Raw genomic sequence first — 57,671 nt, 5'->3', positions numbered from 1 at the left:
TTTGGAAGCTTCGGGATCCGAAAAAATAATATTCGCTCTCTGATTCATCAAATCACGATTATGATCCCAAACCACAATTTTTTTATCGCCTAATCCTTCTTTTTTCATAGTTGGTCCAAGATAATTTTTAAGAAAATCTCTCTCTTCTTCAGCGGTAAAAACACAAGATTCCCACGTTTGAATTGCCATCGGCTCATTTTGTATAGTTATCCCCCAAATTGGAATCCCTTCTTTTTGATATGCTTTGACAAATTTAGTATAATACATTGCCCATGGCTTATAATATTCGGCTAATAATGCACCCCCTTTTAGCATATCATTATTGCTTTTCATAAAAGCTGGCGGACTCCAAGGACTCGCAAATAATGTAATTTTCCCACCAGCAGTAGCAATTGCTTTTTTTATCATGGGAATCCTATATTGTTTATCGTGAGCTATGTCGAACGTTTTTAATGATTTGTCACCTTCTTTTATATAGGTATAACTATCTGAACTGAAATCACAGCTATGAATATTAGTTCTCATCAAGGAATACCCAATTCCTTTGTCTGCACTATAGTAAGCGTTGAGTAATTCTTGCTGTTTATCTTTAGACAATTTTGCAAAAACTTCAGCACTGGCATCTGTAATTGCGCCTCCAATTCCCAAAAAGGTTTGAAAGGTTTTAAGAGGATTTACAAAAACGCAAATTTGCTTTTCTGTGGGTTGTTTTAGCTCCGTAAATTTTAGATTATCAGTTTCTGACAATCTTAAATTAGAATTCTCCGCAGTGGTAAAGACCATAACGGTCTTGCCTTTTGTAGAAAAAGTTTTAGGTACTATTTTTGTTTTTTGCTGCGAAAAAGCAAAAAAGGAGATTAACACAAGAGTTGATGTTATTATTTTTTTCATAAGTTCCAAGATTATTTATTATTTTTATTTTACCAAATATAAGTTCCTACTGAACCACTATCTAACGATGTGGTTACCCATTTCCCATTGAATTTAATGTTAAAAAGTTCGGTGATATTTCCGTCATTTTCTACTATTAAAACTATTTTCCCGGCAGGTGTTTTGAATGCAACATTATTTAAATTCCCACTAACTGTACTTGCAATTCGTATAGAACCTGCAGGTACAAATTTAGAAGCATGAGCAATTATATAGTAGCCCACATTCCTATCAAAACTATCACTACCGTTTATGGTTATAGCTCCTTTACATTGGTTACAGCCTCCAGGAGTATGCGGTCCAAAAGAAGCATTGTTTGCCAAATTCCATTCGAGTGCATTTTTGCTCCAATTGCGCATAGAACCAATCACGACATTTTTTGAATGCCATTTGAGATCCCCAGAAAAACTCCCGGTTGATGAAGTCCATTGTTCCGTAAAATATACGCTTTTTGTTGGAAAAGCATTATGAACCGTTGATAAAGCACTGATATCTCCTGCATATAGGTGAAATGCGGAACCATCAATATAGGGCAATGCAGCGGCATCGTTCAGTATAGCTAAGGGATATTCGGGTTTGTCACAATTATGGTCATAAATAACAATCTTGGCAGTACTATTTGCCGATTGAAAAGCCGGACCTAAATTTGTTTTTATGAATTCTGCTTGTTGTGTTGCCGTCATCAGCAAACTCGGGTTGTTTCCTGGATTCAACGGTTCGTTTTGGGGAGTGATTGCATCAATTGTAATACCTAAATCTTTCATTTTTTGAATGTACTTTACGAAATATTGGGCATAAACTCCATAATATTGGGGCTGCAGACTTCCGCCAATGGTACTATTGTTGTCCTTCATCCAAACCGGAGGAGACCAAGGTGCAGCCATGATCTTTATGTTCGGATTTATGAGCAAAATTTCTTTCAAAAGCGGAATCAAATTGGTCATGTCCGGAGCCAAACTAAAACTGGTTAAATTTAAATCTGTTTGTCCGCTTGGCATATCATCATAAGTAAATGGCATTTCATTTAAATCCGAAGCTCCAATACTCAATCGTAAATAACTTATGGCTATTGAAGTATCCCCCGATCCGAACAATTCCTGCAATAATGCCTGTTTTTTTGTAGCCGATAATTGATTGATGACCTGTGCACTTCCTCCGGTTAAAGTATATCCGAACCCATTGACTGTTTGAAAAGTCTGGGCATCATCGACTTCAATATTTGAATACATGTTATAGGTTGTGCCAAAACCTAAAACGGCTGTTTGTTTTTGAAGCATAACCGATTGGTCTCCCTTTGTCAACCAAAAATCCATATCATTGGTTATTGGAATTGGAGTTGGAATGGGAGCGGGTTTTACGATATCATTCGACGGCGCACAGTTTAACAGAAGGCTTGTTAGTGCTGCCAAAAGTAAAAATTTCATATTTTTTTTAATTTTTTTCATTCTATTTATAACTAATTTCAACATAAACCGGTAAATGGTCTGATGGATATCTTAAATCCTTAGAGTCACTCAAAACTGTAAATTTTCGAACTGCAAACTTATTGTTTTTAGAAACAAAAATGTAATCTATTAATTTTGTCACTGGCTCGTTATGTTTAAATCCATTGAAAGTTCCCGACGGTCCGAAAGGCTTTTCTTCAGATATATCTCTACAATCATTCATCTCTTTTTTGAGAGCAATTATTCTTTCCGTTGTGGGTTCCGAATTAAAATCGCCCATAAAAATGACCGGATAATTTTTTTTGTTTAATTTTTTTATCTTCGAAAGAATAAGCTGAATTCCATTTGTTCTGGCCAATTCTCCTATATGATCCAAATGGGTGTTAAAAACCCAAAACGTTTTCATTGTTTTTACATCTTTCAACAAAGCATACGTACAAACTCTATTGAATGCGGCATCCCAGCCTTTTGAAATTTTGTCCGGGTTTTCCGAAAGCCAAAAAGTACTCTCTTGAATTATTTTAAATCTATCTTTTTTATAATAAATATTGGAAGATTCTCCTTTGCCAACTCCATCCCTTCCAATACCTATGTAGCTATAATGAGAAAGTGCCGTTGCAATATCTGTCACTTGATTAGGCGTTGCTTCTTGAACTCCAAAAATGTCCGGTTCATAAAATTGAATTTGGGAAGTAAAAAAATCTTTGCGATGTGTCCAATCATTCTCTCCATCGACGGCAACATCCAAACGAATATTATATGTCATCACTTTAAGGGATTGCGCATTAATTTGTAGCGCAAAAAGCAAGATGACAATCCATTTTATTTTTGACATAATTTATTTATTTTTGATGAACACGAACATAATCAATTTGATTTTTTGAGAAAACACAGCAGTATCAATGCTTTTTTTCTTCCAATCGCTCCCCCAATTGCTGCGTTCATGATTAGCTTTTGAGATTTAAAAAACCGCTATCCATCATTTGTTTTCATCATTGCTCCTGTTTAAGTAAAAACAGAAGCAAATAATGAAAAACTAACTAGAAGACAAACACTAATTATAAACTCTAACATAATCAACTTCGAAAGTTGAAGAAACAAAATTTGGATCAATTGAACCTCCAAAATTACCTCCAATTGCACAATTAATAATCAGGAAAAAATTCTGATTGAAAGGAAAATTATCCGTATTAACAAACGTGTAATACAACTGATTGTCCACATAAAATTTAATCGAATCTGCTCTCCAATCGGCAGTATAAATATGAAACTCCGAGTTTCCATTAACAACCGCAACTGTACCCGTATCAGGAGTATTCCCTGAACGCCCTGGGGAATGCAATGACGCATGATTTATGTTTGGTTGATTTCCAATTTCTTCTAATATATCGACCTCACCACAAGCTGGCCAACCAACCGTGCCTATATTGTCCCCTAACATCCAAACTGCTGGCCATGTTCCACCACCAACAGGCAATTTTGCCCTAATTTCAACTTTTCCGTATTTGAAAGAGAATTTACCTTTTGTAAGAATTCTTGCCGAAGTATAATTGCTTCCACTATAGCTTTCCTTTATGGTATTGATTTTTAAAACTCCATTTTGAACAATAATATTTTCTGGCCTGTTGGTATAATATTGAGGTTCATTATTTCCCCAGCCACCTGCGCCTAAATCATATCCCCATTTTGAACTATCTGGAACGCCATCCACATTAAACTCATCAGACCAAAGGACTGTTGGAGCAACATAAACTACAATTGAAGTAGAAGTACTAACAAAACTTGTTCCTTTATAAGCAGATACATATATAACATAAGTATTTGTACCCGATGCTGTATAAGTATAAGTTAAGACTCCATTTGTTACTTCTTTTACCTCTCCGTTACCAAGTAAAATTTTATAGGAAGTTGCATTAGTTGCACTGATATTAAAATTTACTGTTCCGCTTCCATCGCCATTGGGATTTTGGGCGTTAGTGCCAACAACGACTGCCGAAATCACAAGATTCGAAGGTGTTGTTCCGGTTGTTCCTCCTCCACTACCACTATCTCCACTGCAGGAAACCAATATAAAAGCACCCATTAGAACACTAAAAAATAAAGTGCTTTTAAATAGATATATATGCTTTTTTAAAAGTCTACTGATTACTATATTTTGTATCATTAGAATAAACTGATTAGAATTAATAAAATAAAAAAACCCAGAACCGCATTATAGTTCTGGGTCTTATTAGTAAGAAAATTTAAGGTGCCGGTTTTAATTTTAAATACCAAGCATTTCCTGTTTCAGTTCCTCTTACCCTGAGATACAAATAGGTTGATGTTGAAACCAAAATTTCATATTCTTTTTGTACAGCGCCATATCCTATACAAGTATTAACACCTGCTAATTGAATACCAATTTTTGTAGATGGAGCTGAGGCTGCAATTCCTGAGGTAGAAGAGACAAAAGTAAAAGCAGAAGTTCCACCTGCATAAGGATAACAAGCTTCTCCTCCAGATGATGGAATGCCAGGAAGACCTCCTGCCAATGCACCTGTTTTTGTAAGTAAACCATCTGGGCATGCAACCGTTAATGTATAAGTACCCGATGCAACAATTTTAGCAAATGTATAGGTAGAAGTATATAAACAATTTGCAGTAGCTACTTTTTCATTTACGCCAGCAGCCCACCATTCTGGAGTAACTGAACCAGTACTCCATGGCCCTACTCCCATATGGCCCGCTACGCTTTTATCTACAACCCAGGTTTTAGTAGCATTGTTTGTTATATTAGCAACAATAGCTGGATCCGGAGTCCAATCATATCTCACAGTGATGTCTTTAGTAACAATAGAAGAAGTTCCTCCTGCTCCAGAAGCTATAACCGTAACTCTATAAGTATTTACACCAAGATGAGTATCATATTTTTTAGTAGCTGAACCAGTTGGCAGATACTTAAAATCTACAGCATCACTATCATCATAATCAATTTTATAACCAAGAACATTATCCCCAGTTATAGAAATTTTTACGTCACCTGAACCATCTCCATTAGGATGAGTGGCATCTGTACCAACAATATCTGCGGTTATAACAATGTTAGAAGGAGCTGTTAAATCTCCTAAAGAGTAGGTTTCTTGTGTACAACTAGTAATTGATAAAAGTAGCACAAAGAAAACGCCTAGAATATATTTTATATTTGTTTTCATATTTATATTTTAATTTGTTAATCTAATGTTATCAACATATAGAATTTCACCGGCTCCTGAATTCCCATCATCAAATCGCAGAACCAATTGAGTAAATTTAGCATTAGCAGGTATAGCAGGAATAGTGCTAAAATCAAATACTAATTCTTCCCAAGCACCAGAGGTAGTAAATGGAACCTTTAGTATTGCTCCATATGGATTTGCAGGTTTATCTGGAAGACCTACTACTTTCTCTAATTCAACATTTAATTTTTTACCAATATTTGCCGGATCAGGATTGTAGACCCAAACTTTAATTTTATTTCCATGAGCAAAATTTATTGGAATATTCAACGGGCTATAGGTTCCACTCCAAGAATCAGCTCCATTTGGTTTAGTATATTTACCTACGGTTGCACTCGTATTTAATCCTGTAGCGTTTGGATTTGCCACTTTTGAAAAAGTCACATTTCCAAATGTTCCAAAAAAGTAATCCATTGTTGGGCTTTCAAAATCTAAAGGCAAACCGAACAGTGTTTTGAGTAATTGAGATGTTGCAACTCCTCCACTTAATGCTACTACTTTTAGAATAAAAGGGCCTCCAGTAGCTGGGTAGGTATGAGCTGGCAATTCTTGACCAATAGCCATTGGCTTGCCCACTTCATTAGCCACATCACCATAATAAACCAAGAATGATTTTGCATATAATGCAGTTGCACTCACTTTCATTTCACCAGAAGTTGAAATAGTTACATTTTCTGGAGCTCTGTAAGTAACCACCAACGGGTATGTTGCAGTAGTTTTCTGTCCAGCAATATCGGAAGATACTATAGTAACAGTATAAGACCCTTCAGGATAAATATGCGAAGTGCTCCAACCTGGAGCAACCACAGCAGATGCTGAAGCTCCCGTTCCATGACCATAGCTGACACTAAATGATGTTATACCCTCACCTGTAGGCGTGATTTTTACATTTCCTGAATTATCAGTGCTTATATCAAATATTTTAGCAACGTTTCCAGAAGCTGCAGAACTCAAAAACGAGGTATCTTGATCAATACCGTCAGGAATACTGCAACTTATAGTTACAGCCAGTAAGAATACAAAGCTGAATATTATTTTTATGTTTTTCATATTATTATTATTAATTAATTATACTCAGGATTTTGAACAATCAAAGTATTTTGCAATTCTTGGTAAGGAATTGGAAAAATTTCATTTTTACCTGCAACAAAACCTCTACCTGCTAATACAGTTGTTGCATCACCCCATCTTACTAAATCAAAGAAACGATGTCCTTCGCCAGCTAATTCTAATCTGCGCTCTGCTTTAATAGCCGCAATCGAAACTGGTGTGCTTGCTAAACCTACTCTTGCTCTCACGGCATCAAGTAATGCTTGAGCTCTTGCTCCAGTTCCTCCTAAAGCTTCAGCTTCCATCAAATAAGTATCTGCTAAACGAATTACGTAAGAATTTTGTCTATAATTCAAAACTGGTTCTCCAGTACTTGTTGTAACATCGGTTTTTCTAGGTATAAATTTGTTAAGGAAATACCCTGTGTCTTGATACCCACCAATGTAACTTGCTTGATTAGCTGCACTTAGAGCTTTCATGTCTAAAACCGTAGCAGCAAATCTTGGGTCTGTCTTGATTATATCATAAAATACTTGAGTAAATACATTAAAACTCCATCCGGATGGCATAGCTGGAGCAGACGCGCCTATTTTAGTGTAATTTCGAGGCCCACACATTACATTTACAACATTTCCTTCTGCTGCATCTCCATAAGGTTGATAATTCCATGAGGTACTCGATAAATTTGTATGAGCCACTTCTAGAATAGATTCTGTATTAAATTTATTGTCAGTTACCCAAAGATCATTATAATTGGCAAGTAATTTGAAACCATATTGACTTGTTCCTCCGGGAGTTCCATTTACAGCAGCAAATTGTGCCGCTGCTTCGGAGTTCTTTTTCTCATATAAATATACTTTTCCAAGTAAAGCTTTGGCCGCTCCTTGAGTAAATCGTCCCGCATCAGCAGCTGGTACTGTAGCTGGCAAAGCTCCTATAGCTTCAGTAAGATCTTTTTCAATTTGAACATAAACAGCTGCGGGAGTTGCCTGTAGTACTGAGTAATATTCTGAAGTGGCAAGAGGTGTTGTAATTAGCGGAACATTCTTGAACATTCTCACTAAATTAAAATAATAATTGGCACGCAATGCTTTACATTCTGCAGTATATCTTGCGATTAAACTAGCATCCATAGGAATACCAGGCAATTTAGTAAGCAAATAATTAGCTCTGTAAATCCCTTGATAATGATCGCTCCAAAAACTTCTTGGCATAGAAGTAGGGCTCAAAGTATAATTGGAAAAACCTTGAATACCAGCACCATCGGTAGCATTACCTCCTCCTGCATAATTATCATCTGAACCAGCGTTCATCATGGTAATCATGTTTTCAAAACCTCCAGAATTTTTTCGCATCAAATCATAAACAGCAACAAGTCCTGCTAATGCTTCGGTATCATTTTTATAATAACTTGATTCTAGATTAGTCCCTTTAGGTTGTACTTCTAAAAAGTCTTTACTACAAGATACCATTGTGATTATCATTGCAAGAGCAATAAATAAAAACTTAATTTTTATTGTTTTCATAATTCTATTTATTAAAATTGTACGTTAGCTCCAAACATAAAAGTCTTGGCTTGAGGATAGTAACCTCTATCTATTCCAAAAACATTACCTCCAATTTCCGGATCGTAACCTGTATATTTTGTAAGGGTCAATAAGTTTTCACCCGTTACAAAAAATCTCACTTTAGAAGCTTTAATTTTAGATACTAAATCGTTTGGCAAAGAATATCCGAATGAAACTACTTTAAGACGTAAATAATCTCCGTCTTCTAAATAAAAATTAGACATATTCCCAAAATTTTTATTAACATCATCATTTGTTAGTCTAGGATAATCAGTTGAAGTACCTGGACCTGTCCAACGACCCATAGCATCTGTTTGATAATTTGCATTTAAAACATCTAATCGACGTAGCCCTTGAAATATTTTATTTCCAGAAACTCCTTGTGCAGAAGCCATCAAGTCAAACCCTTTATATTCCATATTGATTGTTAAACCAAAAGTATATTTTGGAAGCGGACTACCCAAGAATTGCTTGTCGCTATCAGTGATAGCTCCATCGCCATCGGTATCCGTCCAACGAAAATCTCCTGGTACTGCTTTTGGTTGAATTAAACCACCTGTACCGTTTGTATAGGCATTAACCTCTGCAACCGTTTGAAAAATTCCAGCCGTTTTTAATCCATAAAAAGAATTATAAGCTTGACCCACTTGTGTCCTAGTTATATCTCCATTCATTGATTGAAATGTCGCACCACCACCTATAAAATCTTTGCCTTGTCCTAAATAAGTCACTTCATTTTTTAAATAGGATACATTTCCATTAGCTGAAAAGTTGAATTCTCCGAATTTTTTATGGTATCCTAGTTCAACTTCAACCCCTTTATTTCCCATATCGGCAACGTTGCCTAAAGGTCTTCCTGTTGACCCAACATAACCCGGTAAATCAACATATTGCAAAATTCCAGTGGTTTTTTTATCATAATACTCCACTGTTAAATTAAAATCATTAAATAATCTGGCATCAAAACCAATGTTCATTTGTGAAGTTTCTTCCCATTGTAAATCTGGGTTTGCAGGTGCGTCTGGGCTGTTTCCAGAAGAAATAACTGAACCCGTAGTACCAAAAGTATAATTTCTACCTCCGCCGATAAGCGCTAAAAAACCATTCTCTTTAATCGCATCATTACCAGTTACTCCATAACCAGCTCTTAGTTTTAAAGTATTTACTACTGTATTGTCTTTCCAAAAACCTTCTTTAGAAACTACCCAACCTGCAGAAAAGGAAGGGAAAATACCATACTTTTTATTGGAACCAAAATTGGTAGAACCATCACGACGAATAATACCTGTAAATAAATATTTTTCTTTATAATCATAATTCAAACGAGAAAATAAAGACGTAACTCTATGTTCTTGAGAAGTATAAGCACCACCCATTTTTTTGGTAGGAGCAATATCAAAGTTGAATGATGCTTCTTGATAGTTGTTTGTAGGTAAACCTTGATAAGTTACAGAAGCACCGCTAGAATTATTATCTACATAAGCCCCTTGTCCCAATAATAACGTAAAGTTATGATCACCTACACTTTTTGTATAGGACGCCGTGTTTTCAACATTCCAAGCAAAAGTTTCATTGGTATTTCTGCTCAAACTATTTTGAGAAGCAAGAACAGTTGCACTTAAATAATATTGAGGTGTAAAAGATTCATTACCCCAAAATGCTCTTTTTAACCCAACAGTCGATCTGAATTTTAAATCTTTGATAGGAGTAAACTCAAGATAAGCATTTCCAATAAAATCATCAGACCAATTATAATTTCCTAATCTTGTTTTTACATAAGCAACCGGATTAGACATTTCTTGACCAACTACCGAAGAAATTCCATAAGGATTTCCATTTGCATCTCTAAGTACATGAGGATCGCCATATAAACCGCTGTTAGCAGCAATAGGATCTGTAACAACTACAGGAGTTGTAGGATCCAGATTTAATGCTGAACTTAATGGCCCTCCATATTCACTATTTGTATTTCCTAAACCAACACCTTTTTGATGCGTATATCCAAATGTTTGCCCAATAGTGAACATTTTAGACAATTTATGAGTTGAATTTAAACGGATATTCTTTTTTCCAAAATTTGAAATTTCTTTAGAAACAATCCCTTGTTGGTCTGAAATACCAAATGAAGCGAAAAAGGTAGAAACCTCATTACCGCCGCTCAAACTAAACTCGTGATTGGTACGCAAAGCATCATTACTGAAAATTTGTTTTTGCCAATCTGTTCCAACTCCTAAAGCAGATAAGTTTGGATAAGGAATAGTTTCTCCTGCAGCACCCGCTTTTTCATTCATTAACGCCCCATATTGGGTTGCATTAAGCAAATGTACTGTTTTTTCAGGACCAGAAACACCTGTAAAACCAGTATAACTTACGCTTAATTTTCCTGATTTCCCTTTTTTAGTCGTAACCATGATAACACCAGATGCAGCACGAGCACCATAAATGGCTAATGAAGCAGCATCTTTAAGCACCTCAATAGATTCAATGTCAGATTGATTTACATACCCAATTCCTCCTGAGTCAACAATTACACCATCGACAACCCAAAGAGGATTGTTACCACCGTAAGTATCAAAGGTAGTTAAACCCCTAACCCTAACCGTAGAAGCAGCTCCAGGCTGACCAGATTGAGCAGCAACCATAACCCCAGAAACTCTTCCTTGTAAGGCTTGTTCGATACGTCCATTAGGAATTTTTTCGAGATCTTTAGCCTTAACACTGGAAATGGCACCTGTAACAACGCTCTTTTTTTGAGTACCGTACCCCACAACAACAACCTCAGTCAGCTCTTGAGATTGAGTAGCAAGTTTAACTTCAATTCGAGTTCTTCCGTTAATGGATTGCTGAACAGAATTGTAACCCACATAACTAAACACTAAAGTGCCGTTTGATGCGGCCTTTATCTGATAATTCCCATCAATGTCCGAAGCCGTAGCTTTAGAGGTTCCTTTAATTAAAATGGTTGCTCCCGGAATGGGTAGTCCGTTTTCGTCTATAACTTTTCCGTTTACTGTGACATCTTGTGCCTGAGCATAAACTGAGAATAGAATAGATAAAAAACAAAAAATAAGTAATTTTGTAAATTTCATATTTCTAAAAATTTTGGTTAATTAATTAGTAATTAGGGACAATGTTAAGGATATTTTTTTTATATCAATATTAATATTTCATTACAAAAACACATCAAAACTTATTTATTGACTAAACAAAAACACATCAAATAAAAATTAAATGACTGATTAACAATGTGTTTACTATTTTTAACACTGTTATTAAAATGTTAATTAAAAAAACAAACACTACATTTATCAAAAAACAGCTATTTTAGCTTTTGTTAGTGATTTCAACAAAAATAAAACGATGTCAAATATTGTTTTTTAACAGTAAAACTATTTTTTTTTAAATAATAATCAATTCATTACATTTAGAATTTAATTATGAAAATTACAAAATTCCATCTCCTGTTTTTTTTGCTTTTGCTATCTATAACTCACCTGTTTAGCCAGGTAAAAAGTATTGGGCTTCCGGAAATTAGAAATTACAAAAGGTCCGATTATAAAGGAGGCACCCAAAATTGGAACATTGATCAAGACAAAAATGGGAATATCTATTTTGCCAATAATAATGGGCTTTTCCAATTTGATGGAGCATTATGGCACAAATATACTTTACCCAATAACTCTGGCATTAGATCAATAAAAATTGAAGACTCTGGAAAAATATTTGTTGGGAATTATAATGAATTTGGATATTTTAAATCTGATTCAAAAGGCAAACTTATTTATTTTTCTTTGTCAAAATTCTTAAACAAAAACATAGTTAATACAATAGATATGGTATGGAAAATTCACCTTTATAAAGACGAAGTGATTTTTCAGTCTTTTGCCATGGCTTATGTTTTAAAAAAAAATAAACTAACACTACTAAAACCTCGATCAAGATTCCAGTTTTCATATCAAGTAAATAACAAACTCTATTTTCAAGATGTTTCAGCGGGTTTGATGGAATATCGAAATGGCGAACTATTCCCTCTTGCAGGTTCAACTATATTAAACGAAACAGAGGTTTGGGGAATATTTCAAATGCCGGATAATAAACTGCTTATCGCGACTATTGATAAAGGGCTATTTTTATATGACAATAAAAAAATGACTTCTTGGGACACAGAGGCCAACAATTTTATTAAAAAAAACAGCTGCTTAGGAGGAGTTGCCATAAAAGATAATTACATAGTTCTTAATTCTGTATTGAACGGCATTATAATATGCGACAAAACAGGAAGGATAATTCAGCACATTAATCGAAAAAAAGGCCTTCAAAATAATACTGTTCTAACTTCGTTTGTTGATAATAAAAATAATCTGTGGCTGGGTCTTGATAACGGAATTGCATTTATAAATGAAAATTCTCCTTTCTCCTATTTCGGCTATAGTTATGACATTAGTACCGTTTATTCATCGGTCATATACAAAGAGAATCTATACGTCGCCACTAATCAAGGCGTTTTCTACCATTCTTGGAACAAACCATTTAAAGAAGACACTTTTACACTCGTTGAAGGAACAACAGGTCAAGCATGGAATCTTCAAATTATTGATGACCAGTTGCTATGTGCACACAACAGGGGCACTTTATTGATTAATGGGGGCAAGTCTATTAAAACATTGGATGAAATTGGATATTGGAGTTTTAAGAAAATTCCAAACCACCCAACTTATTTGATTGGTTCCAATTACAATGGTTTTTCATTATTCGAAAAAAAACCAAATGGCTGGCAGTTTATACATCAAATTAAGGGCTTTTCTAAATCAGTAGGGGAATTCGAAATAGGCGATGAAACTATATGGGTAAAAAAAGACGAACTTATCTATCAAATGACACTTTCTGAAGACTTTAAAAGATTTATATCCATCAAAACGCACCAAGACTTATCAAACAGCATTAAAGGAATTGGAAGTATACAACGTTTAAAAGACAATATCTATTTTCAAACTGACAATCACTTTTTTAAATATTTACAGGAGGAAAATGTATTTTATGAAGACAAAAATATGGACAAGTTATTTAAGAATATCCCTAAAGTCAATACTATACACGAAGATAATTTTGGCAACATTTGGTATGTTTTTAATAAATCATTAGGGGTTTTAATGAAAAATAAAAATGGCAATTATAAAAATATTGTGGCCCCCTTTTCAAATTTGACTGAAAATCTAGTTTACAATAATTTGTCTGTAAACACATTTAATCCTGAAAACATATTTATAGGCCTCACCGATGGATTGGCTCATTATGATTCTCAATTAATAAAGAATTTCATTACCAGACCCAAAGCTTTTATAAGAAGTTTTTCTAACTTAGAAGACACTTTAATTTATGGAAATAGACAAAATACGGTCGAAAAATATGAAATTCCTTATAGGTCAAATTATGTAAAATTTACTTTTTCATCCCCTACTTATGAAAATATTGAAAATGTAAAATTTTCCTATCAATTAGAAGGTTTTGAGGATAAATGGAGCAACTGGTCAGGAGTTTCAATGAAAGAATATACCAATCTAAGAGAGGGTGATTATATTATGAAAGTAAAGACAAAAAACAGTTATGGAGTCCAGTCAAACCAGGCAATTGTTCCCTTCACTGTATCTCCTCCATGGTACAGGCACTTCTTGGCTTATATTTTCTATATTATTTGCATTGGTGTAATTATCTTTTATATTAGGAAGGGAATACAAAATAAAATAAGAAAGAACAAATATTACGAAACAGTTGAACAAAGAAGACTTTATTTGGAAAAGGAATCAAAAATAAGACAGGAGCAATTCGATTTGGAAAAAGAAATTGAAAGACTGAAAAATGATAAACTTAAAATTAAAATTTTGGCAAAAGACAAAGAATTGGTAAACAATTCCTTGCAAGTTGTGAAGAAAAATAAAATTCTAAACGGGATTATATACAAACTAAAGGATATTGATGTTGAATCGTTTGACGAATCAGCCAAATTCCAATTCAGCAAATTAAACAAAAGCATCGTAAAAGAAGTAAATGCAGACCATAGCTGGAAAGATTTGGAAAAACACATCAAGAATGTTCATTTTGATTTTCTGAAAAGATTAAAAGAGAAATATCCAACAATTTCACCGCGCGAATTGGATTTATCAACTTATTTATTGATGAATATGTCAACGAAAGAAATTGCCGAAATTATGAACATTTCAAGCGGAGGAGTCGAACTGGCACGATACCGATTAAGGAAAAAATTGGAGCTTAACAAAAAGGAAAACCTTATTGGCTTTTTGATGAGTATCTAATTGCAGCAAAAACGCCATCTTAATCAGATGGCGTTTTGATGTTTATACACAAAATCCGTTTATTGATTACAAGAAATCCAACGTTTTTTCTAACGCCATTCCTCTTGAGCCTTTAATTAGAATAGAACTGTTTTCAATTTTGGTTTCCAGCAAATGTTTAGAAAGAGCCTCGAATGTTTCATAAAAATAAAAATTATTTCTTTCAATTTTATTGGCATAAAAATCTTTTCCAATAAAGTAGCAAATGACATTTTCTTGGCTCAAAAGCAAATTCACGATTAATTTATGTTCCTGATGACTTTCTTGTCCCAACTCAAACATATCACCGAGTATCATTACCTTATTGGAATTATCCAATTGCACAAAATTCTCGATAGCAACAGTCATACTACTTGGATTAGCATTGTAAGCGTCAAGAATAATTTGGTTTGTGCCTTTGGACAGAAGCTGTGATCTGTTGTTTTCCGGAACATACCCCTCTAAACTTTCTTTAATGTCCCTGTCATCGACTTCAAAATATTTTCCTATTGTGATTGCTCCGTTAATGTTATTGGCGTTATATAACCCAATCAAATGGGTCGAAATCACAATGTTTGAGTAGCTTATCTCTACAAATGGGTTTGCTTTGATCGAAGTTATGTTCACGTTTGCATATTCTTTATTTATTCCAAAAGAGTATGATTTCAAAGTTTTTGTCTTTTCGACTTGAATTCGGTCTTCTAAGTTTATGAAAGCTAATTTATCGTTTTCAGAAAGATAGTGATACATTTCACTCTTAGCTTCTATAACGCCTTCTACATTGCCAAAACCCTCTAAATGTGCTTTGCCAAAATTGGTTATGTAACCATAATCCGGTTTTGCCAGATCACATAGAAATTCAATTTCTTTTTTATGATTGGCTCCCATTTCTACGATACCAATCTCGGTTTCACCATTAAAAGACAATAAAGTCAATGGAACTCCTATATGATTGTTTAGGTTTCCAATGGTTGCTTTTGTATTGTACTTTTTCGAAAGCACAACATAGATCAGTTCTTTTGTGGTTGTTTTTCCATTGCTTCCAGTTAGGGCAATTATTGGCAATTTTAAATACTGACGATGAAATTTTGCCAATTCCTGTAGTGCGATTAAACTATTTTCCACCAAAATAGTCCTTTGGTCAACAAAATAGTCTTCATTATCAATTATTACATAAGAAGCTCCTTTTTCCAGCGCTTCACTGACAAATGTGTTGGCATCAAAATGTTCTCCTTTTATGGCAACAAACAATGAATTGGGTTCAATTTTACGAGTGTCAATCGAAACGGAATTACATTTTAAAAACAAACTATGAATGTGTAAAATATCCATATAAAAAATGATTTAAAAAACAAAAGCCCTAATCAAAGGGCTTTTTATTACTATTATAAAAAAATTAATTTCTGGCTGATTTTCTTTTTTCTGATTTTGGTCCCACTCTAGACATAGCACATCTAAAACCAATATAATCCGTGGCCATATCTTGAGGAAAATATCTTCTTTGTGCCGGATCTAGCCAATACGCTCTATCTCTCCAAGATCCGCCTTTATAAACCCTTACATTGTCATTTATCAAAGTGGTTCTTTTATTTGTTTTGTCGTATTTTCTAACCATATTCCCTAAACTGTCTGTTGTGACATTATGTTTAGGGGAATTATACATTTCTCTTTCCTCTTTTCCCTTTTTAGTATCAGTCCCTGAATCTGTAAAATTAAAATATTTAGATGATTGTTTGTCACCATCTCTATAATTGATATTGTTGCTTTTATTAAAATTCTGTCTTAAATACGTTTCCTTATCATCAACTGGAACTTGAGCTATTTGACCCGGAAAACTCCTTACTATTATTTTTCCATTGCTTAGAGTATCTTTCTCCATAGTCTCCAAAGTAACAATATCAACTTTTCCATCTTTACCTATCTTGTTCTTTGTATACTGATTCCCTCTAAAATAATTAAAATCATTTGACTCATTATCGATAATTGGTCTGTACACATCAAGAACCCATTCGGCTACATTTCCTGCCATATCATATAATCCAAAATCATTTGCCGGATAACTTTTTACGGCATTAGTAATATCGGCACCATCATCAGACCATCCGGCTATACCACCATAATCTCCATTCCCTTGTTTGAAATTGGCCAATTGATCTCCTTTGCTTTGTCTTTTTCCGGAACGAGTGTAGCTACCTGACCATGGATATTTTTTCTGACCCTTATAAATGTTGTATTCTCTTTGGCCTACATCAGCAGCTGCCGCATATTCCCATTCGGCTTCAGTTGGAAGTCTATATTCAGGAAGTAAAATCCCTGAAGAACGTTGTGCATATATATTTGTTGCTTCTACAACTTTTCCGTTTTTTCCTGCTCTAGGCGCCTTTCTTGCTCCTTTTTTTCCTGGTAAAACAATGTCTTTGTTTCCGCCGAATGAAAGCGTTGGAGAATTCAAATACGTTTCAGTATTGAAATTACTTTCAGCAGTTACATCATCGGTCTTTGCATTCTTTTTAAGATATCCGTTTTTCTCCAAAAGAGCCTCATTTACTCTTTCGGTTCTCCATTTGCTGAATTCAACCGCCTGAATCCAGTTAACACCCACAACAGGATAATTTGCATAGGAAGGGTGTCTTAAATAATTATTGGTCATAGTTTCATCATAACCCAATCTATTTCTCCAGACTAAAGTGTCAGGCAAAGCACCTTCATATATATTTTTGTAATTTTCTTCTGTGGGTGGAAATACTTTTTTCAACCAGTCTAAATATTCCAGATACATAAAGTTGGTAACTTCGGTCTCATCCATATAAAAGGACTGCACGTGTTGCTGCGTTGGGGTGTTATTCCAATCATGCATAACATCATCTTCAACTTTACCCATGGTAAAAGTCCCTCCTTCAACAAAAACCAAACCTGGTCCCGCTTCTTGCTTCTTTTTACCGGAAGCTCCTTTTTTGCCGTCCACATTCCAACCCGTTGCTCTTGATGCTTTTTTTGAGCTAGATTTTTTACTGCAGCTAGCAAAACCTATAATCAACATCATTGATAATATCAGTCGTAAGGCCATAATTTTGTTTACTTTCATACTCTTTAGTAGGTAATAATTCTGAGGTGCAATATAATAATTAACCATTAAACCACAACATCATTTTTTTTAATAAATAATAGAACTGTATATTGTCTGAAAATTATACATTGAAAACGCAAATTTATAATATTTATTATTTACAATTACACTAAATGACATATTTTTACTCATCGTAATAATTTGCTATTAATCCCGTATTAGGTAATAATGAAAAAAAAACTTTTGCTTTATATAACCCTAGTTCCTTTTTTTTCTTTTGCACAAATTAAGGGTGACGTCGCCATTGAATGGCTTGAAAAAAAAGAAATGTCTTATGGCAACTTCAAAATTAATGTGCCCCAATTTGTCGGAAACAGTTATAATTATGATGCCTCTAAAAGGTCTCTTTTTTACATTCTAAATCTAACGGAACCAACTTCTTTTGACGGGAATTCCATTCAAATCACAAATGTGGTTTACGAGTCTGTTTTAGCTTCTCAACTTGGTGATTTAGCACCGGAAAACATACCAAAAACAATAAAACAATCCTTAAAAACCACGGAATCAAGAGGCGTCAAACAATCCTTTCTTGTCCTTTCCCCAATAGTAAAAGACGCATTTGGATTCAAACGGATTAAATCTTTTTCCTATTCTATAAGCAGTAGTTCCTCGAGGATTTCGCAGATAAATAAAATCACTAATATTATATCCAACTCCGTTTTGGCAACCGGCGAATGGTATCAATTTTATGTCGAAAAATCTGGAGTTTATAAAATTTCCAAAAGTTTTTTGCAACAATTAGGCATTAATACAAGTACGATTGATCCCAAGAAAATACAAATTTATGGCAATGGGGGCAAAATGTTGCCCTTATCAAACGCCACCTATTATCCTTCGGATTTGACAGAGAATGCCATTGAAATTGTTGGCGAAAGCGATGGCGTTTTCAATAATGACGATTATATTCTATTTTATGCCGAAGGAGTTGACACCTATAATGAAGAAAGTCAAACCAACAATAATTTATATGACACAAAATCCTATTATTATATAACGATTCAGGGAAGTGACGGGAAAAGAATCCCGAATATGATTCAGCCTACAGGAAGCAGCACGTTGACCTTAAACACGTTTGACGACCATCAATTCCACGAATTGGATCTTGTAAATATTGCACACCTAGGCCGACAATGGTTTGGTGAATCATTTGACGTCAATCAGGAACAGGAATTTAGTTTTAATTTTCCAAATATTGACACCGCAACACCCGTAAAATTGATGACAACCACCGCTTCTGCCTCTTTTACAACCACTTCTTTCAAGGTCGCGGCAAACGGACAAGATATGGGAACAATTCCCTTTTCGGCACTTAGCACTAATTCGGACATTGAATTCAATGTGGGTTCTTTGCCAAACAACACCACTTTTTCCGGTTCAGAAAACATAAAAATAAAATTAACCTACAATAACAATGGCGTTCCCGGATCAAAAGGATACCTTGATAACATTCAGCTTATCGCCAAAAGAAAACTCCAAGGATACGGAAAACAATTTCATTTTCAATACGATTTATCTAATTCCAACTTGGGAATTGTAAACTATGATGTTTCGAATGCAAGTGGAATTTCGCAAGTGTGGGACATAACCGATTTGTATAACATATCCAAGGCAGAAAACCCAAGCCAAAGTTCGTTTGCGTTTAAAGCAAATCTCGGCGAACTCAGAAAATACATTGCCCTTGATGCCTCGGATTATTTTACTCCTTTGAAAGGCAGCAAAACAAAAATTGCCAACCAGAATTTAAAAGGGACAATTTTTAAAAACACTCAAGGCCAGTTTCAAGATATTGATTACGTGATCATCACTCCCAATTTCCTGACAGCCCAGGCCGAAAAATTAGCTAATTTTCATCGTTCATACTCTAATTTGAACGTAAAAGTGATTCCACTTGAAGCCATATACCAGGAGTTTTCATCAGGAAAACAAGACATTGCCGCCATAAGAAATTGCATCAAATACATCTACGAAAATGCTTCGACACCCGAAAAAAGAGTAAAATACATCAACCTTTTTGGCGATGCATCCTATGATTATAAAAATCGAATTATAAACAACTCCAATATTGTCCCTATATATCACTCCTTAAAAAGCAATACTTTGGGAGAAGCTTCCTTTGCGTCCGACGATTTCTTTGGATTGATGGATTCCAACGAAGGGAATATAGGTTCGTTTTTCGGAGGAATCGACATTGCGGTAGGCAGAATGCTGGTCAACGATACTAAACAAGCCGATGAAATGGCAAATAAAGTAATTGAATACAATGACATAAAATCATACGGAAGTTGGAGAAATAATTTTGTCATGATTTGTGATGATTCCGATAGAGCTTCGGATGTAACCTTACAAAATAGACAAAATAACCTGGCCGACGTCATCACTGCCGAAAAGCCATTTTTCAATGTCAATAAAATTATATTGGACTCCTACGTGCAGGAAGCGTCTGCGGGAGGATTTCGTTATCCTAAAGCACGAACAGATTTATTTAGCGCATTCGAAAAAGGAGCATTAGTGTTTAACTATTTAGGCCATGGTGGAGAAGACGGCTTAGCAAGTGAGCGGATTTGGGAAAAATCCGATGGACAAAATTTAAGCAATCAATATAAATATCCTTTATTCATAACAATCACTTGCGAATTTTCCCGTTTTGACAACCCTTCCAGACCGACGGCCGGCGAATACACCTACTGGAATCCAAAAGGCGGTGCCATTGCCATGCTTACCACCATTCGAGCCATTGGACAATTTAGTGCCGAAAATTTCAATGACATTTTATCGAAAAATTTATTTTCTTATGGGTCAAGCCAATATACTTCTATCGCCGAAGCATTGCGAATATCCAAAAATAGCAATCCAAATTCATCGACCAATGTCGTTTTTTATATTGGCGACCCGGCCTTAATGCTGGCCATACCCAGACCTAAAATAAGACTTACAAAAGTGAATGATATTCCTGTATCTCAACCCATTGATGATTTCAAATCACTGGCAAAAATGAAAATATCAGGTGAAATAACCGATGAAAACAACATCCCATTAACAAACTATAATGGTGAAATTTCCACAACCATATTCGACAAAATAATTTCAAGAACAACATTAAATAATGACGGAAACAGCACTCCAATCAATTTTAATGTATTGGGCGAAACCCTCTTTAGGGGAAATGCATCGGTTACAAATGGACAATTTGAATTTAGTTTTGTGGTCCCCAAAGATATTCGAATTCCATTGGCAAATGGAAAAATTAGTTTTTATGCCAAAAAAAATCAACTGTCTGAAAACGAAACTGGTTTTGACACAACCATAAAAGTGGGTGGAATAAACGAAAATGCAATCGCGGACAATATTAGTCCGAAAGTGAAGTTATATATGAATGACGAAACTTTTGTTTCGGGTGGCACGACAAATGAATCTCCGTTCTTACTTGCAATTCTTGAAGACGAAAGCGGAATCAACACGGCCAGCGGAATAGGACATGACATAGTTGCAATATTGGATGGCAATATAAGTAGCCCTTATATTTTAAATGATTATTATCAAACAAAACTAGATGATTATACAAAAGGGACGCTTCGGTTTCCTCTACGAAATTTAGCCATCGGATTGCATACCATCACGTTCAAGGCTTGGGATGTTTACAACAATCCCACAACTGCCGAAATTCAGTTTATTGTTGTTGGCAACGAGACCATAACATTGACCCATGTGCTGAATTACCCCAACCCATTTGTCAATTATACCGAGTTTTGGTTTACACACAATAGACCTTTTGAACCATTGGATGTTCAGGTTCAAGTGATGACAATTACGGGAAAAGTGGTTTGGACTCGAAATCAAATCATCACAACCGATGGATTTCTATCAAAAGAAATCACCTGGGACGGCAAAGACGATTTTGGCAATAAAATAGGAAAAGGAGTATATGTGTACAAACTCACCGTCAAATCGAACTTGACAAATAAGAAAACTGAAAAGTTTGAAAAACTTGTAATACTTTAATAAAATACTATATTTGTTTAATATATTTCTATACTAATGAAAAAAACATCATTGCTTTTTGTCTGTTTATTCATCGTTTCTTTTGTGGATGCACAGGATAGAGTTATAACTACAGGAGTTCCTTTTTTATTGGTTTCTGCCGATGCCAGAGCTGCTGGGATGGCGGATCAAGGAGTTGCTACATCTGCCGATGCTTTTTCGCAACAATGGAATCCGGCAAAATATGCTTTTTCAATAGATAAACAAGGTTTTTCGGTAAGCTACACCCCTTATCTTACTGATTTGGTCAATGATATCTCACTTGGACAATTAACCTATTATAACAAGGTCAATGAACGAAGTGCTTTTGCAGGAAGCCTACGGTATTTTGGGTTGGGTAATATTGAATTGCGTGAAACTGGGGATCCAAATGAAATCCCAAGGATAGTTTCTCCAAACGAATTTGCCTTCGATGGTTCCTATTCTTTAAAATTAAGCGAGAAATTCTCTATGGCTGTCGGGGCAAGATATATCCATTCTAGCCTAAAAGTGGCAACAGACACTGGCGATGCATCGCCTGCAAGTTCATTTGCCATTGATGTTGCAGGTTTTTATCAATCGGAAGAAATAGCCTATAATGAATTTAACGGAAGATGGAGAGTTGGATTTAACATTCAAAATCTAGGGCCAAAAATCAGTTATGACAATTCAGAATTTAGCAGCAACTTTTTGCCTGCCAATTTAAAAGTGGGTGGTGGTTTTGATTTTATACTTGACGATTATAATAAAGTAGCCCTTAGTCTTGAATTCAATAAATTATTGGTGCCCACGCCACAAAACCCGGATTTGAATGGCGACGGGACGATTACACCTGAAGAAAGGGCACAGAACCTGAATAATTATCGTTCTATAAGTTGGACATCCGGAGTTTTCAAATCATTCAGTGATGCTCCAGGGGGTGTCAGCGAAGAATTGAAAGAAGTTACCTATGCCATTGGCGCCGAATATTTGTACCAAGACTCCTTTGCCATGCGTTTGGGTTATTTTCATGAAAGTCCGTCAAAAGGAGCCAGAGAATTTTTATCCCTTGGAGCAGGATTCAAATATAATGTGGTAAAAGTTGATCTTTCCTATTTATTCTCGGCATCAAAAGTAAAAAACCCTTTAGAAAATACGCTGCGTTTTTCTCTTACCTTTAATTTTGGAGACAAGTACGCTGAATATTAGCAGTAATTAATTTATAACTAGGAATCCAAATTTTTCCCGATCCTCGGGATTGAAATTTGGATTTTTTTCCGTAAAAATAATGAAAAATATAACTATCACTACCCAGTTTTCCGTTTTCGATTCGGTTCAGGAATTACCAATTGACATTCAAAATTTAATGGAACAGGCCGTTGCCGTCAGAAAAAATGCTTACGCTCCCTACTCCAAGTTTAGAGTTGGCGCCGCACTTTTATTGGATAACGGAAAAATAGTTTTAGGTTCAAACCAAGAAAATGCTGCTTATCCTTCGGGGCTTTGTGCTGAGCGTGTTGCCGTTTTTCAGGCAGGATCAATCTATCCTGAAGCAAAAATTTTAAAAATAGCAATTACTGGAGCTTCAGATATCAACGAAACGACTACTCCCACTCCTCCTTGCGGTTCCTGCAGACAATCGATAGCCGAATATGAAACCAAACAAGGAACACCAATTGAAATTTATTTCATGGGAGAATTGGGCGCTATTTACAAATCGGAATCCCTAAAAAACCTGCTTCCTTTCCTGTTTGTTAAAAACTTCTTGTAAAAAAAACAAAAATTGCCTTTTAAATTTTAATGCTTCCTTGGAATGTCTTATTTTTGCAACCTGCAAATTTGGGGAAGGAAACTATTTTTGCGTGAGTCGGTTACAATAACCAAACACAACAACACTTTAGCAAAAAAAATAATTCAAATGAAAGAAGTTACAAAAGAGGTTTATTTAAAGTGGTATGAAGACATGCTGCTTTGGAGAAAGTTTGAAGACAAACTAGCGGCATTATACATACAACAAAAAGTTAGAGGATTTCTACACTTATATAATGGTCAAGAAGCCGTTCTGGCAGGTGCATTGCACGCCATGGACTTGACAAAAGACAAAATGATTACCGCATATAGAAACCACGTTCAGCCCATAGGAATGGGTGTGGATCCAAGACGTGTAATGGCTGAACTTATGGGGAAAGTTACCGGGACTTCAAAGGGAATGGGTGGCTCTATGCACATATTTTCAAAAGAACATCGTTTTTATGGAGGTCACGGAATCGTTGGTGGACAAATTCCTCTAGGAGCCGGATTAGCTTTTGCCGATAAATATTTTGAAACTGGTGGTGTTACAATGACCTATTTTGGCGATGGTGCATCACGACAAGGTTCCTTGCACGAAGCATTTAATATGGCTATGCTTTGGAATCTTCCCGTTGTATTTATTGTAGAAAATAACGGTTATGCTATGGGAACTTCTGTAGAAAGAACCGCAAATCACCCTGACATTTGGAAACTTGGACTGGGATACGAAATGCCGTGTGGTCCTGTTGACGGAATGAATCCAGTAAAAGTGGCCGAAGCAATGAGTGAAGCTATCGAAAGAGCGCGCAGCGGTGGCGGACCAACTTTTCTCGAAATGAAAACCTATCGTTATAGAGGACACTCTATGTCAGATGCACAATTATACCGTTCGAAAGAAGAAGTGGAAGAATACAAAAAAATTGACCCGATCACTCAAATTTTAGACGTGATTAAAGATCAAAAATATGCGAGCGAAGCAGAAATCGAAATAATCAACCAAAGGGTAAAAGATTTAGTGGAAGAGTGTGTGAAATTCGCCGAAGAATCCCCTTATCCTGAAATACAACAATTATACGACGTGGTGTACGACCAAGAAAACTATCCATTTACACCTCATAAACTATAAATCAATTATGGCAACAATTATTAATATGCCTCGTTTGAGCGATACAATGACGGAAGGAACGGTAGCGGCTTGGTTAAAAAAAGTAGGCGACAAAATCAATGAAGGCGATATGCTTGCCGAAATTGAAACTGACAAAGCAACCATGGAATTCGAATCCTTCAACGAAGGAACACTTTTATACATTGGCATTCAAGCCGGAGAAACTGCACCAGTAGATTCTTTATTGGCAATTATAGGAAACGAAGGCGAAGATATTTCAGCCTTGTTGGCCGAAAAACCCGCAGAAGCTCCTGCAAAAGAAGAAGCTCCAGCAACAGAATCTAAAAAAGAAGAAATAGCTACTCCATCATCAGCAACTTTACCTAAAGGAGTTATCGTGGTAACCATGCCTCGTTTGAGCGATACCATGACCGAAGGAACTGTGGCGACTTGGTTGAAAAAAGTGGGAGATAAAGTTGTGGAAGGCGATATTCTTGCCGAAATCGAAACCGACAAAGCAACAATGGAATTCGAATCCTTCAACGAAGGGACTTTATTATACATAGGAATTCAAGAAGGACAATCTGCTCCTGTTGACAGTTTATTGGCCATCATTGGACCAGAAGGAACGGACATCAGTGGCATTGCCGAAAATTATAAAACAGGAGGAGCTGCTCCTGCTGCAGTTGCAACCGAAGAAACAAAATCGGCACCAACAACAAATGTCACCCTGAGCGCAGTCGAAGGACAAGAAGCATCAACTGACGGACAACGAGTTTTGGCTTCACCATTAGCAAAGAAAATTGCAGATGAAAAAGGAATCCAATTGTCACAAGTGAAAGGTTCTGGAGAAAACGGACGAATCACTAAAAGTGATGTCGAAAACTTTACGCCACAAGCTGCTGCTGCACCAACAACTCCAAGTGCTGCACCAGCCAAAACTGAATCTGCAGCTCCAGCTGCAAAACCTTATGTTCCAGCAGGACAAGTTGCAACCGAAGAAATCAAGAATTCGCAAATGCGTAAAATCATTGCGAAACGATTGGCAGAATCGTTGTTTACTGCACCCCATTACAACTTGGTAATTGAGGTAACAATGGATGAAGCTATGAAATCAAGGGCAATTATTAACAGCGTCCCAGACACCAAAGTATCTTTTAACGATATGGTGATTAAAGCGAGTGCAATGGCTTTGAAAAAGCACCCAAAAATAAATTCACAATGGAGAGAAGATTCCATTCTTATCAACTATCACGTGAATATTGGTGTTGCTGTTGCCGTTGAAGATGGATTAGTTGTTCCTGTATTGCCATTTACTGACGGGATGAGTTTATCTCAAATTGGAACAAGCGTAAGAGATTTGGCTGGAAGAGCGAAAAACAAAAAATTACTGCCTACCGAAATGGAAGGAAGTACTTTTACCATTTCAAACCTCGGAATGTTTGGCATCACCGAATTCAACTCTATCATTAACCAACCGAATTCAGCCATCCTTTCAGTAGGAGCGATTGTAGAAAAACCGGTTGTTAAAAACGGACAAATCGTGGTAGGAAACACAATGATATTATCACTAGCTTGCGATCACAGAACTATTGACGGTGCAACCGGAGCACAGTTCTTGCAAACATTGAAACAGTTTATTGAAAACCCAGTGACGATGCTGGCGTAATAGCTGGCTAATTTATATATGAATCCCGTTTCTTTTGAAAAGAGACGGGATTTTTTATTTTCATTAAAATGTCACAACTTTATCAGCCCAAATTACAACATTTACACAATCCACCATAGTTGAAATAGGACACGCTTCTGTACTATCCAATTGTCGTGATTTCAAACAAGTGCCACAAGCAAGTATTTCGCCTCCTGCGTTCACGTAATTCTTAAGCTGTTCGTCAACATTGTATTTTTCGTGAGTCAGCCCTTCACATTCAACGGCTTCACCCATTAAAAATAACTTAACTTCGTGACCTTGCTTTTTGGCAGTTACGGCAAAACGAAAAGCATTCCACGCTTTTTCGTATTCTTTTGTTTCGAGGATAATTCCGATTTTCATAATTTATATATTTAAGGTTATAATATTTGTTTCATTAATAATTTTAAAGCACCAAAAAGAGAAGTTGCTTCTTTATAAAATTCCTTATTGGAGCTAACTGCTTTAAGCATTATTTCCATATTCATTGTTGAAATTACAACCTTGCCATTATCTTCATAAATTGCAATTCTACAAGGCATAAATATTGAAAAGTGAGGATAATCAGTAAGCATCGCAGCAGCAACTTTGGCCTGACAGATCTCATAGATATATACTTTTCGTTCAATAGGGAAACCTTTACTTTCAACAATTTCGTGATGGACATAAGTTTGAAGCAGTGCGAATTTTTTTTCTTCACAGGCAGCAGGAACTTTTTCTGTTATTTGCTCGATTGACTTATTACTTAACTATTTTATAAATAAACATATCAATCATTTTTTCGGGTGGCATAAATGTATTTACTAATTGCTTTATCATAATTATTTAATTAAAAGGTTAATACTATTTTATTTTTCCTGATTAATTCATAAAGATCTTTCATTGACGAAAATTTACAAATGGTAGGGGAAGTATTATTTCGGCTTTGTAAGCAAGTGCCACATCCAAGTATTGTACCTCCACTGTCTAATAATTTTTTTACTTGTTCATCAACATCTTTATTTTCTTTAACAAGTTTATCGACTTCCACTCCTTTACCAAGAAGAAAAACAGAGACTTCGTCGCCTTCTTTTTTAGAATAGTTTGCCAAACGAAGTGCATTCCATACAGTTTCAACATCATTGGAATATACTACAATCCCAATCGATGTTGGATCTAATTTAGGAGAAACAGTTGCAGTAGTGCAATTTTGACTAAAGACTTGAGCTCCGCTTAAGAGTAAGAATAATATAAAAATATTTGATTTCATATGGACAATAAATTTAAAGTTTAGTAATTAGTATCCCAAAATGATAGGGTTCTAGAGTTAATTCTTTTGTAATGGTAAAACCGGATTCTACTGCCCATTGTTTGCATTCATCGGGTGTAGACCGGAAATCTAAATGTGGACCACGAGGAGTTGGCATGTCGCTTCGCCAATGAATTATACCTGCTTTCCCTCCTGTTTTTAATATCCTAAATATTTCATTAAGGATTTGATGTGGTTTGTCGTGATGCAATAGGTTGAAAAGCATTACATAATCAATTGAATTGTTATCTAGCCCTGTACCTTCTACGATAAAATCTTTTAGATGTAAATTAATATTTTTTATATCCAGTTGGTCAATCTTGGTTTGCAATTGCAAAATCATATCGGGGTCAATATCAAATGCGTCAATTTTGCCTTTAATCATTTGGGATGCTGGGATGGTAAAAGTTCCAAAACCACTACCTAAATCGATAACGCTATCTAAATCAGCCGTAATGTCCATTTGCCTCAAAATCAGTTCTGGGTCGAAAAACTTCGACCACATTGTCTCCTCGGGCATACCGCTATCTCTTACTTTCATAATCGATCTATTTGTATCAATTAATAATTTTTAATGAGTTCGTGGTTTTTTTTCAGGTTTTCTATCAACACTTCCCGCATCATACGACAGGCAATAGCAATTTTTTCGGTTGACAATTTGAAATACATATTCAATCCTTCTTTACGTTGTGAAAGAATCCCGCTTGAAACCATCAATGATAAATGTTGAGATAGATTAGATTTCATAACCCCTGTAATTTCTTGAATCTCACCAAAAGTCATTTCTTTATCATTGAGAATATCTATAATCTCAATTCTTATGGGATTAGCCAAAGCTTTACATATATTAGAATGTAAAACATAAATCGTTTTGTCCTTCATATTTTATGCTCTTGATAGTTTAGTAGTTTACAAATGTATAAACTATTAAACAAATAATCTTCATTTTAGAAAAAAAACCTTTTGTAGAACTTATGCACAATTTACAAAGTAGCGAAGTAATTATTTAGTATCTGTACCAAATTCTTATTACTGGTTGGTCATAGACAAAACCAAGTAGCGCAAAAAAACAACTAACAGAAACACAGAATATTTTAATAAGGAATAATCCCGCTTATCTTCATTTTTTAAATTTTACCTAGATCAGCCTTTTAGTCCCTTAACATAAAATAGGCAATAAAACCTGCCGCTATTAATGCAATAAAATATCCCGTCCAGACATTTCTGCCTTATATTCTTTTTCATATTGATCAATTAATTCCCCACTAAACCCTTTTATAATCCAGAAGAAAAAGCCTCCCATCCAAAGTGAAGTAGGCTTTGCAGCGAATAGTTCTTTTGCCATTTTATTAGTGTATTAAATCTTCCTATTCTTCTCCTCAATCCAACGCGACATATATTTTGTGCTTGTCAAAGTGTGATGCTGCAATATTGCGCCCATAAAATTACGCTATCGATGTTATTTTAAATGGGTTTGTGATTTTAAAATATACTGAATGAAATCATCCGCAAACAGGGATTTCAAATAGCGTTTTTTGATTATTCGAAAACTATTTTCTTGGATTTGCTAAATTCTTGGCATAAAAAAAAGCCACTCATTTCTGAATGGCTTGCTTCGTAGCGGGAACAGGACTCGAACCTGTGACCTTCGGGTTATGAGCCCGACGAGCTGCCTACTGCTCTATCCCGCGTTGTTTCGGGTGCAAAGATACGACGAATTTTGACAAACACAAGTGATTTATAAAAAAATGTTTGTGTTTTCTGTATTGAGCTGACGGGATTGCACTTATCAAAAGGAAAATTGAATACATTTTTCAGAACGACTTTTGTTAATTAATTTTTATTTCAATGTAGACGCGTTTCTCAAATTATGGTAGTTCAAAATAATTCAATCGTTTGCTAAAGACTTTTTGCCAATTGTGAGGCGTCTCCTTTCCTGTTTTACCCCAACGTATATTTAAACTCTCTTAAAACCAACAAAATGTATTTTTTTAATTATAATTTGATATTTTAGTATCTTATTAAGGTTATAAAAAAATTAAATTTACATTAAATAATTCAAAAAAATGATTTCCAAAAAAATACACCTATTAATTTTATTCTTCTCAGTTTCTTTAATTTGTTCTGCTCAAAAAATCGAGACAAAAAAACTTTATTTTACGTATTCGGGAAGAGTTGAGCACCTCAATGGAAATAATGTGATTTTGATTGGGTCAGCCTCCTCTATTTCATTCAATTTTAAAGGAAATTCATGTGCCATTTCATTGCAAAGCGTAGATTTAGTTGAACATCACAATTATGTTTCATTGGAACTGGATGGTAATTATATCGGAAGATTGAAAGTGGAAAAAGGCGAGTTGAAATCATATTCAATTACAGTTTCAAAAAAGAAAAAAACACATCATCTCTCGATTTATAAATCAACGGAAGCTTCTAACGGCGGTGTTTTATTCAGCGGAACCACAGCTCACTTGACTAAAATTTCTACTGAAAATAAAAAGAAAATCGAATTTATAGGAAATTCAATTACCTGCGGATACGGCAACGATACCGCAGCAATTCCTTGCGGAACGGGAGAATGGTTTGATCAGCATAATGCGTATTTAGCCTATGGCCCCATCCTTTCAAGAAGATTGAATACTGATTTTCTGTTGAGTTCCGTTTCCGGAATCGGGATGTATCGCAATTGGAACGATGAGCATATTGACGAGGCAATAATGCCTGAGGTTTATGAAAATTTGTATCTGAATAGAACCAATTCAAAACCGTATGATTTTAGTTTTCAGCCGGATTTAGTCAGTATTTGTTTAGGAACAAACGATCTTTCTGATGGAGATGGAAATAAGGCGAGATTACCATTTAATGAAGATAAATTTGTTTCAAACTACATTGATTTCATCAAGACGGTTTACAATCATTCTCCAAAAACCAGAATAGTTTTATTAAACAGTCCGATGGTTTCGGGTGCTAAAAATGCAACTTTGATAAAATGTTTAAACAAAGTGATTCAAGCTTTTGAAAACGACAAACAGCATAAAACCATCGCTTTATTTGAATATAAACCGATGACTCCACACGGTTGCAATTCGCATCCTGATATTGAAGACCACAAGCTAATGGCTGACCAGTTAACCCCTTTTTTAAAAAATTTACTAAATGAAAAATAATATTTTAAAATTTCTTTTTTTTCTAATGATTTCCAATTCCATTATGGCGAATATTACGCTTCCAAATGTTTTTTCGAATAATATGGTTTTACAACGCAATTCCGAAGTCACCATTTGGGGTTGGGGAAATCCAAACGAAGAGATTAAGTTAAAACCCAGTTGGAATAACGAAGAATATACCGTAAAAGCCAATAATCAGGCGAATTGGCAAATTAAAATTAAAACGCCCGATGCTGGTGGACCTTATACTATTTCAATAAAAGGGAACAACGAAATCCTGCTTAAAAATATCCTTATCGGGGAAGTTTGGATTTGTTCTGGACAATCCAATATGGAAATGTCTGCAAGTTGGGGAATTGAAAACGGTGATTCAGCGATAAAAAATGCCAATAATCCCAACATCCGGTTCTTTAATATTCCCAAATTATCCGCCACCACACCACAAAATAATGTATCAGGAAACTGGACGGAATGTTCTCCTGAAACTATGAAAAATTTCAGTGCTGCGGCTTATTATTTCGCCAAGCGATTGCAGGAAGATTTAAAAAATGTTCCAATTGGTTTGATTTCTTCCAGTTGGGGCGGAACACCTGCTGAAATCTGGATGCCGGAAGAAGTTATTCAAAACGATGCTGTTTTACTGGAAAGTGCCAAAACACGAAAAGAGGAAACGTATGGGCCAAACCAACCAGGACGCGCTTTTAATGCGATGATATATCCTTTGGTGGGATTTAAAATTGCAGGTGTGATTTGGTATCAGGGCGAAAGCAATGTTGGTTCAACTACCTACGTTAAAACATTTTCGGCTTTGATAAATTCTTGGCGAAAGTTGTGGAATGACGATTTTCCGTTTTATTTCGTTCAAATTGCGCCTTACAATTATGGTGAAGATCATTTTGGAGGTGTAATCATTCGCGATGCGCAAAGAAAAACGTTGCAAAATGTACGCAATACGGGGATGGTCGTGACAAGCGATATTTCGATGATTGACGACATTCACCCAAAGGACAAAAAAACGGTTGGAAATCGATTGGCTAATTTGGCTTTGGCCAATACCTATAAAACCAATTCTGATTTGGTAAACGGTCCGCTTTACAGAGAGATTAAATTAGATAAAAACAAAATTTCCGTTTATTTCGATTATGCGGACGGATTGCATTTTACAACAAAAAAATCAAATCAATTTGAAATAGCAGGAGTTGACAACGTGTTTTATGAAGCGGTTGCCGTAATCAAAAACAACATTGTGATATTGAAATCTGACAAGGTAAAAAATCCCCAAAAGGTTCGTTTTGCTTGGAAAAACACAGCACAATCCAGTCTTTTCAATAAAGCCAATTTACCGGCATCGTCCTTTATAACCGAATAACCATCAAGCTTCGTTGGAAGTAAAATAAAAAAATTAACTATGAAAAATAAAAAATTAATTATCACAGGGATTTTCACCCTGATTACCATTGGAACTATGAATGCACAGAAAAAGCCTTATTTAGACAAAACGAAACCTATTGAAGAGCGCATTGATTTGCTGATGAAACAAATGACTTTGGAGGAGAAAGTGGGTCAGATGAACCAGTACAACGGATTTTGGGAAGTGACGGGGCCGGCACCAAAAGGCGGAGATGCAGCACTAAAATATGAACATTTGCGAAAAGGCTGGGTAGGCTCGATGCTTTCCGTTCGTGGTGTAAAAGAAGTGCGTGCCGTACAGAAAATTGCTATGGAGGAAACCCGTTTGGGAATTCCGTTAATTATAGGTTTTGATGTGATTCATGGGTATAAAACCTTGAGTCCAATTCCGTTGGCGGAAGCGGCGAGTTGGGATATGGAAGCGATAAAAAAATCGGCTAGTATTGCTGCCGATGAAGCTTCGGCATCGGGAATTAACTGGACTTTTGGTCCCAATGTAGATATTTCCCACGATGCCCGTTGGGGACGCGTGATGGAAGGTGCGGGCGAAGATCCGTATTTAGGAAGTAAAGTGGCGATTGCCAGAGTAACGGGTTTTCAAGGCGACAATAAAGAAGATTTGTCTAAAATAAATACCATTGCGGCTTGCGCCAAACATTTTGCCGCCTATGGTTTTGCGGAAGCCGGCAGGGATTATAATATGGTGGACATTAGTAATTCAAGATTGTATAATACGGTTTTACCTCCATTTAAAGCGGCAGCAGAAGCTGGAGTTCGCACGTTTATGAACTCGTTTAATCTTCTGAATGGCGTTCCCGCAACCGGAAACAGCTTTTTGCAGAGAGATATTTTGAAAGGCAAATGGAAATTTGACGGATTTGTAGTTTCGGATTGGGCTTCGGTTCGTGAAATGCTGGTGCACGGTTATGCAAAAGATGGTGCAGACGCTACGCTTAAAGCCGTAACGGCGGGTTCAGATATGGATATGGAATCGCATTTGTATGTGGCAGAATTAGAGAATTTAGTTAAAGAAGGAAAAGTAAAAGAAGCCTTGGTGGACGATGCCGTTCGCAGAATTCTAAGAGTGAAATTCGAATTGGGATTATTTGATAATCCATATAAATATTGTGACGAAGCGAGAGAGAAAGCCACCATTGGAAACAAAGCCAATAACGACGGGGTTTTGGACATGGCCAAAAAATCGATTGTGCTTTTGAAAAACGCTTGTCCGCCGGGGAGGAAAGAGAATTTGCTTCCGCTAAAAAAATCAGGACAGAAAATTGCTCTGATTGGTGCTTTGGCAAATGACAAAAATAGTCCGTTGGGAAGTTGGAGACTTGCTTCCGATGACAACACTGCAGTTTCTGTTTTGGAAGGTATGCAACAATACAAAGGAAATCAATTGACTTATGAAAAAGGTACTGATTTAACCATAGGGAAAACTGCTTTTATAAATGAATTGGTTTTCAACACCACCGATAAAAGTGGATTTGAAGCTGCCAAAAAAGTAGCAGCCAGCGCTGATGTAGTTGTTATGGTTTTGGGAGAACACGGTTTTCAAACTGGCGAAGGAAGAAGCAGAACCAATCTTGACTTGCCGGGAAACCAACAGGAATTATTGGAAGAAATCTACAAAGTAAACCCGAATGTTGTTTTGGTTTTAAACAACGGAAGACCTTTGACGATTCCTTGGGCAGCGGAACATATTCCTGCCATTGTTGAGGCTTGGCATCTGGGAACACAAACCGGAAATGCAGTAGCCCAAGTATTGTATGGCGATTACAATCCGAGTGGAAAATTGCCAATGTCGTTCCCAAGAAATGTGGGTCAGGTGCCAATTTATTATAATAATTACAGCACGGGAAGACCTACAAATGACGAGAAAAACGTGTTTTGGTCGCATTATACCGATGTTGAGAAAACACCACAATATCCTTTTGGATTCGGATTGAGTTATACCACTTTTGACTATAAAAATTTGAAAATAAACAAAACCAGTTTCGCTAAGGGTGAACCGGTTCAAGTTTCGGTTGACGTTACCAATTCGGGAAATTACGACGGAAAAGAAGTGGTGCAACTTTACATTCACGATGATGTAGCGAGTTTGGTCCAACCCGTAAAAGAACTAAAAGGCTTTGAATTAGTCGACTTGAAAAAAGGAGAAACTAAAACGGTTACCTTAACTTTGACAGACAAAGAGCTTGGATTCTATGACAATGACGGAAATTATTTGGTAGAGCCTGGAACTTTCAAAATTATGGTGGGCGGAAGCTCTGACAAAGGTTTGGAAAGTGGTTTTGAGATAAAATAATCTTTAAATTTTCAATATTTAAATCTTTAAATTGATAAAATGAAATACAACAGATGCGGGAAAAGCGGCTTATTGCTGCCACAAATTTCTTTGGGATTATGGCATAACTTCGGTTCAGTAGATAATTTTGAAAATGGGGAAAACATTGTCAAAGAAGCCTTTGACAAAGGAATCACCCATTTTGATTTAGCCAATAATTACGGTCCGATTCCGGGTTCGGCAGAAACCAATTTTGGCAAAATCCTGAAAAATAATTTTCAGGGGAATTTACGAGACGAAATGATTATTTCGACCAAAGCAGGGTATAAAATGTGGGAAGGTCCTTATGGAGAATGGGGTTCCAGGAAATATTTATTATCGAGTTTAGACCAGAGTTTGAAACGAATGAATTTGGATTATGTCGATATTTTCTATTCGCACCGTTTTGACCCTGAAACGCCTCTAGAAGAAACAATGATGGCTTTGGATTATGCAGTGAGAAGCGGAAAAGCATTATATGCAGGAATTTCCAATTATAATGCTGAACAAACAAAAGAGGCAACTGAAATTCTTAATCGTTTAGGAACGCCTTGTTTGATTCATCAAGAAAAGTATTCTATGTTTGTCAGAACGGCTGAGAAAGGACTACTTGATGTTTTGGAAGAAAAAGGTGTTGGTTGTATTGCTTTTTCACCTTTGGCACAAGGGCTTTTGACGGACAAATACCTACGAGGAATTCCTGAAAATTCTCGTGCTTTTAATCCAAATGGTCATTTACAAATGGAAGAAGTGTCTGAAGAAAAAGTTCAAAAAATAATTGCTTTGAATGATATTGCAAAAGACAGAAATCAATCTTTGGCACAAATGGCATTGGCTTGGTTGTTAAAAGACAACCGAATTACTTCAGTATTGATTGGAGCCAGTTCAGTGAGTCAATTGAATAATAACATTGACAGTTTGCAAAATCTGGATTTTTCTCAAGAGGAGTTGAGCCAGATAGAACAAATTTTAAAATAAATAGTTTTGAAATAAACAAAAAAAGGGACAGTTCAAGAACTGTCCCTTTTTTTATCAATAGTTTTATCTTAGTTTTTTGGCTCTATAATGGCTGATAATCCGCCGCCGCTTGCCAAACGAAAAGTCATTTTTGTAGTTGCATCAACAGACACTTTTTCTTTTTTATAATCAACAGCAGCTTTATCAGCATTAATACCATCCTTAAAGAGCTCGGCTTCAAATGTTTTTCCTTTCTCTAAAAACGAAAAATCGATTGTGATTTCTCTGGCATCCCAATTGGTGATTGCACCTAAATACCAATTGTTGGCTTTTTTTCTTGCCATAACTACATAATTTCCGACACTTCCATCCAGTGCGATGGTTTGGTCAAAAGTGGTTGGGATTTTGGCAATAAAATCAGCACATTCTTGTTCTTTCATATAGGCCGTTGGACTGTCTGCCATCATTTGCAAAGGAGCTTCAAAAATGGTATATAAAGCTAACTGATGACATCTTGTACCTTGACTCATCGGATTCACACCATCAGGTTTATAACTACTTTTGTTGGCGTTACGCATCGCGCCTGGCGTATAATCCAATGGACCAGCCATCATTCGGATAAACGGAATCGTACAATCATAAGTTGGCACGTCATCATTAGGAGTCCATTTACTATTTTCCAATCCTTTTACACCTTCAAAGTTTAGAATATTGGGATATGTTCTTTGAATTCCAGTGGGTTTGTACATCCCGTGAAAATCCAACAAAAGCTTATTATCTGCAGCAATTTTTGCTATTTCATATAAGGAGGCTACCATTTTAGCATCATCTCGATCCATAAAATCAACTTTGAAACCCTTCACACCTTGATTGGCATAGTTTTTTAAAACCGATTCCGTGTTTTTTGTCAACGCATACCATGAAGCCCATAAAATAATGCCCACCTTTTTTTGTTTTCCATAATCAATGATTTCTTTGACATCGAGTGCTTTGTTTAAATCCAGCAAATCACCGTCAGCACTCCAACCTTCGTCTATGATTATGTATTCTAAATTATTTGCTGCGGCAAAATCTACATAATATTTATAGGTTTGGGTATTGATTCCTGCCTGAAAATCGACGTTGTAAATATTCCAGTTGTTCCACCAATCCCAGGCCACTTTTCCGGGTTTAATCCAGCTTTCGTCAGCAATACGTGACGGTGAGGCTAATTTCTGGACTATATCATTATTAGCCAAATCTTTGTCGCTTTCGCTGATAACCAAAACTCTCCAAGGAAAAGTTCTTGTTCCTTTTGTAACTATCAGATAATCGGCTCGTTTTGTTACAATTCTGTTGATGTTATTGTAACCGCCATTTGCTTCTTCTAATGGAAATTTTGCGAAATCACCCACAAAACTGTTTGTTTTTGTTGGATTTGGATGTACAAACATCCCTGGATAATCTTCTAAATCGGCTTCCAAAAAAACTGCTTTTTTGTTGTTTGGATATTGCGTTAAAAATGGTAAAAAAGCCAACGCATCTTTTTTGAATTCAGATATTTTTTTTTCTTCATACAAAGCTTCAAAAGAGGAAATGTATGGATCTTTAGGATTTCTTAAATCCCGAACATAAGGCATTAAAGTGTTGTAATCTTTGTCAAAATTCAAAACCACTTCTTCTGATTTTACGGTAATATCTTTCTTCTTTTTGGTAATAAATCGATAAGCTACACCGTCATCAAAAGCACGGTATTCGATGCTGAAATCGCCTTTGAAATTCAATAGCAATTGATTGTAATTACTTTCGACTGACTTTTTTTTGTAAAGTGGAGTTTCAAATGAATTTTTGATACTTTTCTTTTTTGAATTTATAAGCGTTGGATTTTTGCCTAATATTACGCCTTCATTTAGAGTCATAGACATTGGAGAAGCACTCAAAATAGTTCCTTTTTCGTGAGTAATTGTCCAAGTTATCTTATCAGAAAGAGCAATATTGATTTCTATTTTTCCATTGGGTGAAACCAATCGAAAGTTTTGTTTCTTTTGGGAAAAAACAGGGCTAAAAAGAAATAGCGTAAGGAGTACGGTTATTGTTTTTTTCATTGTTTTGAAAGTTTTTTTTTTTATAATGATGTTAGTTTACTGTAAATACTACCGTTTGTACATTGACCGAATTAGGGCCTACCATTACTTTAAAATCTCCTGATTCCAATACTTTTTGAAGCTTATAGTTGTAGAACATTAATTTTTCGGGTGTGATGATAAAGGTAACATTTTTGGTCTCGCCAGCATCAAGTTTTACTTTTGCAAAATCTTTCAATTCCATAATTGGCCTGGAACCCGAACTGATTACATCTCGAATATACAGTTGTACCGTTTCTTCTCCAGCTACTTTTCCAGTATTGGTAATAGGAATTGTTACTGTGATATTTTCTGTTTTGCTAATTGTGGTTTTATCCAAAGTTGGTTTTCCATAGCTATAAGTCGTATAGGATAATCCAAAACCAAAAGGAAACAATGGTTCGTTGACTTCATTTACATAACTACGCATTCTGCTGGGTTGACGGTCATAGTAAGCAGGCAATTCACCCACAGATTTTGGCATAGTGATGGCCAGTTTTCCAGAAGGATTTACTTTTCCGAATAAAACATTTGCCAACGCCTGTCCACCTTCTTGTCCCAAATAAAAAGCCTGAAGTACACTAGGAACATTTTTCTTGATCTCATTAATCGCCAATGGTCGCCCACCAAATAGCACAGCCACAATCGGTTTTCCTGTTGCCAATAATGCGGTAACCAATTCGTTTTGAAGCCCAAGAAGTTCTAGGCTGGTTCGGTCTCCCAAATGGTTTTCGCCCCAAGCTTCTCTACAGAAAGACACTGTTTCACCAATGGCTAAGACGATGACATCGCTTTGTTTTGCCACTTCCACCGCTTCTTGAATTAATCGTTTGTCATCTTCTACTGCATTTGGGGTATGTACTTCGTTTGCCGAAAACGAAGATTCTTCTAATGCGAGTTTACATCCTTCGGCATAGGTTACTTTAAAATCTTCGCCTGCATAAGCGATTAATCCATCCAAGACATCAATTCCATGACGTGGTTCGGCTGAATAGCCGCCAAAATGTGCTCCTTTTGCCAAGGGACCAATAACAGCCAATGTTTTTATTTTTTTGTTGTCAAGAGGTAAAAGGTTGTTTTCGTTTTTAAGCAAAATAATTGCTTTTTCTGCTGCTTCCAATGCTAGTTTTTTATTTTCAGGCGTATTGGTTATAGTTTTCATTTTGGCGACATCAGCATACGGATTATCAAACAGACCCATTTCGTATTTGAATTTCAAGAATTTTCTCAACGATTCATTTACATATTTTTCTTCTAATCGACCAGATTTCACCAATGTATCCAATGCATCATAAGATCCTGTATTGAATTGTAAATCCAAATCAATAGTGTTTTCTATGGCTATTTTTGCAGCTTCACTATCTGATTTTGCAAAGTAATGCAATACATGGATTTGTTCAATTGCACTTTGGTCAGAAGTGATAAATCCTTTAAAACCCAATTGCTTTCTCAAAACATCTTTAATCAACCAAGAATTGGCATGATTGGGAACCCCTCCAATTTCGTTGTACGATGGCATTAAACTTACAGGATTGGCATGTTTGATTATATATTCAAAAGGAAACAAATCATTATTCATCAAATCATAATTTGAAATATTGATAGGTGCAGTATTTCTTCCACCTTCAGGTTGTCCATGTCCCACAAAATGTTTTAAAGTTGTAGCAACGTGATTGCGGTCTGGTTTGGCGCTGTGGCCTTGAAAACCGTTTACTTCTGCGTTTCCCATTATGGCTACTAAATACGGGTCTTCAGAAAACATTTCTTCTGTTCTACCAAAACGAGGCTCTCTTGCCAAATCCAGATTTGGCGAATACACTTGTACTACGCCACGACTGCTGGCTTCTAGAGCCGCTACGGTATAAATACGCTCAGCCAATTCAGGATCCCAAGTACTTCCTAATGCAATGGCTTGTGGAAATACAGTGGCACCTCTTGCCATATAGCCGTGAAGTCCTTCTCCTATGAATTCGATTGGAATTTTTTGACCTCTAGAAGTACTCCATTTTTGAAATGAGTTGAGTACTTTGATATAAATTTCAGGTTCCAAATTAACGTCTAGGCCCATACCTCCAATGCCATTTGGATAATATTTGGTCAAACTATCGGTAATCATTTCGCCATTTTCTTTCATAAATTTCTTAAATCCATCAAAAGAGCGAACTTGCAATTGCATCTTTTTTTCTTGCAAGGTCATATTGCTAATTAAGGCATCGACTTTGGTATCAATATCAGATTTTATTTTGGTTTGAGCCAAGGAAGAAATACTTATCAAAAGGCTAAGTAGTATGGTTAATTGTATTTTCATATTTATTGGTTTTAATTATTTATATAAAAATGCCGCTATATTAAAACAACGGCATTTATAATTAATTTTTTAATATTATATTGAATTTTTTCACAATGTCCAAAGTGGATTTATCCGAAGAAAAAACACTGTTCAAACCTTGCGGTTCTTGCGGTGGATCAGTAGTTAAAGGATCACCTAAACTCCACTTACCGTCTTTATTTACGGCTCTACCTTCTCCTCCAAACCCCCAAAAGTTAACGGCTTGTAATGGACCATTGTTCTTTTTGCTTTCTACAATTCTATTAAAAATATACTTGTAAAAAATATTCCTGTTTGCAACTGATGACTCAGCAAGTAGGCTTTCGTTTTCTCTTGGCAAACCAAATTCTTCTATAATAATTGGTCTTTTTAAATGATTGGCGACGGCAATATGAAGGTCAATATATTTTCCGGCATTTTCTAATGTGATTGGCAAGGTTTTTTCGGTATCATCGGCTTTGTACCAATTCCAGTTTTTTGGCCAGATGTGCATCGTTAAATAATCGATGTTCGGATTTTTATGGGTTCTTTCAAAAATTTTCATATCATCGTTCGAACTGTTTTTGCCTTCAGAACCTGTAGAAATCAAATGGTATTTGTCTAAACTATCGATTAAATCGACAATATTGTTGAGCCACGCCGTGAATTTAGCTTCGTTTTCTGGCGTAAAAGTTCGGGGTTCGTTGCCTACTTGCCAAGCCATAATGGTATTGTCCTCTATATATTTTTTATGGGAATACGCATTGGTTCTTCCTATAATAAATTTCACGTGGCTCGCCAATGCTTCCATACAAGGTTCGCAACTATGGAATTTTTCGGTATAAGACATAAACTGCGGCCAAGTATTCGGAGCGATATTCGGAATCGGAATAGCACCTTTACCGTTCCATTCCAGATATTGTGACATTCCGCCAGACCATTCCCAGTTGTTGGTTATATATAAAACGGCGTACATTTTGCGTTTGCCCATTTCAGCAATCAAAAAATCAAGGCCGTCTAACAAGTCTTGGTTGTATTTTCCTTGTTCGTATTGCAAAGCGGGACGAACGGTATAATCATAAGTACCGCCGTCACCACCAACTAAAATCCTCAGATTATCAATGCCGTTTTTTTGCATCAAATCCAGTTCGCGAAGTAATCTTTTTCTATCTCCTACTTTCTTTGAACCCAGTAAACTCCCATACCAGTAATTTGTTCCAACATAAGAATAAGGCTTGTCGCCCTTAAAAAATTGGGTTCCTTTAACTGTAATTCTTGGCTGCGTTTTTTGTGCAGAAGCAACAGTTGACGCAAAGAAAAAAAGGAACAGTGCTAAAGTTAAAATTGAATATTTCATTTGTTTTTATTAGTTAGGTAAAACATACATTTTTGGCAACGTATTTATTAAAACTGATTTTGGTTTGGTTGCAAAACTCGTGAAATCAGCTGCGTTTGTTGCGGAGGGTGTTGGCACATAATAAGCGGTATTATAAATCACAATCAAATTATTTTGTTCAAATGCAATCGAATTAATAAAAAAATACAGATGTAATAAATACCGCTTTCTTGAAATTTATTTTTAAGATTTTACCATTATTTTTTTACCATTATATTTTACTTTTTCACCATCAATCACTTTGTCATCTAAGTTAAAAGTTGATTTTTTTGTTTTGTCAATGAAAACCACGTTAAAGACTCTTTGTTTTTGCATTCCTTTAAAGCTTCCTTTTCTGTCAGCTATTGTAAGTGTTTTGGTTGCTTCATTGTATTTAAACTCAATTGTTGCAAACTGTCCTTTTTCATAGTTATAATTAATATTTTCGTCTTCATACAATGTGAAACTGGTATCTTTTCCCGTGTAAACATAAATGGTAAACGGTTCTGATGTTTTTTGTGAAGTGTATTCAATATTTGGACCGCAAGGAATTATGGAACCTTCTTTTACATATAAAGGTAATTTTTCATAAGTCGCTTCTGCATCGATGGTTTGCCCGCCTTCAAGGAATTCGCTGGTGTAAAAATTATACCATCCATTGGTGTTTGGCAAGTATAAGGTACGACTTCGTTTTTTATATTCCGTAACAGGATTGACAAGAATTGCCGGGCCAAACATAAATTGATCTGCGATATTGAGAACATTTTTATCGGAATTAAAGTCCATTGGAAGTCCACGCATAATAGTATAATCATCGTGATATGTTTTTCCCGCCAATGAATAAATATAAGGCATCAATCTGTAACGAAGTTTGTTGTAATAAAGAATACTTTTATAGGCAGGATGATCTTCCGGAGCAATATTAAAAATTTCTCTGTAAGGAAATTGACCATGAGATCTAAATAATGGACAAAAAGCCCCATATTGATACCAACGAGCGTTTAATTCTCTCCATTCGTCCAAGTCTTGTCCTGATGGTTTTTCATAACGTGTTTCTACAGAGAATCCTCCGATATCCATTGTCCAATACGGCATACCTGACATCGAGAAATTAAGTCCGGCAGGAATTTGATTTTTTAAATCTTCCCAACGAGAACCGATATCGCCACTCCAAGTTGCGGCAGCATAACGTTGCAAACCTGCAAAACCGGAACGGGTAAGCATAAAAATTCTTTTATTGGGATCAACACTACGTTGCCCTTCATAAATTCCTTTGGCATTCATCAATGAGAAGGCATTGTAATTTTTTTCAGGAGCTCCCAAAAAGTTGTTCCCAATCATTTCTTTACGCACTTCCGGCGGCATATTGCTATGTACATCCGGCTCAGAAGCATCCATCCACCAAGCATCGATTCCTGTTGAATAAATTTTATTATTTATTAGATCCCAAAATGCTTTTCTGGCATTTGGATTATAAGGATCATAAATGCCATTTGTGAATCCCAACCAATCTTTTCTGCCTTCGGCTACATTTCGTTTCAAAATGAATCCTTTTGCATCTAAATCTTTATAGTTTTGAGTGACATCATAAAATTTGGCCCAAACCGAAATCATCAAATTGGTGTTGTATTTTTCGTGCAAAGTTTTCATCATTCCCTTTGCATCAGGAAAACGATCAGTATCAAACTCTTGGCTTCCCCACTGTCCTTCTCTCCAGTATCTCCAGTCTAAAACAATATTATCCAGTCCAATTTTTCTCTTTCTGAATTCGGCAACGGTGTTCAATATTTCATCCTGTGTATTGTAGCGTTCCCGACTTTGCCAAAATCCCATAGACCATTTAGGCATCAAGGTTGCTTTTCCGGTAAGCGTTCTGTAACCACTAATCACTTCATCCATATTTTTACCGGAAACGAAAAAATAATCAATTTTTTGCCCTACTTCCGATTCAAATGCGAATTCATTTTTTTGCTCCTTTGTCAAAGGTTTTGACCAGTTAACTGCAATAAAGGATTCACTTGAAACGGGATCCCATTCAATTCTTATTTTGTGTTTTGTGTCTTTTTCTAAATTGATTCTGACAAGCTCACTTGTTGCATTCCAACCTTGTCTCCAATGGCTAGCCACCAATTTGTCGTTGATATATATTTTTGCATAACCCGAAGACCAAAGATTAAAAAAGTGTTCCCCTGAAAAATCAGTTTCAAATGAACCTTCCCATTTCACGGTTACATTTGCTAAATTTATTCCTGCCGGCACATTTTTTAAAGATGGAATATAACGGTAATCGATAAAAGATTCTGGAAGAGTAAGCACTTTTTTAGGATCTTTTTTGTCTGTATACGTTGCCGTTAACCAACCTCTATTCCCATCGGCAGAAGTTAATTTTAGAGTGGAAAGTTTTTCGAAATCTTTTGTGTCTATTGACTTTGTAATAGAATTATTATCCCATAAAATTCCGTAATTTTTGCTCGAAACCATAAAAGGAATAGCTACTTCAGTGTTGTATTGTGATAATAATACTTTAGTCCCTTTATAATTAAAAAGGCCATTTTGATGTTGACCCAATCCATACAGTGCTTCATCAGAATCACTCGTGAAGGATTGACGAACAATGTAAGACTGCTCTCCGTCTAGTGTAGTTCCCGTGAATGTTTTTCCGCCACCTTTGGTTTCCTGCAAAAGAATTTTACCTGTATTGTCCGTGAAAATTATTTCTCCGTTTGCCGTAGAAACAATCGCATTTAGAGACGCTGTGGAAAGTGTAACTGCACCATTAGATTCTTTTACATCCCATTTTACAGGATTTAACTTCGCATCAATAAGCATTAAACTTTTCGTGGTGTCGAATGTGGTTGTAGGACTTGCCGTTATGTGCAATATAGAATTTGATACTACTTGTACTTTTAAAACCAAAGCATCATTCCTTTGCGGATTTTTAATCTTGATTTCAATACCATCGTCCAACTTTGTATAGGTATCAGTTGATTGTGCAGCAACTTTAACAGTGGATGCTAGCAGTAATAAAACGAAAAAAAATGTCTTTTTCATACTCATTTTAAATTTTTATTTAAGAATTAATAGTGTTGTGTCTTTTTACAAATTTAGTCTTCAATTCGATGAATCAATTCAATACAAGCCCTGCTATTATGGTACGGACATTTCCAAAATCCGGCTTTGTCCTTTTGCATTAAAGAATAATCGGCATTTACGCCCCAATACCATTCCCCATTTTGCTTGTCTATAATATGATTTTTTACAAAATTCCAGTTTTTCAAAACAATTTCTAAATACGATTCGTCTCCAGAAAGTTGCCATGCGTTGAAATATCCAATCATCAGTTCCGCTTGTGGCCATGAATGCTTTTCGGCTACCAATTCATTATTTTCCGGTTTTAATTCATACCACAAACCACCATCTTTATCAATGCCCTCTTTGGCAGCATCGGCTAACTGGATGGCGTGTTTTTTAAAACGATCTATTAAATTTTTGTCTTCCGTAATTTCTGCGCATTGCAATAATAACCAAGCGGCTTCAATATCATGTCCATAAGATATTACGTCTGGTTTTTCTACCCAGTTTTCATCAAAAAACAGTCTTAAATGTCCCGTTTTTTCATTAATAAAATAAGTGTCTACAACTTCAAGTAACTCGATAATATCTTTTCTTAAAGTTTCATCTTTCCATACTTTATATAAATTAACATAGCCTTCAACGATATGCAAATGGGTATTCATTGTTTTCTTTTCGTTTGCGTCTTTGTCGCTCAAACGTAAATCATCTATGGGTTGCCAATCGCGTGTAAAAGCCTCGAAATATCCCTTGTGAATTGGGTCATAACTATATTTCTGTATAGTTTTATACAAAGAAATGGCTATTTCCAATGCTTTTTCCTCTTTTGAAATCGCATAATATTCAGACATTCCATAAATAACAAAACCCAAAGCGTAAATTTGATTTTTTGTGTCTTTTGGAGTTCCGTCGTGATTTAAACTCCAAAAAATGCCGCCAAATTCTGCGTCATAAAAATGATTGACAATATAGTCAAACGCACGCTTAGCGATCTTTTTATGCTCCTCGTTTTTTGTTAATTGATAGCCCGAAGAAAAAGCCCACAGAATCCTAGCATTTAAAACAGACCCTTTTTCGGCCTGGTAATTTTTATGATTGTTATAATCTATTTGACCTATAAAACCGTCATTTTCAATATCGATTGTAAATTCCGACCAATACCCAAGAATGTTATTGAGTTCGGTTGTTAATTCGGTTTTTAGATGATTTAATTTTGTTGACACAGATTATAAAATTTCTTTATTTTTATTTACTTGTTCAATAATAGTATTTACGGAACCTGCAGATGTAAAGGTATCTTCAGGCGAGTTCATTACATAATCAATTAATTTTTCAACTGATGAAACGGCCACGTGCATTCTCGTATCCGAAGAAGCGTAATAAATAAAAACGGTACCGTCTTCATCTTCAATCCAACCGTTTGAAAACAACACGTTTGAGACATCGCCAATTCTCTCCATTCCTTCAGGAGCCATAAAATGTCCAGCAGGAACATGAGTCACTTTCGAAATATCATTTAAATCAGTCATAAACATATACAAAGTATAGCGCAATCCGGCAGCTGTATTTCTAACGCCGTGAGCCAAATGCAACCACCCTTTTTCTGTTTTTATCGGTGCTGGACCAAGACCGTTTTTCAACTCATAAATCGTATGATATTGTTTGCCAAAAATAATTTGCTCATCTTTTACGATTGGATTTTTCATGTCATCGATATAACCAAGACCAATTCCGCCTCCGCTTCCAACATCAATAAATCCATCTTGCGGACGGGTGTATAAAGCATATTTCCCATCTACGAATTCAGGATGCAAAACTACATTTCTTTGCTGACCTGTATTCGAAATCAAATCAGGCAATCTTTCCCAATTTACTAAATCTTTGGTACGAACAATTCCCGCATTGGCAATAGCCATGCTCGTATCTCCTTTAGGGGCTTTAGGATCCTTTCTTTCGGTACAAAAAATACCGTAAATCCAGCCGTCTTCATGGTTTGTCAAACGCATATCGTAAACGTTTGTGTCTGGTTCTTCGGTTTGCGGAATAACACAAGGTTTGTCCCAAAATTTGAAATTATCAATTCCATTTGGACTTTCCGCTATGGCAAAGAATGACTTTCTATCGACACCTTCCACACGAACAGCAAGAATATATTTGTTATTCCATTTCATCGCGCCAGCGTTGAAAGTAGCATTGATGCCAATTCGTTCCATTAAAAATGGATTTGTGGCTTCGTTTAAGTCATAACGCCATTCGACTGGAGCATGATTTGCTGTTACGACAGGGTTTTTATAACGTTTGAATATCCCGTTTCCCACATAAGATTGTGGTTCGTTTTTATTTTCTATTAGCTGTTGAAATTCGTTTTCAATTTCAATTTTTCTTTTCTGGAAATCTGTATTTATTGCTTCTGTATTCATGATTGATAGTTCTAAAATCAAATATTAATTTGTTAAATTTCTTTTGTTATTCAGGTCTTGTTCTATTGTTTCCAATTTTTCTTCCGTCAGTGGATAGAATAGAATAAAAAGCACGGAAACTGCTGCTGCAATTGCTGGAAGAATACTCAACATTAACTGAATTCCATTTTGGGTTACTGCAGTTTGCTCAATATTTGCCTGAAAACCATAATATCCCAAAAGCCATCCTGTTGCGGCTCCACCTATTGTCCAACCAAATTTTTGTGACATTGAAGAAGCTGAAAATACAAGTCCAGTAGCTCTTCTTCCTTGTTTCCATTCAGAGTAATCCGCACTATCGGCGTACATTGACCATATTAAAGGGAAAATACAACCTGCGCAAATGCTTATCAGTACTTGGAAAACCATAATCAGCAACACATCTTCTTTTCCGAAGAAATAGAATATTACACTTAAAATTGCCGCCAAAGTCATTGCTCCGAAAAAGGTATTTTTTTTCCCGATTCTATTTGCGATTGGTGTCGCTGCAATCACTCCAATAATATTTGCCGCTTGACCTAAAACCAAGTATAAGGAAGTGGGCGTCATGGCAAAAGTCTCTCCAAAGACATTAAAACTATAGCTCACGGTATGACTTACATAATATTTAAAGTAATAAACTGCCGCGCCATCACGAATTGAATTGAATACCAAGGTACCAATTCCGGCACCAAGAAGAATCCACCAAGGTTTGTTTTTCCAAAGATCTTTGAGGTCTTCTTTTAAAACAGTTTTTTCATCAGAGATTGGTTTAACCCGTTCTTTGGTTAGAAAAAAACATCCCCAGAAAAAAATAGTGGTGATGATTCCAAAAACTATAATGGTATATAACCAACCTATTTTTGAATTCATATTACCTCCAAAATGATTCACAAGAGGTTCTATAAGCCATAGTGCCAGTAAGCTTCCACCAAAAGCAAAAACCATTCGATAGGAAGATAGTGTTGTTCGTTCTTTTCTATCAGATGACATTACACCTAGCAAGGATGCATAAGGAACATTGATTATTGAATATACCATCATCATCAAAGAATAGGTTACATAAGCATAAATTATTTTCCCCTTTGCATCAAAATCAGGAGTATAAAATGTCAACACACCTATGACAGCGAAAGGTATGGCAGTCCATAATAGATAAGGTCTGAATTTACCCCAACGTGTTTTTGTTCTATCTGCTATGATTCCAACCAAAGGGTCAAAACAGGAATCCCAGATTCTAGTAATCAAAAACATAGTTCCTACTACGGCTGGTGCCAATCCGAATACATCGGTGTAAAAAAACATAAGATACATGCTAAATATTTTCCAGAACATGGAAGAAGCAGCATCTCCCAATCCGTAACCAACTTTTTCTTTTAAACTAACTTTATTGTGCATTTTTTTAGGTGATAAATCTTAAAATTAAGAGGTTACTGATTATTTTTTGTAAATATTTTCTTTTGCAACATCTTTCTCGAATAAAATTTTGTCAAGATTGTAAAAATCAACAAAGTCTTTTTCACTCAGCTGACCTTTGTATGGTGCATAGTAGTGCATGTGTGGCGGATTCAGGGATTCATTCCAGCCATGGTTTCTCCAAACCAAAACATAGGAAATTTTATAATCACCAATTGCTTTCATCAAAGTATCCGTCCACCATTTATCATAAGGAATTTGTTCATATCCCGTTTCGGCAAAAGCCATGATTTTATTTTGTTCTTTGGCAACTTCATCCATAATTTTGAATTGTCTTTGGCAATTTTCAATAAATGAATTGTCTTTAGTGGGGTCATTATATTGGTAATTGTCAAAACTTAAAATGTCTGCATAATCAGATCCTGGATAATATTCCAAAAACTCTTCCTTGTTTTTAAAACCGGCAGTATTGTAAACATAAATTAAATTATGAACCCCTTTTTTTTGTAAATAATCAATCGTGAACTTCCATAATGTTTTGAATTCCTCGGGGCTTCCGTTGTTTTTACACCACCAAAACCAGTTTCCTGTAAGTTCATGATATGGGCGATAGAGCATCGGAATTGCTTTTCCTTTTTCGTCTTTTAAAGACAAAATGAATTTTGCGGCTTCATCTAACCAAGATTTAAATTTTTCGTGACTTACTCCTCCCGGTAATGCAGATGCAAGAGATTTTGGAGTGGTATCCCAAGCATTTTTCCCAGTCAAAGGATTATCAAAATGCCAGCTAATGGTGATGATTCCACCTCTGGCGTGAGCGTCTTTGATGTACTGTTTCATCTTGTCAAAAGGAACACCGTCAATATTCTTGGCTGACTTTTTTTCTAACCCGCCAAGATCCCATCCGTAAACTGCCGGATAATCTCCCGCAACCTCTTTCACGTCGCTTCTCCCGGCTTCATATTTCCAGTTTACGCCATAGGCCAAATCATCCTGATGGCCGAACATTATTCCTTTATTGATTAATTTTGTTAAATTTTTGTACAGTGTTACAGTTTCAGGAGTCGATTTTTTGTCGGAAATAGATAATTTAGTATCAATAGCTTGAGCTTTTAGGGAACAGGAAGTTCCAATAAAAAAATAAGTTAATAGCACCGTAATGGATTTTTTCATATTTGTAATTGTTAATTTGAATAGCTGGAAAAGAGAACTATAAATCTAATTTTAGGTTTTGTAACGTTGAATTATTTGATTCAAGAAAAAAATAATATTTTTCGAATGTAATTATCAAAATTATAAAAACTGGTTATATTAAAAGCGATTAATGTTTATTATTCCTATTGTTTGTAAAAATTCAATAATTGCATTTTTCAAAGATAATTCGACGACTCCCCATGAATTAATATTATTTTATCAATTATATGTCATATTATTGCAAACAAAAATACAACATGAGTAGTTTAAAGAATTTTTACAGAGAAATACCTCCTCTTTCTCCGCTTGATAGTTTTTTAGTTTTTGACAGGGTTAAGGATACTTTTGATTTTCCGGTACACTATCACCCTGAATTCGAGATCAATTTCATCCTAAATGGCAAAGGGGTTAAACGTGTTGTTGGCGATAATATAGAAGAAATTGACGATGTAGAATTGGTTCTAATTGGCCCTAATTTATATCATGGATGGGAATTAAATAAATGCTCAAGCAAGCAAATTCACGAGGTAACAATTCAATTTCACAATGATTTATTTCATGAATCCTTGTTATCCAGAAGAATAATGGGTCCAATAAAAGACATGTTTAATCGTTCGATTCATGGTATTTTATTTTCAAAAAAAATTACTGAAGAGCTTTCCCCTCGACTCATTAAAATTTCGAAATTAGACGGAATGGATTATTTTCTGGAGATTACATCCATACTATATGATTTAGCCAACTCCAGGAATCAAAGGCTTTTGTCTACTTACACAGTTGATTACGCTACTTTCGATGACTATGACAAAATGAAATTAGTATATGAGTATGTGCAAAAAAACTTTGCCAAAAAAATATCTTTAGAGGACGTTTCTAAAGTGGCAAGCATGACCAGCATTTCATTTAACAGATTTATTAAAAAACGTACTGGAAAAACTTTTGTGAATTATATAAATGACATCAGAATTGGTTATGCCGCCAGATGGATAGTAGAGAAAGATTTAAGCATTTCTGAAATTGCATTCAAGTCCGGCTTCAATAATATAGCCAATTTTAACAGAAGTTTCAAGTCCATTAAAAAACGCACCCCTAGTCAATATAGAGAAGATTTTTCTGGTTTAAAGCGAATATTATAACTCCCCGTTTCTGCTTCATTTTTTTTACCATCCTTCGAAATCGTTTGAATCTAAAACGGACCACTTATCTATTAATTTAATTCTTATTATCATACTTTTTTTGGCAAAAAATTACATATACCATAAATAATGATAGTTATTATTTTCATATCTATTACTTAAAAGTTATGAAGTAAAAACAGTATCATTAAATGATATAATACTATTAATTTGATGTTAACCGGTGTTATATATTTGTTTTTAAATTGTTTAAAAATTATCTTCTGATTGGACATACACTAAAATTCCATTTTCAGATGTTGGAAATCCGACTACTTGGGATCAGTTAACTTTACAAGAATCAGGTAATTTTGGAGGTAACACAATTCTTATTGATGATATGGGCTTCGTGCTCAAATAATATTTTGGTTTCTTTGAGTTAGTTTTTAAGACATTCCCTAATTGAGCATTAGGGAATTCTTTTTTTAAGCTAAGATTAATAAAAAATAATGACAGAATACCCGTTAGCATCTTATTTCAAAGAGTGTTTTATTTGTAAATTTCCTTGTAAAGGACTATTTTTATTCTATGAAAATATTAAAAAAGAGTTTTTCAACTGTTCTTATTTTACTCCTGTTTACCACGCTGCTTTTTGCACAGTCTAAACCGGCATCGCAGGAAAGAGAACACATATCAATTGACCACGGTTGGAAGTTTGCGTTCGGACATCCTTATGATACCCAAAAAGATTTCAATAACGGAACAAGTTATTTTTCTTATTTAGCCAAAACATCTTATGGAGATGGCGCTGCTTCTCAAGATTTTGACGACCGTGCCTGGAGAAAATTAGATTTACCGCACGATTGGGCAGTAGAACAACCTTTTAGTAAAGAAGCAAGTTATAGTCATGGTTTTAAAGCTATCGGAAGAAAATTTCCTGATGCCAGTGTGGGCTGGTACCGCAAAAAAATAACCATCCCCGAAAGTGATTTGGGTCGCCGCATCCATATTGCTTTTGATGGTGTTTTTCGCAACTCAATTGTTTGGGTAAACGGACATTATCTGGGAACCGAACCCAGTGGCTATTTGGGCTTTGAGTACGATATTACTGATTACATCAATTATGGAGGCGAAAACACAATAGCCGTTCGTGTCGATGCAACTATGGAAGAAGGTTGGTTTTACGAAGGAGCCGGTATGTATCGTCATGTATGGCTAAACAAAACCAATCCGTTGCATATTCCTGCTGACGGAACATTTGTATCGACAAAAATAAATGGAAAGAATGCCGAGCTAACTTCAAAAGTTTCGGTAATTAATGAAGGTGGCGAACCCCAAAACTTTAAAATTATTCAAACTGTTTTAGACGCAACCGGAAAATCTATTGCTACTGCAACAATTAATAATTTAAGTTTGAAACCAATGGAAACCAAAGAGTTTAGTGCTACCCTATCCGTTGACAATCCGAATTTGTGGTCAGTTGAAACCCCGTATTTACATAAAATGATTCATTCTGTTTTTATTGGAGACAAATTAATAGACACATACGAAACCACTTTTGGCATACGTACCCTTCGTTTTGATCCAAATGAAGGCTTTTTCTTAAATGAAAAACATATTAAAATAAAAGGGACAAACAACCATCAAGATCATGCCGGTGTTGGTTCAGCTATGCCTGATGGTTTGCAGGATTTTCGTATTGCCACTCTAAAATCATTTGGAAGTAACGCTTACAGATGTTCACATAATCCGCCCACACCTGAGTTATTAGACGCTTGTGACCGTTTAGGGATGTTAGTCATTGATGAAAACCGATTGATGGGAACCACTCAGGTACAACTGAATGATCTTAAACGAATGATGATCCGTGACAGAAATCATCCTAGTGTTATCAGTTGGTCTATAGCCAATGAAGAATGGGGGGTGGAGGGAAATATCATCGGTGCTCGAATGGCAAGAACCATGCAGGATTATGCAAAAACTATCGATACCACCCGTGGAATAACTGCGGCCGTAAGCGGTAATTGGGATAATGGAATAGCCACTGCCGTAGATGTTATTGGATATAATTATATTAAACACGGCAGTACGGATAAGCACCATAAAAACTTCCCTTTGCTATCCAGTTGGGGAACCGAAGAAGGTTCTACGTTTGCCACAAGAGGCATCTATTTTGATGATGAAAAAAATCAATTCAAAGCGGCTTATGATCGAAAACCAGCTCCCGAAGCATTCAGTTTAGAGGAAGGTTGGAAGCATTATGCTTCTCGTCCTTACCTTGCAGGAATCTTCATTTGGACTGGTTTTGATTATCGTGGTGAACCCACCCCTTATGAATTCCCGTCTGTAGGTTCCTATTTTGGTATGGTGGACCAATGTGGTTTTTATAAAGACGATGCGTGGTATTTAAAATCATGGTGGGACAATGTGCCTATTTTGCATATTTTACCTCATTGGAACTGGAAAGGTAAAGAAGGACAACCAATAGACGTTTGGGCATACAGCAATTGCGATGAAGTGGAACTTTTTTTGAATAAAAAGAGTCAAGGCAGAAAAACAATGGAGAAAAACAGTCACTTGGAATGGAAAGTGAATTACCAACCGGGTACATTAGAAGCTGTAGGGTTCAAAAACGGTAAAAAAATCCTGAATGATGTAGTAAAAACTACAGGCACAGCCGTTTCGGTAAATTTAGAATCCAATAAAAGGACGCTTGACGCCAATAAAGATAATATAGCGATGATTACTATTGACACCAAAGATAAATCAGGATTACATGTACCCACTTCTGATAAAGAAATCACCTTTTCTATCTCTGGACCTGGAAAGATTATCGGAGTAGGAAATGGAAAACCAACTTCTCTTGAAGCCGATAAATATATAGAAACAAACACTATTATTGCCATTTCTAATTTAAAAGAAAAATTCATCAGCGACTTGACTTCTAAAGAGAAGGCGGCAGATAATGTTGACATTTCTAATTGGCAAAATGCATTCAAAGACAGCAGAGACACCCTTTTTGGCAAAAAAGTAAAAGCAATTGTCTATAGAACCACTTTTGACTTACCCCAAAATTTTAATGAAACCCAAATCAATTTGTTTTATAATAGCATTGGTCAAACCCAATCTATTTTCATCAATGGAAATGAAATTGCTAAAAACATTCCGGAAAATAAAAAAGGAGACGCCTTTAAATTAGACAAATCAATCCTTCGTGCCGGAAGTAATACAATTTCGATAGTTGCAATTCCTTTGATTTTTAAATACAAATGGGGAACCGTTAATACAAATCCGGGAACAATTCAAATAATTACTCCAGCTCCATCCTATAAAAGAACTCTTTTTAGTGGTTTAGCGCAAGTTATCGTGCAAACGACAGGCGAAGCAGGTGAAATTGTATTAACAGCATCTGCAAATGGATTAAAAAAATCAGAAATTAAAATCAACACAATTAAATAAACAAACACACTTAACATGAAAAAAGTAATCTATTCATTACTACTTCTTAGCTTATCGATAGCTTCGATTGCTCAAGGCAATACTTATACCCAAGGATCCGGAAAATATGAAGGTCTGGCCATGACTCCACCGATGGGCTGGAATTCCTGGAACACATTTCAAACTAATATTGACGAAAAATTAGTCAAGGAAACTGCTGACATAATGGTTGCTTCAGGTATGGCAGCCGCGGGTTATAATTATATTGTTCTCGATGATGGCTGGATGGCTAAAGAGCGTGATGGAAATGGGAATCTAGTCCCGGATCCAATTAAATTTCCAAGCGGAATGAAATCTTTAATTGAATATGTTCATTCAAAGGGATTAAAATTTGGATTGTATAATTGCGCAGGTACAAGAACTTGTGCGGGATATCCAGGAACTCGAGGATACGAATACCAAGATGCTCGATTTTATGCAGGTTTAAATATCGATTATCTAAAATACGATTGGTGTAACACTCAAGGAATTAATGCGAAAGAAGCCTACACCACAATGAGTAATGCACTGAAAACTGCGGGAAAACCTATTGTTTTTAGCTTATGTGAATGGGGTGATAATCAACCATGGAATTGGGCACAACCTGTTGGTAATCTTTGGAGAATCTCCGGGGATATTTATCCTTGTTTTGATTGTGAATTTAAGCACAAAGAAGGAAATTGGTCTTCTTGGGGATTTATGAAAATTCTTGAAATGAGAAAAGACATCCGTAAATTTTCAGGTCCTGATCATTGGAATGATTTTGACATGCTCGAAGTGGGTGACGGAATGACAAATACCGAAGACAAAGCACATTTCACTATGTGGTCTATAATGGCTTCGCCCCTTATTGCTGGGAATGACCTTAGAAAAATGTCTAAGGAAACATTGGCAATTTTAACAAACAAAGAAATAATTGCAATAAACCAAGATAAATTAGGGGTTCAAGGTTTTAAATATTCATCCGAAGACGGATTGGAAGTTTGGGTAAAACCTTTGTCAGACGAAAACTGGGCAATCACTTTCGTGAACAGAAGCGAAGTGGCTAAAAAGATAAATTTTGACTGGAAAAAACAAACTATAAAAGATGCTGATTTTAATTTAGAAGCTAATTTAAATACGACCGTTTATAAAATTAAAAATCTTTGGGAAAACAAAGCAATTGGCACCACTAAAAAAGCATTCAATTCTGAAATTGCTCCACACGATGTAATCGTTTTAAAATTAACTAAATAAAATAATGAAGATAAAATCTAATATTATTGGATTATTGTTTTTATCGATTTCTACTTTATCAAATGCCCAGTTTGTAAAACATCACGGGCAGTTAAAAGTCGAAGGAACACAACTCGTCGATAAAAACGGAACGCCTATAGTTCTTCGCGGTTTGAGTTTTGGCTGGCATAGTTTCTGGCCAAGATTCTATAATGAAGGAGCTGTAAATTGGCTGAAAAAAGATTTTAATTGCAATGTGGTTCGTGCAGCAATGGGAGTTGAAGTTGGCGATAAACCCTATAAAAAGGACCCTGTTTTTTCAAAAGAAAAAATTGAATCAGTTGTTGATGGCGCCATCAAAGCAGATATTTATGTGATTATCGATTGGCACAGTCATAATATAAATCTAAAAGAAGCGAAGGAGTTTTTTGCGGAAATGTCGAAAAAATACGGTAAATATCCGAATGTTATTTATGAAGTTTACAATGAGCCGGATTATGAAACTTGGGATGAAGTAAAAGCCTATTCCGAAGAAGTTATTAAAGTCATAAGGGCAAACGATCCAGATAATATTATTCTCGTGGGTAGCCCTCATTGGGATCAAGACATCCAACTACCTGCAGCAAATCCTATAAAAGGATATGATAATTTGATGTACACCATGCATTTTTATGCAGGCACTCACGAAAAATGGCTGCGGGACAGAACCGATGATGCCATAAAAAGCGGATTACCCATTTTCGTTTCCGAGTCAGCGGGAATGGGAGCATCCGGCGACGGTCCCTTAAATTATACTGCCTGGCAGGAATACATCGATTGGATGGAAGCTAAAAAAATAAGCTGGATCACTTGGTCTGTTTCCGATAAAGATGAAAGTTGTTCTATTCTAAAAAAATCAGCAAAGTCTGAAGGAAATTGGAAAGACGAGGATTTAAAAGAATCAGGTATTAAAGTTCGGGACTACTTACGAAAGTATAATATCGAAAAATAGTTTATCCTCAACTATTTTCAGGACTTGACAAATTATACCGCTAGTTATTTCAAATTAGTCCAATAATCCCGATAGCTATCGGGAGAACTAAATGAAATATACAGCGGCATTATACCAGAACGATTGGACTAAAACATATTAACCAATGGTATTAACAAAAATGGGGATTTACAAAAAACCCGTGAAGCAAGCTTCACGGGTTTTTACTGATTATTGAAACATTACTGTTAACTTAATTTTTAGAGTGTCAGATTGAACCAATTCCCAATCTGCAAGTAGTTACGTTATATGATTATTCCTCCTCAGAAACAATTGCTGTTTTTCTGTCCATTGCCACATTTAATGCGGCAGCAACACCTTTACTGTTTATCATGGTCATTCCCAATACATCTAATTTCGCCATCTTTTTAGAAACCAACCCACTAAACTGATTATAGGAAATATTCATTTCTGTTAGCTTTTTTAATTTTTCTAATTCAAAAAGAACTTGTCCTTCCATCTTATTATCAAATAAACTTAATTGTTGAAGTTCGGTAAGATTTGAAATAGACTGACTCAAGGTTCCTGATATTTTATTACTGTTTAAAAGCAACACTTTTAAATTTTTCAACTCATAAACAGAAGATGGAATTTGACCTTCAATTTCATTATTGTATAAAGACAATGTTTCTAAATTGCTTAGTTTACCTATTTCGAAAGGAATATTTCCTGTAAATCTATTCATGAACAACTCCAAAGTTTTCAAAGAAGACGCCTCATCTATTGAAACAGGAATAGATCCAGATAATTTATTGAATGATAAACGAAGCGACTCTAATGATTTCATATTGCCAATTGAGGAAGGAATGGTTCCTGAAATAGAGTTTTTGAACAAATTAAGACTTTTCAAATACAATAAATCTGAAATTTCTGAAGGCAATTCCCCCACTAAATTATTGTCGGGTAATTGAATCGAAATAACTTTGTCATCTTGTAATTCCACACCAAACCAAGAAGAAACGGGAGCTTTCAAATCCCATTTTGTTGTCCAGTTGGCACCGTTTGTAGCATCATAAAATTTTATGAGTGCGTTTTTTTCAGAAACTGAAACATCTGCTTTCATTACAAATGAAAACGCGATTATTAACAGCAGTGCGAATATTTTTTTCATGATAAAAACTTTTAACGATTACTAATGAACTAAGATAATCATAATATCGATAATATGTAAAAATAATCGATGAAATACACAAATAATTAACTAAATATACAGTAACATAAATTTATTCATATAACAAGCATTATGCATAACCTATTAGGAGTAATTATTTGCAGAAAACAAACGTCTCAGATATTAGTTAGACTGCTGAAATTCAGTGTTTTGAAGTTTTAAAAACAACCCAAATTTAATGCCAAAACACGGATTTTTCAATTCTAAATTAAGGGTTATTTTGGTTTCATTGTTGTCCGATTAAATTTTAAAAATATATACATATCGCCCCGATGGGGCTTTAATCAAGGAATAACTATTCATTCTACAAACATTTCGCTCC

General features: G+C 35.6%; 40 protein-coding genes and 1 tRNA gene (1 of these 41 only partly in view). 14 read left to right on the top strand and 27 right to left on the bottom strand.

Going from position 1 to position 57,671, the window contains the following annotated elements; translation table 11 throughout:
* From B2145_RS16970 to B2145_RS16935, 8 genes are all read right to left on the bottom strand, one after another.
* On the bottom strand, positions 1 to 891 hold the 5' portion of the coding sequence (locus tag B2145_RS16970) for a glycoside hydrolase family 30 protein (protein WP_291104964.1). 567 nt of this gene lie to the left of the window's left edge; 891 of the gene's 1,458 nt are visible here — the first part of the coding sequence; it begins with the start codon at positions 889 to 891; its stop codon lies off the left edge, out of view.
* A 29-nt stretch (positions 892 to 920) separates the two neighbouring features.
* The gene (locus B2145_RS16965; RefSeq protein ID WP_291104961.1) at positions 921 to 2,354 is read right to left on the bottom strand and encodes a glycoside hydrolase family 30 protein; all 1,434 of its coding nucleotides are present in this window, start codon (positions 2,352 to 2,354) and stop codon (positions 921 to 923) included.
* Between the two features lie 22 nt (positions 2,355 to 2,376).
* A complete protein-coding gene (locus B2145_RS16960) occupies positions 2,377 to 3,210 on the bottom strand; it encodes an endonuclease/exonuclease/phosphatase family protein (protein ID WP_291104958.1) in 834 nt (277 codons plus the stop codon).
* Positions 3,211 to 3,429: 219 nt separating this feature from the next.
* Positions 3,430 to 4,539: a glycoside hydrolase family 16 protein gene (locus tag B2145_RS16955; RefSeq protein WP_291104956.1), complete on the bottom strand. Its 1,110-nt coding sequence runs from the start codon at positions 4,537 to 4,539 to the stop codon at positions 3,430 to 3,432.
* A gap of 79 nt (positions 4,540 to 4,618) precedes the next feature.
* A complete protein-coding gene (locus B2145_RS16950) occupies positions 4,619 to 5,527 on the bottom strand; it encodes a hypothetical protein (RefSeq protein ID WP_291104953.1) in 909 nt (302 codons plus the stop codon).
* Between the two features lie 48 nt (positions 5,528 to 5,575).
* Positions 5,576 to 6,679, bottom strand: coding sequence for a hypothetical protein (locus B2145_RS16945; protein WP_291104951.1), 1,104 nt, complete (start codon positions 6,677 to 6,679; stop codon positions 5,576 to 5,578).
* A gap of 14 nt (positions 6,680 to 6,693) precedes the next feature.
* Complete coding sequence (locus B2145_RS16940; protein WP_291104948.1) at positions 6,694 to 8,205, bottom strand: RagB/SusD family nutrient uptake outer membrane protein; 1,512 nt, start codon at positions 8,203 to 8,205, stop codon at positions 6,694 to 6,696.
* An 11-nt stretch (positions 8,206 to 8,216) separates the two neighbouring features.
* Positions 8,217 to 11,336, bottom strand: a complete 3,120-nt coding sequence (locus B2145_RS16935) for a SusC/RagA family TonB-linked outer membrane protein (protein ID WP_291104946.1) — start codon at positions 11,334 to 11,336, stop codon at positions 8,217 to 8,219.
* 348 nt (positions 11,337 to 11,684) lie between these two features.
* Here B2145_RS16935 and B2145_RS16930 point away from each other — a divergent pair, with 348 nt between their 5' ends.
* On the top strand, positions 11,685 to 14,558 hold the full coding sequence (locus tag B2145_RS16930; protein WP_291104944.1) for a helix-turn-helix and ligand-binding sensor domain-containing protein: 2,874 nt from the start codon (positions 11,685 to 11,687) through the stop codon (positions 14,556 to 14,558).
* A 66-nt stretch (positions 14,559 to 14,624) separates the two neighbouring features.
* Here B2145_RS16930 and B2145_RS16925 read toward each other — a convergent pair whose 3' ends face one another.
* Positions 14,625 to 15,908, bottom strand: a complete 1,284-nt coding sequence (locus tag B2145_RS16925; RefSeq protein WP_291104942.1) for a UDP-N-acetylmuramoyl-tripeptide--D-alanyl-D-alanine ligase — start codon at positions 15,906 to 15,908, stop codon at positions 14,625 to 14,627.
* Between the two features lie 64 nt (positions 15,909 to 15,972).
* Positions 15,973 to 17,661 (bottom strand): gliding motility lipoprotein GldJ, encoded by a 1,689-nt coding sequence (gene gldJ, locus B2145_RS16920; RefSeq protein ID WP_291104939.1) that lies wholly within the window; start codon positions 17,659 to 17,661, stop codon positions 15,973 to 15,975.
* Between the two features lie 210 nt (positions 17,662 to 17,871).
* Between gldJ and porU the strand changes: the two genes are divergently transcribed.
* The 5 genes from porU (at position 17,872) to B2145_RS16895 (ending at position 26,264) form a co-directional block, all read left to right on the top strand.
* Positions 17,872 to 21,702, top strand: coding sequence for a type IX secretion system sortase PorU (gene porU, locus B2145_RS16915; RefSeq protein ID WP_291104936.1), 3,831 nt, complete (start codon positions 17,872 to 17,874; stop codon positions 21,700 to 21,702).
* 36 nt (positions 21,703 to 21,738) lie between these two features.
* Positions 21,739 to 22,908, top strand: coding sequence for a type IX secretion system outer membrane channel protein PorV (gene porV, locus B2145_RS16910; RefSeq protein ID WP_291104933.1), 1,170 nt, complete (start codon positions 21,739 to 21,741; stop codon positions 22,906 to 22,908).
* Between the two features lie 79 nt (positions 22,909 to 22,987).
* Positions 22,988 to 23,470 (top strand): cytidine deaminase, encoded by a 483-nt coding sequence (locus B2145_RS16905; protein WP_291104931.1) that lies wholly within the window; start codon positions 22,988 to 22,990, stop codon positions 23,468 to 23,470.
* Positions 23,471 to 23,617: 147 nt separating this feature from the next.
* Positions 23,618 to 24,616, top strand: coding sequence for a pyruvate dehydrogenase (acetyl-transferring) E1 component subunit alpha (pdhA, locus tag B2145_RS16900; RefSeq protein WP_291104928.1), 999 nt, complete (start codon positions 23,618 to 23,620; stop codon positions 24,614 to 24,616).
* A gap of 7 nt (positions 24,617 to 24,623) precedes the next feature.
* Positions 24,624 to 26,264, top strand: coding sequence for a pyruvate dehydrogenase complex dihydrolipoamide acetyltransferase (locus tag B2145_RS16895; protein WP_291104926.1), 1,641 nt, complete (start codon positions 24,624 to 24,626; stop codon positions 26,262 to 26,264).
* A gap of 63 nt (positions 26,265 to 26,327) precedes the next feature.
* On the opposite strand, the gene B2145_RS16890 is transcribed toward B2145_RS16895, so the two are convergent.
* From B2145_RS16890 to B2145_RS16860, 7 genes are all read right to left on the bottom strand, one after another.
* Positions 26,328 to 26,648, bottom strand: coding sequence for a DsrE/DsrF/TusD sulfur relay family protein (locus tag B2145_RS16890; RefSeq protein WP_291104924.1), 321 nt, complete (start codon positions 26,646 to 26,648; stop codon positions 26,328 to 26,330).
* A 17-nt stretch (positions 26,649 to 26,665) separates the two neighbouring features.
* Entirely contained in the window at positions 26,666 to 26,938 is a 273-nt protein-coding gene (locus B2145_RS16885; RefSeq protein ID WP_291105061.1) for a DUF302 domain-containing protein, read from the bottom strand.
* 176 nt (positions 26,939 to 27,114) lie between these two features.
* Entirely contained in the window at positions 27,115 to 27,534 is a 420-nt protein-coding gene (locus B2145_RS16880; protein WP_291104922.1) for a DsrE family protein, read from the bottom strand.
* A gap of 13 nt (positions 27,535 to 27,547) precedes the next feature.
* The gene (locus B2145_RS16875; RefSeq protein WP_291104920.1) at positions 27,548 to 28,114 is read right to left on the bottom strand and encodes a class I SAM-dependent methyltransferase; all 567 of its coding nucleotides are present in this window, start codon (positions 28,112 to 28,114) and stop codon (positions 27,548 to 27,550) included.
* 20 nt (positions 28,115 to 28,134) lie between these two features.
* Entirely contained in the window at positions 28,135 to 28,455 is a 321-nt protein-coding gene (locus B2145_RS16870) for an ArsR/SmtB family transcription factor (RefSeq protein ID WP_291104918.1), read from the bottom strand.
* A gap of 310 nt (positions 28,456 to 28,765) precedes the next feature.
* Positions 28,766 to 28,918: a hypothetical protein gene (locus tag B2145_RS16865; protein WP_291104916.1), complete on the bottom strand. Its 153-nt coding sequence runs from the start codon at positions 28,916 to 28,918 to the stop codon at positions 28,766 to 28,768.
* 273 nt (positions 28,919 to 29,191) lie between these two features.
* A tRNA-Met gene (locus B2145_RS16860) sits at positions 29,192 to 29,264 on the bottom strand.
* 375 nt (positions 29,265 to 29,639) lie between these two features.
* On the opposite strand from B2145_RS16860, the gene B2145_RS16855 reads away from it, so the two are divergent.
* Genes B2145_RS16855 through B2145_RS16840 form a run of 4 tightly spaced genes read left to right on the top strand, consistent with a single transcriptional unit; the run spans position 29,640 to position 35,457 of the window.
* Positions 29,640 to 30,740, top strand: a complete 1,101-nt coding sequence (locus B2145_RS16855) for an SGNH/GDSL hydrolase family protein (RefSeq protein WP_291104914.1) — start codon at positions 29,640 to 29,642, stop codon at positions 30,738 to 30,740.
* Complete coding sequence (locus tag B2145_RS16850; protein WP_291104912.1) at positions 30,730 to 32,109, top strand: sialate O-acetylesterase; 1,380 nt, start codon at positions 30,730 to 30,732, stop codon at positions 32,107 to 32,109. Before B2145_RS16855 ends, B2145_RS16850 begins: the two co-directional genes overlap by 11 nt.
* Before the next feature lie 39 nt (positions 32,110 to 32,148).
* Complete coding sequence (gene bglX, locus B2145_RS16845) at positions 32,149 to 34,461, top strand: beta-glucosidase BglX (protein WP_291104909.1); 2,313 nt, start codon at positions 32,149 to 32,151, stop codon at positions 34,459 to 34,461.
* Between the two features lie 39 nt (positions 34,462 to 34,500).
* The gene (locus B2145_RS16840; protein WP_291104906.1) at positions 34,501 to 35,457 is read left to right on the top strand and encodes an aldo/keto reductase; all 957 of its coding nucleotides are present in this window, start codon (positions 34,501 to 34,503) and stop codon (positions 35,455 to 35,457) included.
* A 68-nt stretch (positions 35,458 to 35,525) separates the two neighbouring features.
* On the opposite strand, the gene B2145_RS16835 is transcribed toward B2145_RS16840, so the two are convergent.
* The 9 genes from B2145_RS16835 to B2145_RS16795 all read right to left on the bottom strand — a co-directional run bounded on the left by B2145_RS16835 (position 35,526) and on the right by B2145_RS16795 (position 49,320).
* A complete protein-coding gene (locus B2145_RS16835; RefSeq protein ID WP_291104903.1) occupies positions 35,526 to 37,520 on the bottom strand; it encodes a glycoside hydrolase family 97 protein in 1,995 nt (664 codons plus the stop codon).
* A gap of 31 nt (positions 37,521 to 37,551) precedes the next feature.
* The gene (locus tag B2145_RS16830) at positions 37,552 to 39,846 is read right to left on the bottom strand and encodes a glycoside hydrolase family 3 N-terminal domain-containing protein (RefSeq protein ID WP_291104900.1); all 2,295 of its coding nucleotides are present in this window, start codon (positions 39,844 to 39,846) and stop codon (positions 37,552 to 37,554) included.
* Between the two features lie 61 nt (positions 39,847 to 39,907).
* Entirely contained in the window at positions 39,908 to 41,203 is a 1,296-nt protein-coding gene (locus B2145_RS16825) for a glycoside hydrolase 5 family protein (RefSeq protein ID WP_291104898.1), read from the bottom strand.
* A gap of 9 nt (positions 41,204 to 41,212) precedes the next feature.
* A complete protein-coding gene (locus B2145_RS16820) occupies positions 41,213 to 41,344 on the bottom strand; it encodes a hypothetical protein (protein ID WP_291104896.1) in 132 nt (43 codons plus the stop codon).
* An 81-nt stretch (positions 41,345 to 41,425) separates the two neighbouring features.
* Complete coding sequence (locus B2145_RS16815; RefSeq protein WP_291104893.1) at positions 41,426 to 44,272, bottom strand: TIM-barrel domain-containing protein; 2,847 nt, start codon at positions 44,270 to 44,272, stop codon at positions 41,426 to 41,428.
* 53 nt (positions 44,273 to 44,325) lie between these two features.
* Positions 44,326 to 45,516 (bottom strand): AGE family epimerase/isomerase, encoded by a 1,191-nt coding sequence (locus tag B2145_RS16810; RefSeq protein WP_291104891.1) that lies wholly within the window; start codon positions 45,514 to 45,516, stop codon positions 44,326 to 44,328.
* Between the two features lie 3 nt (positions 45,517 to 45,519).
* Entirely contained in the window at positions 45,520 to 46,713 is a 1,194-nt protein-coding gene (locus B2145_RS16805; RefSeq protein WP_291104889.1) for a glycosidase, read from the bottom strand.
* Positions 46,714 to 46,737: 24 nt separating this feature from the next.
* On the bottom strand, positions 46,738 to 48,129 hold the full coding sequence (locus B2145_RS16800; RefSeq protein WP_291104887.1) for an MFS transporter: 1,392 nt from the start codon (positions 48,127 to 48,129) through the stop codon (positions 46,738 to 46,740).
* Positions 48,130 to 48,168: 39 nt separating this feature from the next.
* On the bottom strand, positions 48,169 to 49,320 hold the full coding sequence (locus B2145_RS16795) for a glycoside hydrolase family 26 protein (RefSeq protein WP_291104885.1): 1,152 nt from the start codon (positions 49,318 to 49,320) through the stop codon (positions 48,169 to 48,171).
* 278 nt (positions 49,321 to 49,598) lie between these two features.
* On the opposite strand from B2145_RS16795, the gene B2145_RS16790 reads away from it, so the two are divergent.
* The 4 genes from B2145_RS16790 to B2145_RS16775 all read left to right on the top strand — a co-directional run bounded on the left by B2145_RS16790 (position 49,599) and on the right by B2145_RS16775 (position 56,139).
* Complete coding sequence (locus B2145_RS16790) at positions 49,599 to 50,477, top strand: helix-turn-helix domain-containing protein (RefSeq protein WP_291104883.1); 879 nt, start codon at positions 49,599 to 49,601, stop codon at positions 50,475 to 50,477.
* A 567-nt stretch (positions 50,478 to 51,044) separates the two neighbouring features.
* Entirely contained in the window at positions 51,045 to 53,915 is a 2,871-nt protein-coding gene (gene galA / locus B2145_RS16785) for a beta-galactosidase GalA (RefSeq protein ID WP_291104880.1), read from the top strand.
* 15 nt (positions 53,916 to 53,930) lie between these two features.
* A complete protein-coding gene (locus tag B2145_RS16780) occupies positions 53,931 to 55,169 on the top strand; it encodes a glycoside hydrolase family 27 protein (RefSeq protein ID WP_291104877.1) in 1,239 nt (412 codons plus the stop codon).
* 4 nt (positions 55,170 to 55,173) lie between these two features.
* Positions 55,174 to 56,139, top strand: coding sequence for a glycoside hydrolase family 5 protein (locus B2145_RS16775; protein ID WP_291104875.1), 966 nt, complete (start codon positions 55,174 to 55,176; stop codon positions 56,137 to 56,139).
* A gap of 292 nt (positions 56,140 to 56,431) precedes the next feature.
* Here the strand turns inward: B2145_RS16775 and B2145_RS16770 are convergent, their stop codons facing one another.
* On the bottom strand, positions 56,432 to 57,289 hold the full coding sequence (locus B2145_RS16770; protein ID WP_291104873.1) for a leucine-rich repeat domain-containing protein: 858 nt from the start codon (positions 57,287 to 57,289) through the stop codon (positions 56,432 to 56,434).
* Positions 57,290 to 57,671 lie beyond the last annotated feature (382 nt).

Origin of the sequence: Flavobacterium sp. UBA5153 (assembly GCA_002413745.1) — a bacterium.
In the GTDB taxonomy this organism is placed as follows: Bacteria; Bacteroidota; Bacteroidia; order Flavobacteriales; family Flavobacteriaceae; genus Flavobacterium.
The sequence above is the reverse complement of the archived record's forward strand: the minus strand, read 5'-3'. Positions and strand labels throughout refer to the sequence as shown.

Coding starts and splice junctions, on each gene's coding strand:
- B2145_RS16965 (WP_291104961.1), bottom strand. CDS start 2,354: ATGAAATTTTTACTTTTGGCAGCACTAACAAGCCTTCTGTTAAACTGT.
- B2145_RS16960 (WP_291104958.1), bottom strand. CDS start 3,210: ATGTCAAAAATAAAATGGATTGTCATCTTGCTTTTTGCGCTACAAATT.
- B2145_RS16955 (WP_291104956.1), bottom strand. CDS start 4,539: ATGATACAAAATATAGTAATCAGTAGACTTTTAAAAAAGCATATATAT.
- B2145_RS16945 (WP_291104951.1), bottom strand. CDS start 6,679: ATGAAAAACATAAAAATAATATTCAGCTTTGTATTCTTACTGGCTGTA.
- B2145_RS16940 (WP_291104948.1), bottom strand. CDS start 8,205: ATGAAAACAATAAAAATTAAGTTTTTATTTATTGCTCTTGCAATGATA.
- B2145_RS16935 (WP_291104946.1), bottom strand. CDS start 11,336: ATGAAATTTACAAAATTACTTATTTTTTGTTTTTTATCTATTCTATTC.
- B2145_RS16930 (WP_291104944.1), top strand. CDS start 11,685: ATGAAAATTACAAAATTCCATCTCCTGTTTTTTTTGCTTTTGCTATCT.
- B2145_RS16925 (WP_291104942.1), bottom strand. CDS start 15,908: ATGGATATTTTACACATTCATAGTTTGTTTTTAAAATGTAATTCCGTT.
- gldJ (WP_291104939.1), bottom strand. CDS start 17,661: ATGAAAGTAAACAAAATTATGGCCTTACGACTGATATTATCAATGATG.
- porU (WP_291104936.1), top strand. CDS start 17,872: ATGAAAAAAAAACTTTTGCTTTATATAACCCTAGTTCCTTTTTTTTCT.
- porV (WP_291104933.1), top strand. CDS start 21,739: ATGAAAAAAACATCATTGCTTTTTGTCTGTTTATTCATCGTTTCTTTT.
- B2145_RS16905 (WP_291104931.1), top strand. CDS start 22,988: ATGAAAAATATAACTATCACTACCCAGTTTTCCGTTTTCGATTCGGTT.
- pdhA (WP_291104928.1), top strand. CDS start 23,618: ATGAAAGAAGTTACAAAAGAGGTTTATTTAAAGTGGTATGAAGACATG.
- B2145_RS16895 (WP_291104926.1), top strand. CDS start 24,624: ATGGCAACAATTATTAATATGCCTCGTTTGAGCGATACAATGACGGAA.
- B2145_RS16890 (WP_291104924.1), bottom strand. CDS start 26,648: ATGAAAATCGGAATTATCCTCGAAACAAAAGAATACGAAAAAGCGTGG.
- B2145_RS16880 (WP_291104922.1), bottom strand. CDS start 27,534: ATGAAATCAAATATTTTTATATTATTCTTACTCTTAAGCGGAGCTCAA.
- B2145_RS16875 (WP_291104920.1), bottom strand. CDS start 28,114: ATGAAAGTAAGAGATAGCGGTATGCCCGAGGAGACAATGTGGTCGAAG.
- B2145_RS16870 (WP_291104918.1), bottom strand. CDS start 28,455: ATGAAGGACAAAACGATTTATGTTTTACATTCTAATATATGTAAAGCT.
- B2145_RS16865 (WP_291104916.1), bottom strand. CDS start 28,918: ATGGCAAAAGAACTATTCGCTGCAAAGCCTACTTCACTTTGGATGGGA.
- B2145_RS16855 (WP_291104914.1), top strand. CDS start 29,640: ATGATTTCCAAAAAAATACACCTATTAATTTTATTCTTCTCAGTTTCT.
- B2145_RS16850 (WP_291104912.1), top strand. CDS start 30,730: ATGAAAAATAATATTTTAAAATTTCTTTTTTTTCTAATGATTTCCAAT.
- bglX (WP_291104909.1), top strand. CDS start 32,149: ATGAAAAATAAAAAATTAATTATCACAGGGATTTTCACCCTGATTACC.
- B2145_RS16840 (WP_291104906.1), top strand. CDS start 34,501: ATGAAATACAACAGATGCGGGAAAAGCGGCTTATTGCTGCCACAAATT.
- B2145_RS16835 (WP_291104903.1), bottom strand. CDS start 37,520: ATGAAAAAAACAATAACCGTACTCCTTACGCTATTTCTTTTTAGCCCT.
- B2145_RS16830 (WP_291104900.1), bottom strand. CDS start 39,846: ATGAAAATACAATTAACCATACTACTTAGCCTTTTGATAAGTATTTCT.
- B2145_RS16825 (WP_291104898.1), bottom strand. CDS start 41,203: ATGAAATATTCAATTTTAACTTTAGCACTGTTCCTTTTTTTCTTTGCG.
- B2145_RS16815 (WP_291104893.1), bottom strand. CDS start 44,272: ATGAAAAAGACATTTTTTTTCGTTTTATTACTGCTAGCATCCACTGTT.
- B2145_RS16805 (WP_291104889.1), bottom strand. CDS start 46,713: ATGAATACAGAAGCAATAAATACAGATTTCCAGAAAAGAAAAATTGAA.
- B2145_RS16800 (WP_291104887.1), bottom strand. CDS start 48,129: ATGCACAATAAAGTTAGTTTAAAAGAAAAAGTTGGTTACGGATTGGGA.
- B2145_RS16795 (WP_291104885.1), bottom strand. CDS start 49,320: ATGAAAAAATCCATTACGGTGCTATTAACTTATTTTTTTATTGGAACT.
- B2145_RS16790 (WP_291104883.1), top strand. CDS start 49,599: ATGAGTAGTTTAAAGAATTTTTACAGAGAAATACCTCCTCTTTCTCCG.
- galA (WP_291104880.1), top strand. CDS start 51,045: ATGAAAATATTAAAAAAGAGTTTTTCAACTGTTCTTATTTTACTCCTG.
- B2145_RS16780 (WP_291104877.1), top strand. CDS start 53,931: ATGAAAAAAGTAATCTATTCATTACTACTTCTTAGCTTATCGATAGCT.
- B2145_RS16775 (WP_291104875.1), top strand. CDS start 55,174: ATGAAGATAAAATCTAATATTATTGGATTATTGTTTTTATCGATTTCT.
- B2145_RS16770 (WP_291104873.1), bottom strand. CDS start 57,289: ATGAAAAAAATATTCGCACTGCTGTTAATAATCGCGTTTTCATTTGTA.